Origin of the sequence: Mycolicibacterium moriokaense, assembly GCF_010726085.1 — a bacterium.
GTDB lineage: Bacteria > Actinomycetota > Actinomycetes > Mycobacteriales > Mycobacteriaceae > Mycobacterium > Mycobacterium moriokaense.
In genome coordinates this window covers 401,406-459,076 of sequence record NZ_AP022560.1, presented here as the reverse complement: position 1 = coordinate 459,076, position 57,671 = coordinate 401,406, and the positions used below count along the sequence as shown (strand labels likewise).

The following is a 57,671-nucleotide window of genomic DNA, read 5'->3' as shown; positions in this document are numbered from 1 at the left end:
AGCCTGATCTCAGCCGTCGTGGGTGACCTCGTGCGCCGTGGCGTGCGCGCCCTCGAGGCATTCGGCCATACCGCGGACGTGGCCGAGCTGTCCGACCCGAAGGTCGTCTCGCCGGTGTTGCGCCCGATCGTCGAGGTGCTCGGGGACTGCTCGGTCGATCAGTGCGTGCTGAGCGCCGACCTGTTGCAGGACTCCGGGTTCGTGGTGGTCTCGCCGCACCCGTATTTCCCGCGGCTACGGCTGGAATTGGAGCAGGGACTGGGCTGGAAGGCCGATGTCGAGGCGGCGCTGGAACGCCTGCTCGAAAGTGCACAGCTGCAGCAGCCGGTGGGTGCGGGCGCCAACCCCTGCTAGGAAACGGCCGGTTCAGCTGGGGCTGACGCGCCCGGCCTGCTCGACGGAAAGTTCGTGCGCCAGGAGTTCGGCGAAAGTGAATGTGCCCGTGGGCCGGTCGTTCTTGCCGAGCAGATACAGCCGCTTGACGGCGGCCAGAATGCCTTCGGCGATCGAGTCGCGGGTCTGGCTGGCCACCAACAGCGAGCGGTCACGGGGGTTCGTGATGTATCCGACGTCGACCTGCACCGTGGGCATGCGGGTGAGCCGCAGCAGATCCCACGTCCGCCCATGCGTGCGACAGTCGCGTAATCCAGTGCGCGCCACCACTTCTCGTTGAATGAAGTCGGCGAGGTTGCGTCCGATGGTTGACACCGAGCCGTGCGAGTTGCCGAAGTGGAATGAGGCGACGCCGTTGGCGGCGGGGCTGGGCTGCGTCGCGCAGCGCAGGCTGATCATCAGGTCGGCACCCACCGAGTTGGCGGTTGCGGCGCGCGCGGCGTCCGACGGTGAGCGGTTCGCCGGCCGCGACAGGAACGTCTCCATACCGATGGCCGTCATCCGGCCCTCGAGCCGACTTGCCAAGTCCCACAAGATGTCTGCTTCGCTGATCGGGCCGTCGGGGCTCTGCATGATCAGACCGTGGTCGTCACCGCCGCGGCCCGGATCGATGATGATCCGCTTACCCGACAGCCGCGGTCCGGAGCTGCGCACCAGCTCCTCCTCACGAATGGCGTGCGGCGACCCACCGGTGACGCGCGAACCCAGAAAGTACAAGGAGCGCAACGTTTCCGGGCCGCAGATGCCGTCCGGATACAGCCCGTACTCCCGCTGATAAGACATCAGCGCGTTGTGGGTGTGCAGGCCGAAGTGTCCGTCGACCATGTCGGTGTAGAAGCCGAGATCCTGCAGGCGGGCCTGCAGTGTGGCCACGTCGTCGCCGAACATCGGCGCGCCGAACTGATGATGGAGGGTGCGCGCGCCGAGACGGTAAGACGCCTCTTTCAGCGCGCGGTAGGTGGCTTCGCCGACGATTCCGTCGACCAGCAGCCCGCGATGCTGCTGAAATGCGCGCACCGCACGATCCAGCTCCTCGTCGAACACGTCGAGCGCGACGTGCTTGCCGGTCGTGATGTCGTCGTCCGGGTTGTCGACCATGCCCAAGGACGTCAGAGCAGCCCGGATCTCGGTGACCGCGCTCCCGCGGTCACCGCGACGCAGACTCGACATAGGCGGCCTTTCGGTCACGGATGCCGGCGGTCGCAGGGCGCCGACAAGGCGTAGCAGAGCTAGACACCATTGTCTCAGACGCGTCTGGGATTCGAGAAAACGCCAGGCGGGTTTCCGACCGGCCTAATTCCGGCGTTACACCACGTCAGCGAGTTCGCGCAGCAAAGCGGCCTTGCCTTTTGCACCGACGATGCGCTTCACCGGGGCACCGTCCTTGAACAGGATCATCGTGGGAATCGACACCACCTGGAAGTCGCGGGCGGTCGCCGGGTTCTCGTCGACGTCGATTTTGGCAATGGTCAGCAGACCCGCCTTCTCGCCGGCGATCTCCTCGAGAACGGGGGCGACCATCTTGCACGGGCCGCACCAGGTGGCCCAGAAGTCCACCAGCACGGGGGTGCTGCTCGACAGCACGTCGCTGGAGAACGAATCGTCGGTGACGGTGACCGTCGCTGAGGTTCCAGTCATGGCTCTAACTCCTATCGGACAGGGGTGGAAGTCTCTTCATCGCTTGGGGCAGAACCGATTTCGGCCAACCAGCGTTCGGCATCGATCGACGCGGAACAGCCGGTGCCCGCCGCGGTGATGGCTTGCCGGTAGATGTGGTCGACGAGGTCGCCCGCCGCGAAGACGCCCTCGACGGAGGTGGCGGTGCTGTGGTGGCCGACCTTCACATAGCCGTCCTCGTCGAGCTCGACCTGGCCGCGGACCAGCTCCGAGCGGGGATCGTGGCCGATGGCGACGAACACGCCGGTCACGTCGAGCTTGGACTCCTCGCCGGTGACGGTGTTGCGCAGCCGCACGCCGCTGACCTTGGGGTCGCCCTCGATGGCCGTGACCTGCGTATTGAGCAGGAAGGTGATCTTCTCGTTGGCCCGGGCGCGCTCCAGCATGATGCGCGACGCCCGGAACTCCTCGCGCCGGTGCACGACCGTCACGCTGCGGGCGAAGCGGGTCAGGAAGATGGCTTCCTCCATCGCGGAGTCGCCGCCGCCGACCACGACGATGTCCTCGTCGCGGAAGAAGAAGCCGTCGCAGGTGGCGCAGGTGCTGACACCCATGCCGATCAGGGCTTCTTCACCGGGCACACCGAGGTGCCGGGCGGCTGCGCCCATCGCGAGGATGACGGCGCGGGCCTGATACGTCTCGTCACCCACGGTGACCTTCTTGATCGGGCCGGTCAGGTCGACTGCGTCGACATCCTCCATCCGCAGGTCGGCGCCGAACCGCAGCGCCTGCTCGCGCATCTGGTCCATCAGTTCGGGACCCGTGATGCCGTCGCGGAAGCCCGGGTAGTTCTCCACCTCGGTGGTGGTCATCAGCGCGCCACCGAACTGAACGCCCTCGAACACCAGCGGCGTCAGCTGGGCGCGCGCCGCGTAGATCGCCGCGGTGTAACCCGCTGGTCCGGATCCGATGATGATCAGGTCATGAACCGTGGGGGAGGAGGTCATGAGCGCTCTGCGCCTTTCTGCCGATTTTGGTCGGCACGGGTGTAACACCAGCCTAAGCCGGGGTGTTCCCGCCAGGCCTGATGGACAGATTACGTGCGCGTGACGACCGCCTCGGCCAACAGGCCGGTGTGGGCGCCATTGCATTCCGCTTCCACGACTACGGCCACCACCGTCTCGGTCTCGGGGCCGTCGGGGGGAAGCAGCATCAGCACCGCGGACTTGCCGCGCATGTCGAGGGGCCGGGCGCCCAGCACCTGCGTGCCCGGCGCGTAGCCGAGGCCGCCGAGGCAGGACTCGCGGCGCGCGCGGTCGGTGAGCGGGCCGAAGTCGGGGGGTTGTGCCAGCAGCCCGACGATCTCCGGATCCGGCAGGGGGATGGTGGTGGCGGGCCGGCTGACCGTGATCTGCGAGGCCGTCGGACCTGCCGGATATCTGGGGGCGGGATCGCGGGTCAGCATCGAGGTGCCCACGATGACCGCTGCGAGAGCGGCGCCGACGCCGACGACCAGCCCGAGACGGTGTAGCCGCGGCAGTGGCGGCCGGCGCAGCGCGTGAGCCGCCGGGTCCGATTCGGCCCGCAGCGCGCCGACCACCCGCGCGGTGACGTCCGGTACCGCGGGCGCGGAGGCGCGGTCCGATGCCAGCTCGGCAAGGTCGCGCCGGACGCGCTCGACCACGGCAGGGTCGAGGTCGTCCCCGGTGCCGTTCTCCATCGCCGCTCCCGCCGGTTGCCCTGACGTCAGCCAGTCTCCATCACGGGGGATTAGACGGTGGCGACACCTGTGCGGTTCCCCCGTCTGCCAACGCGAAGTACTGCAGCGTCTCGGCGAGCTTGCGGCGGGCGCGGGAGCAGCGGCTCTTCACGGTTCCCTCGGCGACGCCGAGCATGCGCGCCGTCTCGAGCACCGAGTAGCCCTGCATGTCGACGGCGACCACGGCGGCGCGCTGCTCGACGGGCAGGCGCATCAGGGCACGTTCGACCACGATCGCGGTGTCCACATGCGGCATCGGGTCCCCGCTGTGGCAGCTGTCGTCCAGCAGCTCGGTGGTGGGCCGGGATTTGTTGCGACGCAGCCGGTCCAGGCAGGCGTTGACGACGATGCGATAGAGCCAGCTGCTGACGGCGGCGTCGTTGCGGAACGCGGGAGCGGTGCGGTGCGCCGACAGCATCGCGTCCTGCAGCGCGTCGGCTGCGTCGTCGGGGTTGCGGCTGGTGAGCAGGGCGAGCCGGTACAGCTGCCGGTCGTGCCGCCGGAACAGTTCTTCGAAGGCGTACCGCTCACCGGCGACGTGCGCGGCGAGCAACTCCGCATCGGTTCGATCGCCTGCGCCGTCTGCCGAGATCTCCCCGAACGTCCCCACAGCCGAACACTAAACGGCGCGGCAGGACCCCTCCGACACATCTTTGCCGGGCTGGGGATAGCTTCGGCTACCCGGCGGCCCTGACGGTGATTTCGGCGATGTCCGAGCGGTTCTTGCCGTCGACGGTGCCGAGGGTGGACACCCACACCAGCAGGTAGGAGGTGGGCTCGTCGCTGTCGACCTTGATGGTGTTCTTGCCCGGCTGCAAGGGGGTGGCCGACTTCAACAGGGTGGTGTCCGACAGCGAGGCGGGTGACTGCGACTTCGCCGACCGGATCTCCACCGCGGTGCCGGTGCTGTTGAGGTCCACGGTGACCTCGCCGATCTTGGTCGGCTTCGGCAGCGCCAGGATCAGGCCGACACCGTTCTTGAAGTTCGGGAACGGCACCGGATCGCTGTAGGTGTCGATCGGCCACACGGTCGTCGGGTTGGCGTCGATGGCCAACTTCGCCTCGTTGGGCGCATCGGCCTCGCCCTCGGGCGAAAAGACCGTTGCCGAAGTGGGTTTCACGATCTGGCCGGCATTGTCACTGGACCCCTCCGCCGACGTGGTTGGGGCGTTGAGGCCGAGTTCGTCGCCGCCAAGACCGTCGCCGACGTCGCCGAAGATCCGACTGAGGATGGTGCCCAGCAGCACCAGCGCCAGGATGATGACCGCGGCCCCGATGCCGAGCCCGATGAACAGCGCCTTGCGACGTCGGGCCAGGGCTTCCGGATCGTCGTCGGCGGGACGGTCACGGAACCGAGATGGAGCCGGCGCCTCGGGTTCGTCGACGGGGGAGATGAGCTCGGTGCGGTCGGCGATCGCGGTGGCCTGCTGCAACAGGTTCAGAAGTGTCGGCGCGCTGCGGATGCCGCCGCCCTCCTGCACCGCGCGGGCGGCCGCCGCGGAGATCTGGAACGGGATCTGACGGTCGACGGAACGCGGCTCGACGGGCTGGCCTGCCGGATCGAGTTCGGCGGGCGCCAACCCGCTGCGCACGCCGGATTCCGGCAGCGGCCACCTGTTGATGAGGAGTGCGTACAGCGCGGCGCCGATGCCGCGGATGTCGTCCTCCGGGGTGGCCTCCGGCAGCGTCGCCGGGAACGCCAACGCGACGTCGCCCTCGATGCTCACCCGCACCCGGCTGGGGTGATCGATCGAGAGCGCGACACCATTGCGGTGTGCGGCCTCCGCGGCGGCGGCCAGCGACTGGATGGCCCGCGCGCCGCCGACCGGTGACGGCGAGGTGTCGGCGACCTCGGCGAGGGAACCACCGCGGATCCACTCGGACACCACCAGCCCACCCGATCCGGTGTTGACGACGTCGAGGACGCGGGCGACACCGGGCATGTCGAGCCGGCTCAGCTTGAGCGTGCGCGACAGGATCGCCTGCACCTTCTCGTCGGGCAGCGTCGCTTCGGGATCGACGAACGTCAACGCCACCTGGCGGTCGAGCGCGGTGTCGAGCGCCTGCCAGAACTGCAGGTTCGACGGGCCACCGTGGAACACCAGCAGCCGGTACCGGCCGCCGGCGATGACGGCGCCCGGAATGAGGTGGACGTCCTCGTCGGACGTCGCGGCCTCGATTGGTGGTTCGCGGGGCACGTCGAACGGCAGCGATTCGCGGGTCGGGTCCCCGCCGTAGTCGGACGGCGGCCGCCCGGACGTCGGCGTCGGGGTGCCGTTGGGCCCTTCGGTCGAGATCCGCGACGTCTCGGTGAGGTCGGCCGGCTCCTGCACGTCGGGCTGGAAGCTGTCCGCCGAGGCCGACGGTGCGTCCGTCCGCTGCGACAGCGGGATCTTGGCGGTGGTGGTGTGGTCCGGACCCGGCGTCGCGCTGGCGGATTCGTCGCTCACCGCTGGTCCTTTCCGTATCCGGTCCCCGGCGACCGGCGCCGGGGGTCCGCGCCGCACGACCGGCGGGCCCGGCCGACGCCCTGGCACGGACGAATTCCTTTGATGAGCGTACGTGAGGGGCCTGCCCGTTGGGGGCTGGTCCGACGGCGTTGTCGGTGGTGAGGGCACCCTTTGTCCCTTGCCCAGGCGACGGCGGACGGCGGCGAGCGCGGCCTGCGCCTCGGGCACCTTCGCGCCGAGCAGGACCCCGACGATGATCGGCACCATGATCAGTCCGAGCACCAACAGGCGAAGCAACGACCCGCCGCCGCCGAAGTTGGTCGTCAGCGACTCCACGCCGAGCAACCTGTCCACGACGTGGGCGACGAGTCCGGCGATCAACGATGCGCAGATGGTGACGAGGATGGTGCGCACCACCTCCAGGTTGAGCAGTCGTCCGGCCGGCGGGTTGAGGTTCGCGCGCAACAGGTAGTAGCCGACGATCGCCCCGGCGAGGAAACCCAGGCCGTTGGCCGTGCCGAGATAGCCGGCGACCAGGTCGGGATCGTCGGTGAGGTGTGGCGCCGCGATGGAGGCCGCGATCTTGACGGTGGTGATCACCACGATCAGCGCGATCGGCGTCCAAGGCTGTTCGCGGGCGTAAAACACCCGAAGTTGAAGCAGCACAAGGGCATACGGAATCAACGTGAACGCCGACAGCGTGATCGCCATACCGAGATACCCGGCGTCCACGTCGCCGAAGTTCCCGTAGGCGAACAGCGCGCTGCCGATGGCGGGACCACCGACGGTCATCATCGCCACGATAGGGATGAGGGTCACCATGGTCAGCCGGGTGGCCAGTGACAGGTCGGCGAGCACCGCGGGGTTGTCGTTGGCGGCGGCGTTGCGGCTGAGCCGCGGCATCACCACGGTCAACACCGTCACGCCGATCATGCCGAAGGGCAGCATCAGCACGAGCCAGGTGTAGTTGTAGATCGCCGGACCGGAAGCCGCTGCACCGCTGGCGATTCGGTTACCGATGATCAGGCCGACCTGACTGATCAGCACGTAGAGCACCATCGCCGAGGCCATCGTGCCGAACTGCTTCAGGCGGTCGTCGATACCCCACAGGGGGCGCAGGCTGACCCGTTCGCGCCGCAAGGCAATGAGCAGGACGACGACCTGCGTCACGGTGCCCATCGTCATACCGATGCCGAGGACGAGCAGCTTCGCGTTGCCCATCCGCACGGGGTCCACCGAAAGTTCGCCGGGAACAACGAGATAGAGGAGCAGCGTCAGAATGGCGACGACGTTGTTGCACACCGGCGCCCACGCGGGTGGCCCGAACACGTTGCGGGTGTTCAGGATTGCCATGAACACCGACGACAGCCCGTAGAACAACACCTGCGGTAACAGCAGATAGGCGAATGCCGTGGTGAGATCGCGGTTCACCTGCGGGTCGCCGCCGAGCATCAGCCCGACCAGCAGCGGCGCCGACGCCACCGCCAGCGCGGTGGTGATCAGAAGCAGCGTGGTCGCGAGAGTGACCAGGCGGCGCACGAATGCCGTTCCGCCGTCGGGGTCGTCGCGTTCGGCGCGGGCGAGCACCGGCACGAAGATCGCGGTGAACGTCGCCTCCAGGACGAGCGCGGCGATCAGGTTGGGGAGTTGATAGGCCACCGAGAACGCACTGGACAGCGCGGCGCCCAGGATGGTCGCGATCAGCACGATTCGGGCGAACCCGGTCAGCCGGCTGATCAGCGTCGCGAACGCCATCCCCCAGGAGCGGGACACCACGGCCGCGTCCGACAGTTCGGGGCGTCCGGCGCGACGGCGCGGCGCAGGCCCGCGAGGCAGCCGCGGCGGCGGCGCGGATTGTCGGGGTGGCGGCAGCGGGCCGCCGAGATCGACGCGCACGGGGGGTGTTCCGGGGCGGGCGCGGCGCCCAGCGGTGCTCATTTCTCGCCCGGACCGGTATCGGGGGTCCGGGTGAGCGGAGCGCCGCTGGTGTCCTCGTCGAAGCGCAACGCTACCTCGAGCGGATCCGGCCGGTCGAGGTCCGCGCGGTCGGGCTGGCCCCGGAACCGATGCCAGAGCCGACGGCCGACCAGCAGCGCCAGGATCGCACCGCCGGTCAGGGTGATGAAGAAAAGCACCTTGCCGTAGGCGTTGGAGTGCACCGACAACCGCACGGGCTCGCCGAGCGGCAACCCGTTCTCGGTGCGTAGTGCGACGTCGACGGCGACGCGCTGGGTGAAGTGCACCTCGATCGGCACCCGCAGCGGCAGGAAGCCGGGCGGCAGTTCGATGACACCCATGTCCGTGACCGACATGCCGGGGGGAGCGTCGACGTCCAGCCGCACCCGGATCGGCACCGGCAGGTCGTTGCGCAGTGCGAGTGGCAGCGGGCTGCGTTCGGTCGCCAGCGTGTAGGAGCCGCCGGGGTTGACGATGGTGACGGCGTTGAAGAGATCGTCGACCGTGCGGCCGACCGTCGTAAGCCGTTGCTGTGCAAGGCCGTTGCGGGCATCCGGTGGTACGGACTGGCTCAAGGCGCGCAGCGCATCCTCTCGCAGCGGCGCGGTGTAGCCGTATCCGGTGAGGCCGGTGCGCGCGTCGGTGGTCAACGCGACGGTCAGGCCCCACAGCCGGCCCGTCACCGCGGCGATACCGGAGACGACGGCGTCGTCGAAGCGCCCGCGTGGATCACCCAGGTTGTTCTCGGGCAGCGGCGCAACACGTTGTGGCGGAACCGCATTGCCGTCGGCGATCACCTCGGTGAGCGGCCGCGGCCGTGCCATTCCGGCGTTGATCATGGTGGCCGTCGCGGTGAGCACCGCCTGCGCATCGGCCGGCTGCGCACTCCACGTCAACGGCGGCATGAGGATCTCGGTGCGGGGCTCGATGGCGGGTCGCAGCGCCCGCCACATCAGCGCGCCGATGGCGTCCTGCCTGCGCGCCACCTCCGACGCGTGCTGCAGCGGCACGTTCAGGGACGGGTCCAGGTACGACGGCGACACCGGGTCGGTGCCCACTCCGGCCAGCGCCGCCCCCACCGCAGGGTCGAACGGCGCCGCGACGACGTCGGGCGTGTAGCGCACCGGCCGCAGGTCCGCGGGTCCCTGCGTCGCGCCGGACCCGTCGGACTCGGAGTCCGCCGTCACCTCGGCGGCGCCGATCGCGACCGTCTGCCCTTGTTGGGACAGCAGCTGCACCGCCGACCCGGTCAGGGGGCCGTCGCCGATCAGGTTGACGCCGCGCACCGATGCGACGCCGAGGATTTGGTCGACGATGTCGCCGGCGCCCTTGACGGCGATGCCGGACAGACCGGGGTCACCGACGCGGTGCAACGCATCGAGGTCGGCCTGGGCGTAGGTGGTCGACACCACGCACATCTGCTTGGCGAGCGCCCTCAGGCGATTGAGCCACGCCACCGCGGCGTCCTGTCCGGCGCCGGGGTGCGTCGGCGTGCCCGGCCCGGCGTCGGGTCCGTCGTTGACGACGTAGCCGCCCGTCATCGCGTTGACGGTGACGAGCAGGTCGGGGTCGACGGCTAGACACGTCGCCTCTCGGACGTGCCCGTCGGGATCGACCTGCGGGCCCGTCGCGAACTCGACGGCCGACAACAGGCTGTCCAGCCGTCCGCCCGCGGCCAGGGAGGTCGCGAGGTCGTCGTCGATGAGCCGGACGGGTGTGGTGCCGCCCGGTGCCCCTGCGGCCAGCCGCGGCTTGTCGGCGATCGGCCACACGACGGTCAGGCCGACCGGTTTGGACGTGTCCGGCGGGACGACCGCCGTCACGGCGTCGCTCTCGTCGGAGTCCGGATCGGGCGGGACGCCGAGCACCGGCAGCAGGAAGCGGGCGTCGTCGAGACGGGCCGGTTCGCCGTAGTCGGGAGTGCCATTGACGTTGACCATCAACGGGTAGACGCCGGGTTCCTCGATGCCCAGCGACGGGTCCCGCTCGGAGCGCATCGGGTAGGACAGCACGAACGGCACAGCGTCGCCGCGCTCCAATTCCGGTGCGAGAGTGATGAATTGGGCGACGGGTTCGAACTGGTCGACGTTGCCCGTGAGGTTGGTCCGCAGCCCTGCCGACGACGTCACAGCACCGGTGTCCTCGAGGCGCACCATGACGTCGCGGACGGGCCGGTCACCGACGTTCTGCACGGTGCCGGCGACGGTGACGATCGGGTCGCTGGTCGTGGTGACGACATCGGGGGTGATCCGATCGATGTGCACCGTCAGAAACGGGGTGACGCCCGGCTGCCCGGCGGCTGTGCGCGGGTTCGCCAATGGAAGCGTGAACAGCGCCGACATCCCGATCACGAGAATCAGGCGCGCGACTGCCGCAGCAGACAGGCGCGACCCCGCGGTGATCACGGCCCTTGGCCGCAGCCGTTCGTCCGCCGAGTTGTCTTTTCATCGGGACGACGGTTGCGGGTGTGCGAGTGCGTCTGGGCCCGCCGCCGTGGCGAGGTCCGGGGGAGCGGCGGTAATGCAGCGGGCCCGTCCGCGTGCAGTTTGTCGATCAGCTCACCGGCGACCTCGGCGAGCCGCCGTTCGTCGGCATAGGCCAACCGCGAGGGCAGCTCCTTCAGCGGCACCCAGGCGACCTCGCTGACCTCGAGGTCCTCGTCGGAGAGCTCACCGTCGAGGAAGCGCATCAGGTAATGGTGCACGGTCTTGTGCACGCGCCGCCCCTCGGTGACGAACCAGTAGTCGATGCTGCCTAGTGCGGCGAGCACGGCGCCCTGGATGCCGGTTTCCTCGGCGACCTCGCGGATCGCGGTCTGTTCTGCAGTTTCACCGAGCTCGATATGGCCCTTGGGCAGCGACCAGAGCATGCGGCCGCGGCGGTCGGTGCGGCCGATCAGCGCCGCCACCTGGTTGTCTTTGGGCCCGTCGATCCCGTCGATGACCAGGCCTCCGGCCGACGTCTCGTGCACGGTGCGAAGGCGGTCCGGTGGGCGACGCGGGCGGGTCTTCTGGGGTTTGGGGCGCGGAGTGGGCTGGTCCGACGCGTTGGGGACGGCGGCGTTGTTGTGGGCGTTCGGGGTGGCGCCGGACTGTGGGGCACCGCCGTCCGGGGGACCTGCCGCGCGTCGGCCGCGACGACGCCCGCGGCGCCGTCGGGGCTTGGCCTGTTCGCCGTCCGACACCCAAGCGATAGTAGCTGCCACGAAGTTTCGTTCCCGCCGCACTCACCGGTCGTGATGGAGCCGTTGCACATTAGGCTGTCCGAACGTGGCCGGATCCGCTGCTGACGCAGAACTGCTTGCCGCGGCGCAGGTGGCGCTGAATCGGCACGGCGACGTTCTGCGCGATGTGGGACGGGTGTTCGCTGATGCGGGCCACGAACTGTTCCTCGTCGGCGGCAGCGTGCGCGACGCCCTGCTGGGCCGGCTGGGCGCCGACCTCGACTTCACCACCGACGCACGCCCCGAGCAGATGCAGAAGTTTCTGAGCGGATGGGCCGAGGCGCTGTGGGACATGGGCATCGAGTTCGGGACGGTCGGTGTCGGCAAGTCCGGTCACCGGTTGGAGATCACGACGTTCCGCGCCGACACATACGACCAGGTGTCGCGCAATCCGGAGGTGCGGTTCGGCGATCGCCTTGACGACGATCTGGTGCGCCGAGATTTCACCTCGAACGCGATGGCGGTGCGCATCACCGCCGATGGACCGGGTGAGTTCCACGATCCGCTCGGCGGGTTGGCGGCGGTGCGCGCCAAGACACTGGACACTCCCGCCGCGCCGGAGACGTCGTTCGGCGACGATCCGCTGCGGATGTTGCGGGCGGCGCGGTTCGTCTCGCAGCTGGGCTTCACCGTGGCGCCGCGAGTGGTGGCGGCTCTGGTCGAGATGGCGCCGCAGCTGGAGCGGATATCCAAGGAACGGGTGGCCGCAGAGTTGGACAAGCTGCTGCTCGGAGCGGATCCGGTCGCGGGCATCGACCTGATGGTGCAGACCGGCCTCGGCGATGTCGTGCTGCCGGAGGTGGGCGCCATGCGGATGGCCATCGACGAGCACCATCAGCACAAGGACGTCTACTGGCATTCGTTGACGGTGCTGCGCCAGGCGATCGACCTCGAGGATGAGGGCCCGGATCTGGTGCTGCGGTGGGCGGCGCTGCTGCACGACATCGGCAAGCCCGCGACCCGTAAGCACGAGCCCGACGGCGGCGTCAGCTTCCACCACCACGAGGTCGTCGGCGCGAAGATGGTGCGCAAGCGGATGCGCGCGCTGAAGTACTCCAAGCAGATGATCGACGACGTCTCGCAGCTGGTGTACCTGCACCTGCGGTTCCACGGTTACGGCGACGGCCGGTGGACGGATTCGGCCGTGCGCCGCTACGTCACCGACGCCGGCCCGCTGCTGCCGAAGCTGCACAAGCTGGTGCGCGCCGACTGCACGACCCGCAACAAGCGCCGCGCCGCCCGCCTGCAGGCCGCCTACGACGACCTCGAGCACCGCATCGCCGAACTGGCCGCCAAGGAGGATCTGGCGCGTGTGCGGCCAGATCTGGACGGCAACGAGATCATGAAGATCCTCGGCATTCCGGCCGGACCTCAGGTCGGTGAGGCGTGGCGGTATTTGAAGGAACTGCGCCTCGACCGCGGTCCGCTGTCGCACGACGAGGCCGTCGACGAGTTGAAGAAGTGGTGGAACGCGCGGGGTGAGCGCAGCGTCTGAACGGGCATGGAGTACTGCCTCGGGGACGGCGACGGTTCGGCTTCGATGTGGACGGCGGCGCCCGATCTCGACTTGAACGGCGACGGCGCGTTCGAGGCGGCCGGTCTGGATTTCGACCATGACGGCCTGCTCGACGACGCGATGGCCGACCTGGACGCCGACGGCGTCGCCGACCACCTCGTCCGCGACTTCGCCCTCGGTACCGGCGCGGCGTACTTCACCGATGACGGCACCGGCACGTGGGCGGTGTGCCTGGACCGGGCGGGTCTGCTGCGATGGTTCGGCCTCGACGGCGTCGAACACAGCGGTGGGGTGGTGGTGGACGTCGACGCGGACGGCCAGGCCGACGACCGGCTTCTCGATGTCGACGCCGACGGGCTGGCCGATCGCGCGGTGAGCGGGGAGGAGGCCTACGTCGACACTGACGCCGACGGTCGGTGGGACATCAAGTTGAGCGACCGCGACGCCGACGGCAAGGCGGACGGCGCCGACGAGTTGTGACGCTCAAGCTGACCGGCCCGCGCCCGGCGGACCGGCGAACGCCTGCGCGATGCCGAGCCACCGCTCGGCGTCCTCGCCGATGGCCGTCACGTCCAGCTTCGAGAGCGGCCTGCGTTGGGTGACCAGCATGCAGAAGTCCAGCGCCGACCCGGTGACCCGTTGCGCCGCATCCTCCGGGCCCCAGGACCACGTCGACCCGTCGGGTGCGCGTAACTGGACGAGGAACGGATCCGCCGGTGGCGCAAGGCCGTTGACGTTGAAGGCGAAGTCTCGCGTGCGCACCCCGATGTGTGCGATCGACCGCAGCCGCGATGTGGCGGGCCGCTCGACGCCGAGCGCGTCCGCCACGTCGAGGCCGTGCGCCCACGTCTCCATCAGGCGAGCGGTGGCCATGGACGCGGCGCTCATCGGCGGACCGAACCACGGCAGCTTGCGGCCGTCGGCCACCGTCAGAAGCTCGTCATGCAGCCGGTTGCGGGTACTGCGCCAGTCGGCGAGCAGTTCGGCGGGCGGGAGCGCGGCGAGTTCTTCGGCACCCGCGTCGACGAAGCCGTTGGGATCCTTGGCAGCCTCTTCGAGCAGCGCCGCGAACGCGGATTCGTCGGTGACCGCCGTCAGCGCCACGCGGTCGGTCCACAACAGGTGCGCGATCTGATGGGCGATCGTCCATCCCGGTGACGGCGTCTGCTCGGCCCAGCGTTCGGCGGGAAGATCGGCCACCAGCGCGTCGAGTTCATCGCTTTCAGCCCGCAGATCGGCGACCATCGGCTCTGCACCAGCCATGCCGGTCACCTTAGCCCGCGGGCCGGGCCCGACGGCCGAGCGCGGCGTGTGCGGCCAGGCCGAGCAGGTAGACCGCCGATCCGGCGACGACGAGTCCGGGCTGATGACCGCCGGGCGGGATCACCGCGGCCGCGGCCGTCACCGCAGCGATGAACGAAATCCAGAACAACGCGTCCTGCACCGTGAAGACGTGACCGCGCAGCGCGTCGTCGACGTCCAACTGCATGGCGCTGTCGGCGCACAGTTTGACCACCTGGCCGACCAGCCCGAGCAGAAATCCGCAGACCAGCATCACCGGGAGTTGCAGGCCGACCCCGGCGAGCTGAATAGCCGCCGCGAGCGCAAGCGACCCGTTGACCGTGGCGTAGCGGCCCCACCGGGCGACGGCCACCGGCATGAGGGCGGCGGCCAGGAACTGCCCGGTGCCCACGGCCGCGAAGAACACCGCAGTGGTCCCGAGCCCGGCGACGTCTGGCGCATCGGTGTGCCGGACGAGCACGAGCACCAGCAGGCTGTTGATGCCGAGCGCCATGCGGTGGGTCGCGAGGCCGGTCAGCGTCGCGGCGACCGTCGGCACCGCCATGACCGTGCGGGCGCCGTGCATCCAACCAGTGGCCACGGCATACACGACGGAGCCGTGCACGGCGCGCACGCTGTCGTCCGGACCGAGAAGGTGCGGTGAGAAGCGCCACGACAGCCACAGCGCGAGGGCGACCGGGACCGCGACGAGGAAGATGATCGACGCGGCCCCGATGTCGTCGGCCCCGAACAGCCACCGCGGCACGAGCATGAAGATGGCGCCGAGAAACGCGGCGGCGCCGCCCGTCGCGGTCGCGATCGAGTTCATGGTGACGACCTGCTCGCGGGGCACCACGTGTGGCAGTGCCGCCGACAGACCCGAGGAGACGAAGCGGGTGAACCCGTTGACGATCAACGCGGCGACCAGGATGGCCAGATCGTGGGCGCTGACCGCGAGCAGCGACGCGACGACGAGCACCATCAGCAGCCGGCCGGTGTTCGCGCCGATGAGCACCAGGCGCCGGTCCCACCGGTCCAGCAGCGCGCCTGCGAACGGGCCGAGCAGTGAGTACGGCAGGTAGAGGACGGCGAACGAACCCGCGATCGCCCACGGCGTTGCCGCGCGCTCGGTGCTGAACAGCAGCCCACCCGCGAGGCCCGCGGCGAACAGTCCGTCACCGAACTGACTGACCAGTCGCAGCTCGAGCAGCCGTTGAAATTCGGGCAGTGCGCGTACCGACCGCCACAGCTCACGGACTGACTGCCACCAGGCGATCGGCGCACGCGCGTCAGCCACAGCAATCCGTCCTGTTGGTTCTCTGTCGGGCTGATTGAAAAGCCCGACCCACAGTACAAATATCCCGGCGAGCCGCGCTTGTTCGCCACGTTGGCTGGTTGCTGATGCCATGATGGTGACGTGGCGCACTCAGAGGATCCCGAGGACTTCATCGCGCCCGCGAAACACCGGGTGCGAGCGGGCACGCTGCTGCTCGCCAACACCGATCTTCTGGAGCCGACGTTCCGGCGCAGCGTCATCTACATCGTCGAGCACAACGACGGCGGAACGCTCGGTGTGGTGCTGAACCGGCCCAGCGAAACCGCGGTATACAACGTGCTTCCGCAATGGGCGAAGCTAGCCACCAAACCGAAGACCATGTTCATCGGCGGTCCCGTCAAACGCGACGCCGCACTGTGTCTGGCGACTCTGCGGGTCGGGGTCGATCCCGCCGGCCTGCCCGGCCTGCGACATGTGCAGGGCCGCATAGCGATGGTGGATCTGGACGCCGATCCCGACGCCATCGCGCCGGTGGTCGAAGGAGTGCGGATCTTCGCCGGCTACTCGGGGTGGACCATCGGTCAGTTGGACGGCGAGATCGAACGCGACGACTGGATTGTGTTGTCCGCGTTGCCTTCTGACGTGCTGGCCGACTCCCGCAGCGACCTATGGGCCAAGGTGCTGCGCCGTCAGCCGCTGCCGACGTCGCTGCTCGCCACACACCCGATCGACATCAGCCGCAACTGACTTCAGCTACAGGACAGCGTGCACGTCGCACAGGTGCCGCCACACGCTTCGGCTTCTGAGGGGCTCTCTGTTCCTTGCGTTCCGGCGAGCACCTTCGCCGCCTGCCAACACCCGGCAGCGACGGTGCTCACGGCGCCGATGACGCAGACGACCACCACAACCAGCGCGGTGTCGGGGCGACTGGACAGCGCTACCGTGCCCGCGGCCGCGAGCATGGCTGCGGCGGCCAGCTGAGTGGGAGCGACTCCGCGCAGCACCGACTGAGCCGGATCCTCCGGCCGACGCCGGAGTAACAGCCGCACGCCCAGGCCCGTGAGCGCGGCCGCGGCACACCAGCACAGCACCGCGACGATGAACATGGGCCAAAGGATACGAGGCCGCCGTGGCTGGATTATTGGGCGTCCCCCCGGGCGCCAGGCTTCGCCCGGGGGGACAGGCCCTTATCCGGATAGCCCGTTGGTCGACTGGACCGCGGTGTTCAGCGCGCTAGGAGCCACAGTCGCGGGCTGTCCGGTTGGTGTGTGTTGGCCATGGGTCGCTTGCGGGACCTGGGGCGTGGCCTGCGGGGCGGCAGGCGCGGTGGCCGGGGGAGTGGCCCCGGGGACGTTGACCTTGAAGCCGCGCACGATCGCATCGGTGGCCTCGGCCGCGGCGACGACCTGGTCGACGCTGGTGGTCACGGCGAGCGACACCAGGTACTTGTCCGGGCCCGCGGTCGCGATGATGTGGCGCCGCGATGTGTTCAGCGTCATGTTGTTCTCGCGGTAGGTGCCCTCGATGGTCGACATCGGCATGCCGCCGACCTCGCCCATGGATCCGCCGGTGGTCCGCCATGCGGGCAGTTGCTGGGCGTCGACGAAGCCGTGGCTGATGGCCTCGCGCGGATCGAACTCGCCGATCAGCTTGTAGACCACCACCTGTGCGTTCGACGAGTACAGGCCGTTGCCGCCCACCCGGTCGGCGATCACGACGAACGCGTCGGCGACGTTCGGGTCCGGAATGTGGGCCCATCCGCGCGGCATCGGCAGCACGATGTTGAGCGCCTTGAAGTCGGCACTGTTCTGCGGCTCGAGGGTCACGCCCTTCTCGTGGAAGAAGTCGGTCAGCGTGCCCGACGTTGCCGGGGTGATCGGCACGACTGCCGGTGCGGCGACCTGCGGTGTGGAGATGCCGCCCTGTGCGGCTGCCGCCGGCGCCGTCGCTGCGGTGGCGGCTTGGGGTGCCGTGAGGGTGGTGTCGGCGGTCGTCGGGGCGGCCAGTGCGGCGTTGGGCACCGCCGGGGTGAGGGCGGTTCCGGCGGTCGCCGCGCTCTGCGACACCACCGACGGACTCGGTTGTGGAGGGAGGGGCTGCGAGGGCTGGGCCGCGGCGGGAGTGGCGGAGAGGCCGAGGACACCGACGACGGCGGCGGCCACACCGGTGGCCAGGGTCCTCGAGCGCCGGGCGGTGACGGTCATCGACGTCGGTCCTTTCCACTGGAAGTCGGCAGCCATTTGGTCAGGCGCCGACTGTATCCAGGGCGAACTCATGGTCACTAGGCCTGGAATCGACCTGGAACCAAGCCCTGACCGGCTGGTGACAGCACCGTGACCAACCTGTGGCCGGTGGGCCCCGATCGGCGGGCTTATACCCTGTTCACGTGACTGACTCGCCTGACGCCGGTACCGACGTCCCGCAGCACCGCTATACCGCGGCGCTTGCGGGGCAGATCGAGCGCGCCTGGCAGCAGCGCTGGGCCGACTCGGGGACGTTTTACGTGCCGAACCCGGTGGGCTCGTTGGCGGCGCCCGACGGAGGCCCGGTGCCCGTCGACAAGATGTTCGTGCTGGACATGTTCCCGTACCCGTCGGGGGAGGGCTTGCACGTCGGCCATCCGCTCGGCTACATCGCCACCGACGTCTACGCGCGCTACTACCGGATGACCGGACGCAATGTGTTGCACGCGTTGGGCTTCGACGCCTTCGGTCTGCCCGCCGAGCAGTACGCGATCCAGACCGGCACGCATCCGCGGATCCGGACCGAGGCGAATATCGTCAACTTCCGCAGGCAGCTGGGCCGGCTCGGATTCGGCCATGATGCGCGGCGCAGCTTCGCCACCACCGACGTCGACTTCTACAAGTGGACGCAGTGGATCTTCCTGCAGATCTACAACGCGTGGTTCGACCCGGCGGCCAACAAGGCCAGGCCGATCTCCGAGCTGATCGCCGAATTCGACTCCGGCAGCAGGACACTCGACGACGGCAGGCGATGGGCCGACCTGTCGGCAGACGAGCGCGCTGACGTCATCGACTCTTACCGCCTCGTGTACCGGGCTGACTCGATGGTCAACTGGTGTCCAGGCCTGGGCACCGTGCTGGCCAACGAGGAGGTCACCTCCGAAGGCCGCAGCGAACGTGGCAACTTCCCGGTGTTCCGGAAGCGGTTGCGGCAGTGGATGATGCGCATCACCGCGTATGCCGACCGGCTGCTGGACGATCTCGAGGTGCTGGATTGGCCGGAGAAGGTCAAGACCATGCAGCGCAACTGGATCGGCCGCTCGACGGGCGCGTCGGTCCTTTTCGGCACCGACGCCGGCGATATCGAAGTCTTCACCACCAGGCCCGATACGTTATTCGGCGCAACGTACATGGTGCTGGCGCCCGAGCATGAACTGGTCGACGCGCTGGTCGCCGACCAATGGCCGGCCGACGTCGACGCGCGCTGGACTTTCGGTGCGGCGACCCCCGCGGAGGCCGTCGCCGCCTACCGCGCCTCCGTCGCGGCCAAGTCCGATCTGGAGCGTCAGGAGAACAAGTCCAAGACCGGCGTCTTCCTCGGCGCGTATGCGACGAATCCCGCCAACGGTCAACGGATTCCGGTGTTCATCGCGGACTACGTGCTGCTGGGCTACGGCACCGGGGCCATCATGGCGGTGCCTGCGCACGATCAGCGCGACTGGGAGTTCGCCCACGAGTTCGGGCTGCCGATCGTCGAAGTGATTGCGGGCGGCGATGTTTCGGCCGAGGCGTATCCCGGCGACGGTGAGCTGGTCAACTCGGACTACCTCAACGGCCTGTCCGTCGCATCGGCGAAGGAGGCGATCACCAATCGGTTGATCGCCGACGGCCGTGGGCAGGCCCGCGTCGAGTACAAGCTGCGGGACTGGTTGTTCGCGCGGCAACGGTACTGGGGCGAGCCGTTCCCAATCGTCTACGACGCCAGCGGCCGCGCGCACCCGTTGCCCGAGTCGGCGCTTCCCGTTGAGCTGCCTGATATTCCGGACTATGAGCCGGCGAAACTCGATCCCGACGACGCCGACAGCGAGCCGTCGCCGCCGCTGGGCAAGGCCACCGACTGGGTCCATGTCGAACTGGATCTCGGTGACGGCCTCAAGCCCTACACCCGCGATACCAACGTGATGCCGCAGTGGGCGGGCAGCTCCTGGTACGAGTTGCGCTACGCCGACCCATACAACAAAGAAGAGCTGTGCGCCAAGGAGAACGAGGCGTACTGGATGGGTCCGCGGCCGGCCGAGCACGGGCCGAACGACCCCGGTGGCGTCGACCTGTACGTCGGCGGTGTCGAGCACGCCGTGCTGCACCTGCTGTACGCGCGGTTCTGGCACAAGGTGCTATACGACCTCGGCCACGTCAGCTCGAAGGAGCCGTTCCGCCGACTGGTGAACCAGGGCTACATCCAGGCGTTCGCGTACACCGATTCCCGCGGCGCGTACGTGCCCGCCGCGGAAGTCGTTGAGCGCGACGCCAAATTCTTCTGGACCGGACCCGACGGTGAGATCGAGGTGTCGCAGGAGTTCGGCAAGATCGGCAAGAGCCTGAAGAACTCGGTGTCCCCCGACGAGATCTGCGACAACTACGGCGCGGACACGCTGCGGGTGTACGAGATGTCGATGGGTCCGCTGGATGCGTCGCGGCCGTGGGCGACCAAGGACGTCGTCGGCGCGTATCGCTTCCTGCAGCGGGTGTGGCGACTCGTGGTCGACGAGCAGACCGGCGCCGAACGCGTCGCCGAACACGAGGCCTTGGACGAGGACACCCTGCGGCTGCTGCACCGCACGATCGCGGGTGTCACCGACGACTACGCGAACCTGCGCAACAACACCGCGGCGGCCAAGCTGATCGAGTACACCAACCACCTGACGAAGAACGGGGTCACGGCGCGGGCGGCGTTGGAGCCGCTGGTGTTGATGGTCGCGCCGCTGGCGCCGCATCTGGCCGAGGAGCTGTGGCGGCGACTTGGCCACGAGTCGTCGCTGGCGCACGGGCCGTTCCCGGTGGCCGACCCGCAGTATCTCGTCGAGGACACTGTCGAGTTGCCGGTGCAGGTCAACGGCAAGGTGCGCGGGCGCATCACCGTGGCCGCCGACGCCGATGCCGACGCGTTGGAGGCCGCGGCGCTGGCCGACGCCAAGGTGCAGGAGTTTCTGAACGGCGCCACGCCGAAGAAGGTGATCGTGGTGGCGGGCCGATTGGTCAACATCGTCGCCTGATTCCCGCGATTTGTGTGCGTTCGAGAGCGCTCACCGCTCCTAAACGCACACAAATCACCGGGGGCGGACGATGATTTCGTGGATATGGGCGTCGCGGGGGGCGTTGACCGCGTCGGCGATGACCTTGGCGACGGTCTCCGGGCTGAGGAATTTCTCGGGCGTGTACTCGCGGCCCTCATAGGCGATCAGGCTCTCCTGCATCTCGGTGGCGATCCTGCCCGGATGCACCGACGTCACGCGTAGCGACGGCTCATCGTTGCGAAGGGAGTCCGCGAACCCGCGCAGCGCGAACTTGCTCGCGGTGTACGACGCCAGGCCGGGCGAGGCGTTGATCCCCGCGCCGGAGTTCACGAAGACGACGTGGCCGCCGACGGCGCGCAACGCTGGTAGCAGCGGCAGCGTAAGCGCTACGGGGCCAATGACATTCACGGCCAGGGTGGCGCGCCACTCGTCGACCGTCGATTCGGGGACGGTCGCGGGATACGCCACACCCGCGTTGTGGATCAGCACGTCGAGTTCGTCGATCGGCTCGACGACCGCCTCGATGGCGTCGGGATCGCCGAAATCCATCGGCCAGGTGGTGGCGCCGAACTGCTCGGCGACCGCATCGAGCTCGGCCGACGGCCGCCCCGCAAGGAACAGAGTGTGGGTCGGTGCCAGCGCCGCCGCGATGGCTGCTCCGAGGCCGCGAGAGGCCCCGGTGATCATCGCCGTCGGCATGTCGTCACCCTACCGACCTGCAACCCGAGCCGACCCGTCGCATCATTGAGGCGATGGCCCACGATTCCAGCTTCGCCCCGACGCAGCTCTCCGCCCGCGCTGCGTACCTCCTGCGCGGCAACGACCTGGGCACCATGACCACCGCGGCACCGCTGCTGTACCCGCATATGTGGAGCTGGGACGCCGCGTTCGTCGCGATCGGCCTGGCGCCGCTGAGCGTCGAACGCGCCGTCGTCGAGCTCGACACCCTGCTGTCGGCGCAATGGGCCAACGGCATGATTCCGCACATCGTCTTCGCCAACGGCGTCGACGGCTACTTCCCCGGTCCGGCCCGGTGGGCGACGTCGGCGCTGGCCGCCAACGCCCCGCGCAACCGGCACACGTCCGGGATCACCCAGCCGCCGGTGCACGCTATTGCGGTGCAGCGCATCCTCGACCACGCGCGCCGCCGCGGACGGTCGACGCGTGCTGTCGCCGAGGCGTTCCTCGACCGTCGGTGGGGCGATCTGGTCCGCTGGCACCGCTGGCTCGCCGAGGCCCGCGACCCGCGCGAGCGCGGCCGGGTCACGCTGTACCACGGCTGGGAGTCCGGTATGGACAACTCGCCGCGCTGGGACAGCGCATACGCCAACGTCGTGCCGGGCCGGCTTCCGGAATACCAGCGCGAGGACAACGCCATCGTCACCGACGCCAGCCAGCGCCCGTCGGACCTCGAATACGACCGCTACCTGTGGCTGCTCGAGGAGATGAAATCGGCCCGCTACGACGACGAACTGCTGCCCAAGGTGATGAGCTTCGCCGTCGAGGATGTCTTCGTCTCCGCGATCCTCTCCGTCGCCTGTGACGTCCTCGCCGAGATCGGCGAGGACTACAAGCGGCCACGGGCCGACGTGCGGGACCTGTACAGCTGGGCTGAACGCTTCCGCGCGGGCGTCGTCGAGACCACCGACGAACGCAACGGTGCCGCAAGGGATTACGACGTACGTGCGGAGAAGTGGGTGGCCACCGAGACCGTGGCGCAGTTCGCACCGTTGCTCTGCGGCGGGCTGCCCCACGACAAGGAACGCGCCCTGCTGCGCCTGCTGGAGGGGCCGCGGTTCTGCGGACATCCGGACCTGAGGTTCGCACTCATCCCCACCACGTCGCCGGTGTCGCGCGACTTCCGCCCGCGTGAGTACTGGCGCGGTCCGGTGTGGCCCGTGACCACCTGGCTGTTCTCGTGGTGTTTTGCCCGTCGCGGCTGGGCCGAACGCTCGTCGATTCTGCGACTCGAAGGTCTGCGGCAGGTCAGCGACGGAACCTTCGCCGAATACTACGAACCCTTCACCGGCGAACCGTTGGGCAGCATGCAGCAGTCATGGACCGCGGCGGCGGTGCTGGACTGGTTGGGCTGAGGACACCTGCTATTCGGCGAGGCGCTCGAGCGGGCCAAGCGCCTTGCTCAGCGTTTCGAGATCGTCGGGTTCGAGCTTCTTGAGCAGCGTGGCCAGAAACGCGCGCCGATTCGCGAGCGCTTCCTGGTGCTGAGCCAGGCCCTCAGGGGTGATGTCGACGAGCACGGCGCGCAGGTCGGAGGGATCGCGGGAGCGTTTGACCAGCCCCAGTTTCTCCAGCCGGCGGATGGCCACCGTCGTCGTAGGCGTACGCACACGTTCGTGGGCGGCCAGTTCGGTCATCCGGATCGGACCCTGCTCCAGCAGGGTCAGCAGAATCGACAGCTGAGCGAGCGTGAGATCGCCGGCGGCGGCGTCCCGGCTCGGGTCGCTGCGGCGGAGCACAGAGAACACCCGGGAGAGCACACGCTGCAGCTCTCCGGCCAGCTCAGCGACCTGCGGTTCGGTCTCCACCATAATTTCGGCAGTCTAACCTGTCTGAGCATGCCAAGTTGTGTGACGAGCTCGTAAACCTTCAGAGTACTTGCGAAAGGAAACGCTTCAAGCGGTCGGTCTCGGCCGCCTCGAAGATCTGCTCGGGTGCTCCGGTTTCGACGACCTTGCCGTGATCCATGAAGACGACCGCGTCGGCGGTCTCCCGGGCGAAGCCCATTTCGTGGGTGACGACGACCATCGTCATCCCGTCGGCACCGAGGTCGGCGATCAGCGCGAGGATGCCTTTCACGAGTTCGGGGTCCAGCGCGGAGGTGGCCTCGTCGAAGAACATCACCTGCGGCGCCATCGCCAGGGCCCGCGCGATCGCCACCCGCTGCTGCTGACCACCCGATAACGTCGTCGGGCGCACGTCGGCCTTATGCCGGAGCCCGACCCGGTCCAGTTGTGCCAACCCGAGCTCGCGCGCCTCGTCGGCACCCAACCGCCGGAGCCGTCGTGGCGCCAGCGTCACGTTGTCCAGCACGCTGCGGTGCGGGAAGAGGTTGAAGTGTTGGAACACCATCCCGATGCGCTGCCGCAACTTGTCCGGATTGTCGGCAAGCACCGAGCGCCCGTCGAGCAGAATGTCGCCGCTGTCGGGCTCGTACAACCGGTTCAGCGTCCGCAACAACGTCGACTTCCCCGACCCCGACGGCCCGATCACCGCCGCTGTGGTGCCCGCGGGCACGTCCAGATCCACCCCGTTCAACACCGAGTTGGGTCCGAACGACAGGTGAATACCCGTGGCGCTCAACGAGACCGGTTCGACTGCGGTGGTCATCAGATCATCTCCTGAGAAGTCGACAGCTCGAGCGGATCCTCCTGGCCCGGTGGGCGTCCGCGGCGCAGCCGGTTGTCGATGTAGTTGACCAGATGCGTCAGCGGCACGGTCAGTACGAGGTAGAGCAAGCCCGCCGCGACGAGCGGCGACAGGTTGCCGGTCTGTGCGTTGAGGTCACGGCCGACCTGGAACAGCTCACGTTGGTTGGCCACCAACCCGAGGAAGTACACCAGCGACGAGGCCTTCAACAGCGAGATGAACTGGTTCATCAACGCGGGCAACACACGCCGCACACCCTGCGGTACCACCACCAGCTGCATCGATGTCGTGTACGAAAAGCCGAGTGCGCGTGAGGCTTCCAGCTGTCCTGGATCGACGCTCTGGATGCCCGACCGGAAGATCTCGCCCACGTAGGCGGCCGCCATCAGCCCGAGTGCCGCGATGCCGAGCGGGTAGGGGTTGTTGCCTGTCAGCCCGCCGACGACTGGACCGATGCCGAGCCCGATCAGCAGGATGATCACGACTTCGGGAAGGCCGCGGAAGATGTCGGTGTAGACGCGCGCAGGCCAGCGCAGCCACCGGTGCCGCGAGATGCCCGCGACCGCCAGCGCCATCCCGAGAACCAACCCGATCACCGCCGCGCTGGCGGTGAGCAGCAGCGTGTTTGGCAGGCCGGTCTTGAGTAGATCGGGGATCGCCTGCTTGTAGAGATCCCAGTTGAGGAACGCGTCCTTGAGATACGACAGCGTCGACTTGGGCGCGGCCGCGGCAGGCGTCTCGCCCTGGTGCTCGGCGGCGATCGCGTCGAAGTCGGGCAGCTGCGGCAGCGGCGCGGCCTTCGACCCCGGTTTCCATCCCGGCGGCAACGCGCGGGGCACCCACTCGGTGTACAGCCGCGCCCAGGTGCCGTCGGCGATGATCGCGTCGAGGCCGGAGTTCAGCGCGTCGATCAGCGGCTGGTTCTCCTTCGCGACCGCCCACGCCACGAAATTGTCCAAGCTGAAGGTGTTTTCGATGATCTGCGCGGGATCGCCGGGCTGTACGGTGCCCGACGCCTGCTGCGACGGCGCCACCCATGCGTCGATCTGGCGGGTCTTGAGGCTGGCGTAGACGGTGTTGTAGTCGGGGAACTTCACCGGTTGCAAATGCAGCGTGTCGATCACATACGACTCCTGCACGGTGCCCTGGACGACGCCGATGCGCTGGCCGGGCGCGAGGTCGCCGAAACCTTTGATGGGGGATCCCGTCGGGACCACGAGCGAGAAGTAGCCGAAGTCGTAGCCGTTGGTGAACCCGACCGTTTTGCGACGGGCGTCGGTGGTGGTGATCGACGACGACCCGACGTCGAAGCGCCGCGACGCCACCTGCGCCAGCAGACCCGAGAACTCGGTGCCGACGAAGTTGATCCGCAGCCCGAGCCGCTCGGCAATCGCGCGCAGCAGTTCGTTGTCGAAACCGGTGAACTGTCCCGCGGTGTTGATGCAGATGCTCGGCGGAGCGTCGGACAGCGTGCCGACGGTCAGCGTCCCCGGTGTGATGAGCCCGAGCGCATTGATGTCGATGCTGTCGAGCGGTTTGACCGTCGCCGTCGTGTACTTGTCGGCGCCGGGCCCGGTCGCCGCCTTGGCCAGGTTGGTCGGCAGGGCGCTGGCGCTCCCGATGCCGGGTGGCGCGCACTGGTCGACCTGGGCGGCCGCGGGCGACGCCAGTCCCATTCCGCCGATCACGGCGACGATCAGCGCGACGACGAACGCTCTACAGAGGCGGGGGAGCGAGATCATTCAAGCAAGGTAACCACCGACGGCGTTCTCCCACCGATTTAGCCTCAATCAGAATGCAGCGGCGGTGAGTCCTGGGGCGGAAGCACGCCGCGCCGCACCAGTTCGCCCAGCAGGATGCGGGACATAAATGCGGCGCGCATGGCGCAGGCGTTCCTGGCGCCGTCGGGGTCGCGGCGACGAATGGCGTCGAGCTCGAGTTCGTAGTGGGACAGCATCTCCTCGTAGCTGTGGAGGTAGGTGACCCAGAAGTCACGCGGGTTGAAGGCGTGTGAGGACGCGATCACCGCTTTCAGCCGCGGTCCGCAATACGTGTCGTTGATGAGGGCGCGGAAATCCCATGCGGCGTCCTGGAAAGCGCGTGCCTCGCGATTGCTTTGCATGAAGGCGAGTATCGACTCGAGCTCGCTGAGGACCCGCGCCTCCGGGTCGGTCGCGGCGCGCGCGGACGCGATGCCCATGAGCATTCCGTATATCTCGAGGTGTTCACGCACGACGGCCTCGTCGAACGTCTCGACGTACGCGCCGCGGTGGTACCGCGTCGACAGGATCCCGTCATGTTCCAACTGGACGACGGCCTCCTGGATCGGGACCCGAGAGACACCGAGTTCCTGGGCGATCTCATTGCGGTCCACCCGATCTCCGGAGCGGAGCTTGCCGGTCAGCACGAGATTGACCACGTGCGAAACCACGAGGTCTTTTTCTTTGATTCCGTACTTTTTGGGCATGCGAGGCTCAGCTTCTCACGCCACCGGCCTGCGCCGGACCTGTTATGCGAGCTTTCAGTACTTGCCGGTATGGCGGTCACGCCACCGGACCAACGCCTGGGCCTGGGTGAGATCGTAATCCGGCCCGTTGACGCCCACGGTGAGCAGGGTGACGCCCAGCCCGGCGAGCGCGTCGGCCTCCTTGAGAAGCGCTTCCTCGTCGGCCCCCGCGACACCGGCAGAGCGCTCGATCTCGGCGGGATCGCGCCCGACCTCGGCGCAGTGGCTGTCGAGGATCTCGGCCTTGCGCGGGTATGCGGCGCTGTCGGTGAAGCTGTGCCAGATGTCGCCGTATTGGGCGACCAAGCGCAGCGTCTTCTTCTCGCCTCCGCCGCCGATCAGAATCGGGATGTCGCGTGTCGGCGCGGGATTGAGCTTGGCCAGCCGCGAGTTGATGCGGGGCAGCGCCTCCGCGAGGTCGTCGAGCCGGCTGCCGACCGTGCCGAACTCGTAGCCGTATTCGTCGTAGTCCTTCTGCTTCCAGCCGGACCCGATGCCGAGGATCAGCCGGCCGTCGCTGATGTGGTCGACGGTGCGGGCCATATCCGCGAGCAGTTCGGGGTTGCGGTACGAGTTGCACGTGACCAACGCGCCGATCTCCAGTCGGGTCGTCTGCTCGGCCCAGGCGCCGAGCATCGTCCAGCATTCGTAGTGCGCGCCGTCGGGGTCGCCGTAGAGCGGGAAGAAGTGATCCCAGTTGAAGGCGACGTCGACGCCGATGTCTTCAGCGCGACGCACCGCGTCGCGGATGTGGCTGTATTGCGGGGAGTGCTGGGGCTGCAGTTGTACGCCGATGCGAATTGGGACGCTCACGGTCTATATGTAACCCGGATCACGTCCCGATATTCCCTTGGGCCCTCAATCGGTTGTAACGGTGTGGCGCGGAATCGGGAGAATTCCCGCCACCCGGTTACATGCGGTGGGATTACCCGGCCAGCACCCCGCGCAGGATCTCGATGAGTTTGACCGGCTGATCGCTCTGCACGGAGTGCCCGGAGTCCTCGACGATGTGCACGGTCTGGAATCCTGGTGCGTTGCGGGCGAATTCGGCGGCGTCGTCGTCGTTGACGAAGAACGACTTCGCGCCGCGCACCAACGTCGTCGGCGTGGTGAGGTTGGGGACGTCGTCCCACAGACCCTCGAAGCCGTCGCCCTTCCGGAACGAGTCGTACCGCCATGTCCAGGTGCCGTCCTCGAGACGCTTGGCGTTGTGAAAGACACCGCGCCGCAACGACTCTCGATCACGATGCGGCGCGGCCGCGACGGTGACCTCGAGCATCGCGTCGAAGCTCGGGAACGTCCGTTCACCCTGCACCAGCGCCACCGTGCCCATCTGCGCCTTGGTCATCTCGGTGTGACGTTCGGGCGCCGACGGGGTCACGTCGACGAGCACCAACTTGCGGACCAGCTCCGGCGCCGTCACCGCCAACCTCAGCGCCGTGAGCCCACCCAGCGACATCCCGACAACCAGTTCGGCGTCCGGGGCGAATGTGCGCACGACGGGTTCGATCGCGACGGCGTTGAGCTTGGGCCCGTAGTCCCCGTCCTCGCGCCACGCCGACCGGCCGTGCCCGGGCAGGTCAATCGCCAGCGCCGGTTCACCGAGGCCGACGATCACGGTGTCCCAGGTGTGCGCGTTCTGTCCGCCACCGTGCAGGAACACCACCCGCGGTGTCGCGTCGCCGAACTTCAGCGCGCTGATCGCCGCGGTGTCGATCCGCTCGACGGCCGGTAGCGGACCCGTCGCACCCGCCTGAAGCGCGTTCTCCTTGAGGAAGGTGAATTCGGAAAGCGAGGCCAGTTCGTCATCAGCGCTGATGTCGGTCATGAGGCGACCCTAACTGACGGCGGTTTGTGTGCGTTTAGGTACGCTCACCGCTCCCGAACGCACACAAACCGCAGGTAAGAATCAGCCCTCGATGAAATCCTCGAGCCGGGCGCGCGCGATATCGTCCGGCAGCTGCTTCGGGGGGCTCTTCATCAGGTAGGCCGACGCCGCCTCGACGGGGCCGCCGATGCCGCGGTCCTTGGCGATCTTCGCCGCGCGCACCGCGTCGATGATCACGCCAGCCGAGTTCGGCGAGTCCCACACCTCGAGCTTGTACTCCAGATTCAACGGCACGTCACCGAACGCCCGGCCCTCCAGCCGCACGTAGGCCCACTTGCGGTCGTCGAGCCAGCCGACGTGATCGGACGGGCCGATGTGCACGTCCTTGGTCTTGAATTCGCGCTGCAGATTCGACGTGACCGCCTGCGTCTTGGAGATCTTCTTCGACTCGAGGCGCTCGCGCTCGAGCATGTTGAGGAAGTCCATGTTGCCGCCGACGTTCAGCTGCATCGTGCGGTCGAGCTGCACGCCGCGGTCCTCGAACAGCTTGGCCATCACGCGGTGCGTGATCGTCGCGCCGACCTGGCTCTTGATGTCGTCGCCCACGATCGGCACGCCGGCGTCCTCGAACTTCTTCGCCCACACCGGGTCGGAGGCGATGAAGACGGGCAGCGCGTTGACGAATGCCACGTTCGCGTCGATCGCGCACTGCGCGTAGAACTTGTCGGCCTCTTCCGAGCCGACGGGCAGGTAGGACACCAGCACGTCGACCTCGTTGTCCTTGAGCACCTTGACCACGTCGACCGGATCGGAGTCCGATACCTCGATGGTGTCGGCGTAGTACTTGCCGATGCCGTCGAGCGTCGGGCCGCGCTGCACGACGACGTTGGTCGGCGGCACGTCGGCAATTTTGATGGTGTTGTTCTCCGACGCGAAGATCGCCTCGGAGAGGTCGAAGCCGACCTTCTTGGCGTCGACGTCGAAGGCGGCGACGAACTTGACGTCGCGCACGTGGTACGGGCCGAGCCGCACATGCATCAGGCCGGGGACTGTCGCATTCTCGTCGGCGTCCTTGTAGTACTGCACACCCTGCACGAGTGAGGACGCGCAGTTCCCCACGCCGACGATTGCGACGCGCACGTCATTGTTTGCACTCATTTGACGTCTATCTCCCTCTCCTGACTAACCCGGTAGTGCTTACGGCTGTTCAGCCCGTTGTTGCGCGGACCGTTCCGCCGCTATCAATTCGTTGAGCCATTTCACTTCGCGCTCGCTGGACTCCAACCCGAGCTGATGAAGCTGCCGGGTATAGCGATCGATCGAGCTGCTGGCCCGTGCGATCGCTTCGCGTAGGCCCTCGCGGCGCTCCTCCACCTGACGACGGCGCCCCTCCAAGATCCGCATCCGCGCCTCGGCCGGTGTGCGATTGAAGAAGGCGAGGTGAACGCCGAATCCGTCGTCGGAGAAGTTCTGCGGCCCGGTGTCGGCGACCAGTTCGGTGAAGCGCTGGATGCCCGCGTCGGTGAGCCGGTAGACGCGTCGCGCACGGCGCATCTTCGGCACCCCCTCCGGTGCGGCGTCCTCGACGATCAGGCCGTCGGCCTGCATGCGCCGCAGTGCCGGGTACAGCGAGCCGTAGGAGAACGCTCGAAAGGCGCCCAGCAGGCCGGTCAGACGTTTGCGCAGCTCGTAGCCATGCATGGGCGATTCGAGTAGAAGGCCCAGGATGGCGAGCTCCAACATCGAGCCACCTCCTTTGCTTGGCTGGTGCTGCGGTCCAACACCTCTGGCAATAGTATCGCGCCGATATATTCGCCGCTACCAAAGGGCCGCGCAACCCCACGCCGGGGAGGACGTCAGTCGACGTAGTTGATCTGCTTGGTGGTGCCGTCGCCGTTGAGCTCGATGTAGCCGCTGCCGAAGTCGGTGGAGACATAGATGGTGACGTCGAGCGCGCCGGGTGGCGCGGTCTCATCGCTGCTCGGCTCGAAGATGAGGTAGGTGCTCGTGACGTCGGCCGGCTTGGCGCCAAGCGTCTCGGGAGCGCCGCGGAACACGGCGACGATCTCTTTGGCATCGAACTTGCTCAGGTCGACCATGCGGTCGCCGTCACTCTTGGCCGACGACGACGGGTCACCCCAGCCGCCGCGGTAGGTGTAGCTGAGCTTGCGCCGCTCGTCGTTGGGGTCGGGCCGATCCAGCGACGCGTACTCCGGATACACCACCAGCCGGTAGCCCTCGGTGTCGCCGAACTTCTGCTTCATCTGCTCGATGAGACCGTTCAACCCACCGAGCGACTGCAGCTGTTTGGGTGCGGTGAGCACCCTCGCCGGAATCCCGTCGCTCTTGGCGCCCGGATCGGAGGTGAAGTCCACCGGGGAGGTCGTGTTGCCGTACAGGCCCCAGCCGATCGCGATGCCGAGCACCACCAGCACGCCGGCCACGGCGAGGCGGATGCCCCATCCACCGCCGGCTCCGGACAGCGTGGGCCGTCGCTTGAGGTCGGGCAGTTGTACCGGCGCATTGGAGGTCTGCAGGTCCGAGATCAGCGATTGCAGATCGCCCAGGGTTTCGGCTTGGGTGGCCAGGGCTACTCGGGTGCGGTGCTCCTCCATCGACAGCTGCCCGTCGGCCAGCGCACTGTCGAGAATCTGGCACGTGTCGTTGCGGTCGGTGTCTCTCGCCCGCGTTCCTGCCGTCTGCCGGTTCGCCACGACGATGATCGTAAATGTCTGCCGCGCTGGTCACCGTGTCTAGGGAGACGACGTCGGTGGCGTCGCGCCTCCACTGTCCGGAGGCCGACGTACTCTGGTCTCCGTGCGGTTGCAGCGACAGGTGGTGGACTACGCGCTTCGGCGACGGTCCCTGCTGGCGGAGGTCTACTCGGGACGCACGGGCGTCTCGGAGGTCTGCGATGCCAACCCCTACCTGCTGCGCGCCGCGAAGTTCCACGGGAAGCCCAGTTCGGTGACGTGCCCGATCTGCCGCAAGGAGCAGCTCACCCTGGTGTCGTGGGTGTTCGGCGACCACCTGGGCGCCGTATCCGGATCGGCGCGCACCGCCGAGGAGTTGGTCCTGCTGGCAACCCGCTACGACGAGTTTTCGGTACACGTGGTGGAGGTATGCCGAACCTGCAGCTGGAATCACCTGGTCAAGTCGTACGTGCTTGGGGCCGTGCCGCCACCGAAGGGGTCGCGGACGCCGAGGCGTACTCAGACCGCGCGCAGTCGTGCGCGCACGGCCAGTGAATAGCGAAGGGCGCCACGACCGGTCAGCCAATGATGCCCGCGTCGGGCAGATGGCTGATGGTGTGAGCGATCCCGAACCCAGACACTCCCAGGACGCCGGACGCGCCCGCCAGCAGATGGGCGTGCCCGCGGCGCCGCGTACCCGCAGCCTGCCGCCCGACGACAGGCACACGACCATCCTGCCGCCGGTGCGTGGTGCCGCGCCGCCGCAGTATCGCGATCCCATCGACGCGGTGAAGGCGGCACTCGACGGCACTCCGGCGCCGAAGCAGGCGCCTCCCCCTCCCCCGCCGCCGCGTCGCCCGCCGGGCGGTGGCGGACCACCGGAACGCCCGGGCAGGCCGCCGGGGCAGGGCCCGCAGATCAATTGGAAGTGGGTCCGGCGCGGGCTCGTCGCGGCGGTGGTCGCGATGATCGTGCTGCCGATCATCACCTTCGCGATGGCGTACATGATCGTCGACGTGCCGAAGCCGGGCGACATCCGCACCAACCAGGTGTCGACGATCCTGGCCAGCGACGGCAGCGAGCTGGCGAAAATCGTTCCGCCGGAAGGCAACCGGGTCGACGTCAACATCGACCAGATACCGGTGCAGGTGCGCAACGCGGTGATGGCGGCCGAGGACCGGGACTTCTACAGCAATCCGGGTTTCTCGTTCACTGGCTTCATCCGGGCCATCAAGAACAACCTGTTCGGCGGTGATCTGCAGGGCGGGTCGACGATCACTCAGCAGTACGTGAAGAACGCGTTGGTGGGCTCCGAGCGCTCGGGCGTCGGCGGACTGATCCGAAAGGCCAAGGAGCTGGTCATCTCGACGAAGATGGCCGGCCAGTGGTCCAAAGACCAAGTGCTGCAGTCGTATCTGAACATCATCTACTTCGGGCGCGGCTCCTATGGCATCGCTGCTGCGTCGAAGGCGTATTTCGACAAGCCCGTCGAACAGCTCAACGTCGCCGAGGGCGCGCTGCTGGCCGCGCTCATCCAGCAGCCGTCGGGGCTGGACCCGGCCGTCAACCCCGAGGGTGCGGAGCGGCGCTGGAACTGGGTGCTCGACGGCATGGTGGAGATCGGCGCGCTGTCGCCGAGCGAACGTGCGGAGCAGGTTTTCCCGCAGACGGTGCCGCCCGAACTGGCCAGCTCACAAAACCAGACGACGGGCCCCAACGGCCTGATCGAGCGGCAGGTGCAGAAGGAACTGCTCGAGCTCTTCGACATCGACGAGCAGACGCTGAACACCGAGGGGCTGCAGATCACCACGACGATCAACCCCAAGGCGCAGAAGGCCGCCGAAGAAGCCGCGGCCGAGTACCTCGAGGGCCAAGATCCCGACATGCGCACCGCGATTGTGTCGATCAACCCAAAGACCGGCGGGGTCGAGGCGTATTACGGCGGCACGGACGCCAACGGATTCGACTTCGCTCAGGCCGGGCTGCCGACCGGATCGTCGTTCAAGGTGTTCGCGTTGATCGCGGCGCTGGAGCAGGGCATGGGCCTGGGCACGCAGGTGGACAGTTCACCGGTGCAGCTGAACGGCATCACCATCAATAACGTCGAGGGCGCCGGCTGCGGTACCTGCAACATTGCCGAGGCGCTGAAGCGCTCGCTCAACACCAGCTATTACCGGCTGATGCTCAAGCTGAAGAACGGACCCGAGGACGTGGCCAAGGCCGCGCATGGGGCGGGCATCGCCGAGAGCTTCCCCGGCGTGGAACACACACTGTCCGAGGATGGTGAGGGCGGGCCGCCTAACAACGGAATCGTGTTGGGCCAGTATCAGACCCGCGTCATCGACATGGCGTCGGCGTACGCGACCATCGCGGCGTCGGGCGTCTACCACAAGCCGCACTTCGTGCAGAAGGTCGTCAACTCGCAGGGCGAGGTGCTGTTCGACGCGTCGCAGCAGGACGACCAGGGCGAGCAGCGCATCGACAAGAAGGTCGCCGACAACGTCATCGCCGCCATGCAGCCCATCGCCGCGTACTCCAACGGGCACGCGCTGGCCGGCGGGCGGCCGTCCGGGGCGAAGACGGGGACCAATCAGCTCGGCGACACCGGCGCCAACCGTGACGCGTGGATGGTCGGCTTCACGCCGTCGTTGTCGACCGCGGTCTGGGTCGGCACCACCGACGGCACGAAACCACTTGAGAACAAGTGGGGTTCGCCGGTCTACGGCTCGGGCCTGCCGTCGGACATCTGGAAAGCGACGATGGACGGCGCGCTCGAGGACACCGAGATCGAGTCGTTCCCCAAGCCCGAGGAGGTCGGCGGGTATGCGGGTGTGCCCCAAGCCCCGCCGCCACCCCCGTCGACCACGACGGACGTGCCGCCACCGCCGTCGACCACCGTGATCCAGCCGACCATCGAGCTGGCGCCCGGAGTCACGATCCCGTGGGGCCCGCCGACGACGGTGCCCGTCGCCCCGCCGCCGGTGCCTGGTGCACCCGCGCCGGGTCCGCCGCCCGAGCCCGTCGCGCCCGGTGCTCCACCGCCGCCTCCGTGAGCGACGCCGAGGAGCGCGAAGCAGGCGAGCCTGACACGGTCTCGCCGACGACGCTTGCGCGCGACACCCGGAGCCTCGACAACCGCGACTTCCCCAGCCGCACCGACACCATCGGCGCCGCGCTGTCGGGTGTCATCGGCGGGCCGGTCGGGAAGCACGCGCTGATCGGTAGACAGCGGTTCTTCACCCCGCTGCGGGCGATGCTGCTGATCGCGCTGGTGTTCCTCGCGCTCGGGTACTCGACCAAGGCGGCGTGTCTGCAGACCGTCGGCACGGGGCCGCCGGATCAGCGGGTCGCCAACTGGGAGAACCAGCGGGCCTACTACGAGTTCTGCTACTCCGACACGGTTCCGCTGTTCACCGCCGAACTGCTGAATCTCGGGAAGTTCCCGTACAAGTCGAGCTGGATCGAGAAGGACTCCGAGGGCAAGCCGCGCATTCAGTTCGACGGCAACATCGCGGTGCGGTACATGGAGTATCCGGTGCTGACGGGGCTCTACCAGTACTCGTCGATGGCCCTGGCCAAGTCGTACACCGCATTACAGAAGCTGGTGTCGTTGCCGATCATCGCCGAGGTGGTGATGTTCTTCAACATCGCCGCGTTCGGTCTGGCGCTGGCATGGTTGGCGACGGTGTGGGCCACCTCCTTGCTGGCCGGCCAGCGCCGGGTCTGGGATGCCGCCCTGGTGGCGGCGTCGCCGATCGTGATCTTCCAGATCTTCACCAACTTCGACGCGCTCGCAACGGCTTTCGCGACCGGCGCGCTGTTGGCATGGGCCCGACGGAAACCGGTGCTGGCGGGTGTGCTCATCGGTATCGGGGTGGCGGCCAAGCTGTATCCGCTGCTGCTGCTGGCCCCGCTGCTGGTGTTGGCGGTGCGCACCGGCAAGGTGCGCGAAGTGGGCAAGACGGCGCTCGCCGCGGTCGTGGCGTGGCTGCTGGTGAACCTGCCGATCATGGTGTTGTTCCCGCGTGGGTGGTCGGAGTTCTTCCGGCTCAACACCCGTCGCGGTGACGACATGGACTCGATCTACAACGTGATCAAGTCGTTCACCGGCTGGCGGGGCTTCGATCCCGATCTGGGATTCTGGGAGCCGCCGACGGTACTCAACAGCGTGACCGCGGTGCTGTTCGTATCATGTTGTATCGCAATCGCTTACATCGCGTTGACGGCCAAGCAGCGGCCGCGGGTGGCGCAGATCGCGTTCCTTGTCGTCGCGGCGTTCCTGCTGACGAACAAGGTGTGGAGTCCGCAGTTCTCGCTGTGGCTGGTGCCGCTGGCGGTGCTTGCGCTTCCGCACCGGCGGATCCTGCTGGCGTGGATGACCATCGACGCGCTGGTGTGGATCCCGCGCATGCTGTACCTCTACGGCGAGCAGAACAAGGGACTGCCCGAGCAGCCCTTCACCGTCATGGTGCTGCTGCGCGACATCGCGGTGGTCGGCTTGTGTGCGTTGGTGATTCACCAGATCTACCGCCCCGAGAAGGATCTGGTCCGGTGCCGGGGTGAGGTCGACGACCCGGCGGGCGGAGTCTTCGACGGTGCGCCCGACGCCCCGCCGCGGTGGCTGCCCGACTGGCTGCGCCCGGACAAGGACCGGACCCGTATCAGCGCCCCGCCGGAAGAGCGCGAGTTGGTGAGCCAGTCCCAGTGATTTGTGTGCGTTTAGGAGCGCTGAGCGCTCGCGATTGCACACAAATCGCCGGGATGGCAAACACCGCGATGCGCATAGACACCGGTGACAAGGCATATCGACAACGTCACGTGACGGTGGCCGAGGCTCGCGGATGTTGCCCATGGGGCGGGTGTGAAGCCGCACCGGCCGTACCCGCGCCAATTCGAATGCGCGCTTAGCTGAGCAGCTGGACAAGCTGCTGGACAAGCAGCTATCGACGCATGCGTCAATAGCTGGGACAGGCGAATGACCTGGTCCGGCCAGCGGAAAAATTGGTGACGCCGGTGGTGTCGAGACGCTGATAGGGTCGACCGAGCCGAGGGGAAGGCAGAGGGGGGACCACCAGCATGCGCATGCGTTCTGGCAAAGAACGGCAGGTCGGTGAGCAACGACAATCGTCGGCGAGTTCGTCGACGTGAGCTTGCGAGAGTCCGGTGACTTGCGCGTCACGACGACGCATCTGAACGAGCTGAGCTCTCGGCAGGCAAGTGCCGCCGACGAACTCAGGTCCGCGACTCTTGCGGTCGAAGGCGTCGACACCGCGGTGCGTAACACCCACGGGGGCATCGCGTCGGCGACCGCCGATGCCCTCAGCGACGCGATGGCCGCGCGACGAAGCGCCGCAACCGCGATGGCCGTGGCCTCAGACGAACTGGGCCGCGGATTGGCGCACGCGGCCGACCTCTACGACGACACGGATGACGCAATGGGCCACACGCTGGATGGACAGGTGCGGCTGGCATGACCATCAGCACGACGCATACAGTGCGACCCGACGAAACGCATATCGATGACGTCGTCGGCGTCGAGGTCACGATCGACGGGATGCTCGTCATCGCAGATCGCCTGGGCCAGTCGGAGTTTCCGACCACACTCGGCATTCGCCTCAACATTCCCCAGCCGGAGTTGCGCGACCTCGTCTGGGAGCAGGTGGCGCGGGATCTGACAGCGCAGGGCGTTTTGGATGTGTTCGGTCAGCCCCATCCTGAGGTTGCCGCGATGGTCGACACCCTCAGCCGCCCCGACCGGACTCTTGAGGGCCGCTGGTGGCGTCGCGATGTGGGCGGCAAGATGATCCGCTTCGTCGTATGCCGCAAGGCGAACCGGCATGTGGTCGCCGCGCGCGACGGCGACATGCTGGTGCTGCAACGAGTCGCCCCGCAGGTCGGGCTGGCAGGCATGGTGTACACCGTTCTGGGCACCAACACCCCTGCCGATGTCGAACCACTGACAGGAGTCGCCAACGAGTTAGGGGAATGTCGCGACGCAGAGCGGCTGCTGAAGTACGGCATCGCACCGACCTCCGCGCGTGCCTACGCTGACATCATCGCCGACCCAGCGAGCTGGGTCGAGATCACCGCTGTCGAACGGCATTCCGGTGGCACGTTCACGCAAGCCGATGTCGCGGCCGGGGTGCTCGACTCCCGGCACGGCCGCATCGTGTCGATACCACGCCGCGTGAACGGCGAGCTGTACGGCAGCTTTCTGCCTGGCAGTCCAGAGAACCTGAAGCGCGCGCTCGACGGCTTGATCGGCTTCCTCCCCTCGGGCTCGTGGTTCGACGAGAAAGTCGCGTCTCAGTGAGGAAATACGACACAGCGACTGATGACCTGACTGCTCTCGACTTCTCCCCTCCCGGTGCGAACACGGATGACGAAGCGCCTGTGCCTGTATTCACCGTGACCAATCCTCCTGGCACCGTGGCGGTTACGGTCCTCCTGGACGGCCGGGTCAAACGGATCGAGTTGGGGTCTGGAGTCACCGACTTGACGGAGCAGGAACTCGCCGACGAGATCGTCGTCATCGCAGGCCTTGCCACTCAAGAGGCGAAGTCGGCGCAATATACGTTCATGCTCGACGGCATGCGGGAGCAGGGTCACGACGACGCGGCCACCCGCGACTTCCTCACTCGTGACCTGGACCTGCCGACACCGGAACAGGTCCGAACAGCGCGCGCACACGTCTTCGCGACACGGTATTCGGGCGATCATGTCTGATCACCTCACCAGCCTTTTTGGAAGTGCGGTCGGGATGCTGCCCAGCTCCGCCGCGCGGTCGTACGAGATCTTCTCCGAGATCACGTCCATGGACGAAACCGCCTGTGACGCATGGGTGGGACGAATCCGCTGTGGTGACACCGACCGGGTCACGCTGTTTCGCGCGTGGTATTCGCGGTCGAATTTCGGGCAGCTCGCCAGCGCTGCAGAGATCTCGATGAACAGCATCAGCGCCAGGGTTCCGATCGGCGGCCAGTTCGGCGACATCACCTACCCCATCAACTCACCGCTGGCTATCACGATGGGCTTCGCCGTGCACGAGGCCGCGGTCGGCAACTTCACCGACGCCATGGAGGCACTCGACGATGTGTCTGCCACCGGCGCAGAGCATTTGGTGGCATGGGTTAAGGCGGTCATCTACGGGGCGGCAGAGCGCTGGACCGACGTCATGGATGAGGTCAAGGGTGCCGCCGGGTGGCCCGACAACTTCTTGGCCGCAGCGGCGGGCGTCGCGCATGGTGTGGCGGCCGCCAACCTGGGGCTGTTCACGGAGGCCGAACGCCGGTTGACCGAGTCGAACTCGTCGCCTGCCGGTGAGGCATGCGCGCCCGCCATCGCGTGGCACCTCGCGATGACACGTCGCGGACAGGGCAACGAGGAAGCGGCCGTGGCGCTCCTGGAATGGTTACAGGCCACCCACCCAGCGCCCAAAGTCGCCGCGGCACTTAAAGATCCCACCTATCGGATTGCGACCACCACCGCCGAGAAGATCGCCTCCCGCAGAGATCCATGGGATGTCACCAGTGTGGAGGCCGACAATTCGGGCCGCGAGCGGTTGCTTGCCGCGGCGCAGGCGGAACTGGACCGCCAGATCGGCCTGACCCGGGTCAAGGAGCAGATCGAGGCCTACCGAGCGGCCACGCAGATTGCGAAGGTCCGCGCGGCGCGTGGCATGAAGGTCGCGCAGACGTCCAAACACATGATCTTCGCCGGTCCGCCCGGTACCGGTAAGACGACGATCGCGCGCATAGTGGCCAACATCCTCACTGGGCTCGGTGTGATCAGCGAGCCCAGGTTGATCGAGTCGTCACGTAAGGATTTCGTCGCCGAGTACGAAGGTCAGTCGGCTGTGAAGACCAGTCGGACCATCGACCGTGCCGTCGGCGGCGTGCTGTTCATCGACGAGGCGTACACCCTGGTGCAGGAGCGTGACGGCCGTGCGGACCCGTTCGGCACCGAGGCGCTGGACACGCTGCTCGCCCGCATGGAGAACGATCGCGACCGCCTCGTCGTGATCATCGCCGGCTACAGCTCCGACATCGACCGGCTGCTCGAATCCAACGACGGCCTGCGCTCGCGCTTCGCTACCAGGATCGAATTCGATTCGTATCTGCCCGATGAGATCGTTGATATCGCGAAAGTGATTGCACAGAGCAATGATTCGGCCCTCGATGACGATGCCGTCAAGCGAGTGCTCGAGGCGGCGACCCTGTTGAGCGAGCGGGCGCTGAACGGCAAGCCCGCTTTGGACATCGCGGGCAATGGCCGGTACGCCCGCCAACTGGTGGAGGCCGGCGAGCAGAACCGGGACATGCGGCTGGCCAGGTCGGCGGATTTTGACAGCCTCGACGTCGAGCAGCTGAGCGAGATCAACGGCGATGACATGGCCAAGGCCATCACCGCCGTACACAACCGGCTGAGCATCGGCGAGTAGGCGATGTCGAACTTCCGGCTCACCACCAAGGTGCAGGTCAGTGGTTGGCGGTTTCTGCTGCGCAGGGTCGAGCACGCGATTGTCCGGCGCGATACCCGGATGTTCGACGATCCGCTGCAGTTCTACAGCCGCGCGGTGTCGGCCGGCGTCGTCATCGCCGTGCTGGCCTGCCTGGGTGCGGCGCTGCTGGCCTACTTCAAGCCGCTCGGAAAGCGTGGCAGTGACACACTTCTCGTCGACCGCACCACCAACCAGCTCTATGTCGTGATCCCCGGCGCCGATCAACTACGACCCGTATACAACCTGACGTCCGCCCGCCTGATCCTCGGTAACGCGGGTACTCCGGTCGCCGTGAAGTCCGACGAGCTGAACCGGCTGGCCAAGGGGCAGCCGATCGGCATTCCAGGTGCGCCCTATGCCACTCCCGTCGGCGGCGCCAACTCGATGTGGACGCTGTGTGACACCGTGACCAAGCCGGAGAGTGTCGCCCCGACAGTCAACACAGCAGTGCTCGCGCAGCCGATCCTGCCCGACGCCTCCGTGGGTCCGATGCAGCCGGACCAGGGCGTGCTGGTGAGCTTCGAGAACGACACCTGGCTGGTGACCGAGACAGGGCGACATGACGTCGACCTCGCCGACCGCGCGCTGACCTCAGCCGTGGGCATACCCGTGACCTCGAAGGCGACCCCGATCTCGGAGGGCCTGTTCAACGCCCTGCCAAACGCTGGCCCGTGGCGGCTTCCCGCGATCCCCCGATACGGCGATCCGAATACCGTTGGCCTGCCGCCGAATCTGGTCATCGGCGCGGTGTTCAAGGCCCTGACGGAGGGTGGTGACCAACACTTCGTCGTTCTGGCCGACGGCGTGGCGCGGATCAACGACACCACCGCGGCGGCGCTGCGTTCCACCAATTCTTTCGGGCTCGTCACCCCGCCCCCTGTCGAGGCCAGCACCGTCGCCAGGATCACCGAGCAGGTGTTCGTCTCACCGCTGCCGGATCAACCGTTGACGATCCTCGCGCGGGAGGATGCCCCGACCCTGTGCTGGACGTGGCAGCGCGAGCCAGGCGATCAGGCCCCGAAGACGACGATCATCACCGGCCGCCACCTGCCGATCGCAGCGTCGTCGATGAGCTCGGGAATCGATCAGATCGGCGGCGACGCAACGGTTTACCTCGACGGCGGCAAGTACATCCGGCTGCAAGCGCCTGACCCGCGGTACGGCGAAAGCCTGTACTACATCGATCCGCAGGGTGTTCGCTACGGCCTGCCCGACGAGCAGACGGGCGGCACCATCGGCCTGAGCGCCCCGATGACCGCGCCATGGCAGGTGGTCGGACTGCTGGTCGACGGCCCGGTGCTGTCCAAGCAGGCAGCGCTGATCGAGCACGACACACTGCCGCCAAACCCGAACCCGCGCAAGGTCGCCGACGGCTCCCACTCCGTGACGGTCAGTACCGGCGGTGGCGGATGACCACCAAGAAGTTCACCCCGATCATCAAGCGGGGCCCGCGCCTGACACCCGGCGAGATCAACGTGACGCCACCCGACGACCTCGGGGTCGAGATCCCACCGTCGGGTCTGCAGAAGGCGCTGCCGTGGGTCATGGGCGGCGGCATGCTCGGGATGATCGCGATCATGATCTTCACCGGCATCCGGCAGCTGTCGCCGTACATGCTGATGATGCCGCTGATGATGGTGATGGCGACCGTCGGGTTCATGGCGGGCGGTGGGCCCGGCGGCAAGCGGGTACCCGAGATCAACGCCGACCGCAAGGAGTACCTGCGCTACCTCGCGGGACTTCGGACCAGGGTGACGTCGTCGGCATCCGCGCAGGTGACGTTCTTCAACTACCACGCACCGCATCCCGACGATCTGCTGTCCATCATCGGGACCAACCGGCAGTGGTCGCGACCCACCAACGCCGACTTCTTCTCCGCCGTGCGGATCGGCCTCGGTAGCGAGCCCGCCGTCGACCGCCTGCTGAAGCCCGCGGTCGGCGGCGAGCTGGCCGGGCCGCAAGGGGCTCCGCAGCCGCATCTCGAGCCGGTCAGCCACATGTGGGTCACCAAGTTCCTGCGTACCCACGGATTGATCCACGACTGTCCGAAGTTGGTGCAGCTGCGCACATTTCCAACCATCGCGGTCGGCGGCGATCCCGACGGCGCCGCAAGCCTCCTTACCGCCATGATCTGCCACCTCGCGGTGTTCCACCCGCCGGACCTGTTGCAAATTCGGGTGCTCACGGACAATCCGGAGGATCCGAACTGGGCCTGGCTCAAATGGCTGCCCCACGTGGCACACCAGACGGATACCGACGTCGCCGGCCCGACGCGGATGGTGTTCACCCGACCCGACGGGTTGAGCGACCTGACCGCCCGTGGCCCGCACACCCCCGACGCCACCCCGAGCGGACCGTACGTCGTCGTCATCGATCTGTCCGGTGGCAGGGCGGGATTTCCGGTCGACGGCCGTGCGGGCGTTACCGTCATCACGCTCGGCAACCATCGCGGATCGGCGTACCGCATCCGTGTGGACGCGGACGGCACCGCCGACGACCGGTTGCCCAATCAGACGTTCCGCCTCGTCACTTCGGTTTCGGACCGCATGACACCGGACCAGGCAGCCCGTATCGCCCGCAAGCTGGCCGGCTGGTCCATCACCGGCACGATCATCGACAAGAGCGTGCGGGTGCAGAAGAAGGTGGCCACCGAATGGCACCAGTTGGTCGGAGCGCAGACCCTCGAAGAGGTGACGCCCAACCGGTGGCGGATGTTCACCGACACCGACCGGGACAGGCTGCGCATCCCGTTCGGACACGAACTCAAGACCGGCGACATCATGTATCTAGACATCAAAGAGGGGGCGGAGTTCGGCGCTGGCCCACACGGGATGCTGATTGGTACAACGGGTTCCGGAAAGTCTGAGTTCCTGCGCACGCTGATCTTGTCGCTGGCCGCCACCCACCACCCGGATCAGATCAACCTGCTTCTCACCGACTTCAAGGGTGGGTCGACGTTCCTGGGCATGGAGAAGTTGCCGCACACCGCCGCGGTTGTAACCAACATGGAGGAAGAGGCAGAACTCGTCAGCCGGATGGGCGAGGTGCTGACGGGAGAGTTGGACCGTCGCCAGTCCATCCTGCGTCAAGCCGGTATGCAGGTGGGCGCCGCAGGTGCGCTGTCCGGAGTCGCTGAGTACGAGAAGCACCGCGAACGCGGTGCAGATCTTCCGCCGTTGCCAACGCTTTTCGTCGTCGTTGACGAGTTCGCCGAACTTCTGCAGAACCACCCCGACTTCATCGCGCTGTTCGATCGCATCTGCCGGGTCGGCCGATCGTTGCGGGTGCACCTGCTGCTCGCGACGCAGTCGCTCAACACCGGAGGCGTCCGTATCGACAAGCTCGAGCCCAACCTCACCTACCGGATCGCACTGCGGACCACGAGTTCGGCTGAATCCAAGGCCGTGATCGGAACGCCTGAGGCGCAGTACATCACGAACAAGGAGAGCGGCGTCGGCTTTCTCCGCGTCGGCATGGAAGACCCCGTCAAGTTCCACAGCGTGTACACCGGCGTCAACTACGTGCCAACGGCACCGGTGCAGGACAACGGCGAAGCGAAGGCCCGGGTCCAGGGACCGGATCGGATCCGAATCCACCAGTTCACCGCCGCCCCCATTTTCGACTCGGCGGTGAGCCGATGACGGCCGAAGCCGAGCAGCGTGTGCTGCGCGAGGTCGTCCTCGACCAGTTGGCAACGGGGGAGACCCGGGCATATCGGATGTGGTTACCGCCGTTGGCCGACCCGACCCCGGTGAACGAACTCGTTGAGCGCGACAGCGCACGGCAGGCACTGCGCTTCGGACTCGGAATCATGGATGAGCCGCGGCGGCACCGCCAGGAGGTCTGGGGTATCGACGCCGCTTCGGCGGGCGGGAACATCGCCGTGGGCGGCGCGCCACAGACGGGCAAGTCCACGTTCCTACAGACTCTCGTGCTGTCCGCGGCGGCGACGCATACGCCACGTCAGGTCCAGTTCTACTGCGTCGACCTCGGCGGTGGCAGCCTGTTGTACCTGGAGGATCTCCCGCATGTCGGTGGCGTCGCGACGCGGTCGGAGCCGGACAAGGTCAATCGTGTCATCGCTGAGATGAAAGCCGTTCTGCGGCAACGAGAAGCCTTGTTCAAGCAGCTGCGCGTGGGCTCGATGGCCGCATACAGGCAGATGCGTGAGGACCCGAAGCATCCCGCCGCCGCTGATCCGTTCGGCGATGTGTTCATGATCATCGACGGCTGGCCCGCGTTCGTTGCGGAGTTCCCGGATCTCGAACCGATGGTCCAGGATCTCGCTGGGCAGGGTCTGCAGTTCGGCGTACACACCGTGATTTCCACACCCCGATGGACGGAGCTGAAGTCACGCATTCGCGATTATCTCGGAACCAAGGTCGAATTCCGCCTCGGCGACGTGAACGAGACCCAGATCGACCGCATCACCCGGGAGCTCCCGCAGAACCGGCCGGGCCGCGCGGTCTCGATGGAGAAGCACCACTTGATGATCGGTGTCCCGCGGCTCGACGGTGTCCACAGCGTCGACGACCTCGTGGCCGCGATGTCCGAGGCGGTGCGGATCATCAACGGACGAACGACGGAGCACGCGCCGAAGGTGCGGGTGCTGCCGGAACGGATACACCTCCACGAACTGGACCCGAACCCGCCCGGGCCGGACAGCGACTACCGCACGCGGTGGACGGTGCCGTTGGGTGTGCGTGAATCCGACTTGTCGGTTGCCTACAACCCCATGCACATGACTCCACACCTGCTGATCTTCGGAGCTCCGAAGTCGGGCAAGACACGCATCGCGCACGCGGTGGCGCAAGCCATCTGCGCGCGCAACAGCCCGACCCAGGTGCGGTTCATGTTGGCTGACTTCCGTTCCGGTCTGCTCGATGCGGTACCGGAGAGCCACCTGCTGGATGCCGGAGCGGTCAACCGCAACAGCGCGACGCTGGAAGAGGCCATCAAGGCGCTCGCGATCAATCTGCAACAGCGACTGCCACCGCCCGACCTCACCACCGCCCAATTACGGGCAAGGTCGTGGTGGCGAGGTCCCGACGTCGTGCTGTTGGTCGACGACTGGCACATGATCGTCGCGGCCAGTGGAGTGGTCCCCCCGATGGCGCCGCTCTTCCCGCTGCTGCCCGCTGCGGCAGATATCGGTCTGCACATCATCGTGACCTGCCAGATGAGCCAGGCGCATCGCGCGACGATGGACAAGTTCGTGGGCGGTGCGTACGGCGCTGGAACGCCCACACTGTTCCTCTCCGGCGAGAAGCAGGACTTCCCGTCGCGCGAGATCAAGGTGCAACGCCGGCCACCGGGCCAGGCATTTCTCGTATCACCGGACGCGAAGGAGGTCATCCAGGCGGCGTATGTGGATTCGCCGGAGGAAGAAGTGTTCTGAGCACTCCTCGAGCCCACTTAGGATTGACGAGACGCTAGCAAACAGGGGAGAGCGCTGGCGGTCGGGGTCGGGGGAAGTTTCCTGATGCGGTAGCGCCGGCCGCTGCGCAAATGGATATCCAAGCACATCACTGAATTTGGGGGACAACGCAATGCAACCCATGGAGCACAATCCGGGTGCCGTCGGAATCGGCGCACAGGTAGTCGCAAACGGCGTCAGGGGACTCGCCGCCGGTACCACCGCCTCCGCAGCGGTGTCCGCGCTCGTACCTGCGGGCGCCGACGAGGTTTCCGCTCAGGCGGCAGCGGTGTTCGCCAAGGAGGGCGTCGAGGCGTTGGCGCTGAACACGTTCGCGCAGGAGGAGTTGTCCCGCGCGGGTGCGGCGTACATGGAGATCGCCGGTATCTATGCCGCGGTCGACGGCGCCAACGCAGCCAACTTCTGACGTCTCGCTGATCGCTAACGCGAGGAACCCGTAATCGATGTTCTGGCATGGGATGCCGCCGGAGTTGAACACTGCGCGGCTGATGATGGGGGCGGGTCCGGCCCCCATGCTGCAGGCTGCCGCGGGGTGGGAAGCCCTGGCGATCTCCCTCGAGGTTCAGGCCGACGAACTGGCGGCGAGTCTTGCTGCCCTGGCATCGGTGTGGAGCGGATCGGCATGCGAACGGGCCGTCGCTTCCACCATACCCATGGTCATCTGGCTGCGAACCGTGTCCGCACAGGCGATGAAGCGGGCACTGCAGGCGACGGCGCAGGCCAACTCGTACAGCCTCGCGATGGCGACCACCCCGCCGCTGGCGGAGATCGAGCAGAACCACGTCACCCACGCGGTGCTCGAGGCGACGAACTTCTTCTGGGTCAACACAATTCCGATCGCTTTGAACGAAGCCGACTACTTCGTCCGGATGTGGAACCAGGCCGCTGGGGCGATGGATGTCTACCAGGCGGAGACGTTGTTGAACCTGATGTTCGAGATGATCGCGGCGCCGAAGCCGATCGTCGTCCCCGGTGTAAGCGAGGGCGTCGTCAGCGCCGCACTCGGACAGGCGATGGCCATGGCGCCCGCGGCAGCCGTACGCAATGCAGCGATCGCCACTGTCAGCACTCAGTCGAAGATGGAGTCGACCTTGCTGAATGCGGGCAACGCTCCCGCGCAGGGCAACATGGCCGCCCAGCGCGCCGAAGGTCAGGCGGGAAAGGCCGACGACGCGTCTCACCAGGGGCAGCCACTCCAGCCGGGCGCGCAAATGGGAATGCAGATGGCTTCCCAACTGGGATCGACGCTTGGTCAGATTCCGCAGCAGGCCGGCCAAATGGTCATGCAGCCGATGCAGCAGCTCACACAGCCGCTGCAGCAGGTGACCTCGATGTTCAGCCAGTTCGGCAGCTTGGGAACCGACAAGGCCCAGCTGGGGTTGATCGGGACCAGCCCGCTCTCGAACCACCCGCTGGCTGGAGGAACCGGCGCCGGTTCCGGCGCCGGGCTGGTGCGCGCAGCGTCGCTGCCGGGCGCAGGCGGCACCGCACCACGAACACCGTTGCTGGCCAACCTGATCGGGGGAACGAACGCGGTCGCGGCCACAGCCGGGGCAGCCGCAGGGGCAGGCGCGATGGGCCTGGCGCCCGTCGGGGCGGGGGGTGGCGGCATGGGGCCGATGGGAGGCATGGGCCAGCGCGCCAAAAGCGGAGACTCGAAGACAGGCTTAACGGCGCCGGGCGTGCTGCCGCAGGACCTGGCCGAAGAAGACGGCGACGACTGGTGACGGAAATAGCCGTCGCACAACGGACTTCCCGGCCGACCGGCCGGAAAGACTCGCCATCACATGGTGGGGACACAGGAAGAGGAAAGAGTATCCAGCATGGCAATGAATACAGACGTTGCTGTCCTCGCCAAGGAGGCAGCGAACTTCGGCCGAATCTCCGGTGAGCTGACAGGCGTCATCGCGCAGGTCGAGGGCACCGCCGGCGCACTCGCCAGCCAGATGGTCGGGCAGGCGGGCACCGCGGCGCAGCAGGCGCTGATCCGGTTCCACGAGGCGGCTGCGCAGCAGACGAAGCAGTTGGACGACATCGCCGCCAACATCAACACCGGCGGCGTCCAGTACCAGACCACCGACGACGACCAGGCCAGCGCGCTCTCGTCGGCGATGAACATCAACCACTAGCCCGTAATCGACTGAAGATCAGGAGAATTCAATGACTGAACAGGTATGGAACTTCGCGGGTATCGAAGGCGGTGCCGGTGAGATCGGCGCGGCTGTCCAGCGGACCGATGCGCTGCTCGACGAAGGCAAGGCCTCGCTGGCGGCCCTGGCCGCGGTGTGGGGAGGCACGGGTTCGGACGCTTACCAGGCCGTCCAGATGCGTTGGGATGCAACATCTGCTGAGCTGAACGCGGCCCTGCTCAACCTGGCGCACACCATCGGCAACGCCGGCCAGTCCATGGCGCAGACTGAGGCCGGCGTCACCGGAATGTTCTGACCGTTCGACGGTGCGCGTGGGTGGGCGGCAGGCTCAGGCGAACCCTGCCCACCACGTGCGTCTCGACTTCCAACTATGAGAGGTACTCATGTCGGCTGACTATGACCGGCTTTTCCATTCTTCAGGATCGTCGGTGGACGCTCTGACCACAGCCGACGACGATGTCGATCGCGACATCGCAATCCAGGCCGCGATCGCCAACAGCGAACCGGGTCGCAGTGAATTGACATCGCCCGTGATTCCGGTTGCGGCGAACCAGACTCAAACCACGTCCGCACCGCCACCGCGCCAAAGCGAGGTGACGACGCAGATGCCCACTGCACGGCCGGTGCCGCGGCAACAGCCCAACGGGATGATGCGGACACCGATGTCCGCCGGAGGAGTCGGGGCTCGTTATGAACAGCCTCGCTCGGCGCCGACCCCGCCGCCGAGGCCGGCACCCGCGCCCGCACCCTCACAGCATTTCGCGGACGCGCAAACCGAGATCGACCCCGCGGGGCGGATGATTCAGCCCGCACCGACGTCGGCGGCGACGATCGGCAACCATCGCGCCATCGATGCGCTGTCGCATGTCGGTGTGAAGTCGGCGGTCAGGATGCCGTCGGCGCGCGGCTGGCGTCATCTGCTGTACGTGCTGACGCGTATCAATCTGGGACTGTCGCCCGACGAGCTCTACGAATTGGATCTGCATACCCGGATCCGACGAAATGCCAGGGATTCGTACCAGATCGGTGTGTTCGGGCTGAAGGGTGGCGTCGGAAAAACCGCCATCACCGTCGCCCTGGGGTCAGCGTTGAGCAAGGTGCGCGGCGACCGGATCCTGGCCATCGACGCGGACCCGGACGGCGGAAATCTGGCCGATCGCGCAGGCAGGCAGTCGGCGGCGACGATCGGCGACCTGCTCGCGGACAACGAACTGTCGCGGTACAACGACATTCGTGCGTATACGAGCATGAACGGCTCGAACCTCGAGGTGCTGTCCGCCGAGGACTACAGCGGTGCACGCCGCGAGTTCAACGACGACGATTGGAACGGCGCCACCGGTATCGTGTCGCGCTACTACAACCTCGTGCTCGCCGATTGCGGGGCCGGGTTGTTCCAGCCGGCGGCGCGCGGTGTGTTGTCGACGGTCTCGGGTCTGGTGATCGTCGCCAGCGCGTCCATCGACGGTGCGCGGCAGGCGGCGATCACGATGGACTGGTTGCGGCAGAACGGATATCAGGATCTGCTGGGCCGCTCATGTGTGGTGATCAATCATGTGGTGCCGGGTAAGCCGAACATCGACATCGATGATCTGGTGCAGCAGTTCGAGCGTCACGTCCCACCCGGCCGTGTCATCGTGCTGCCGTATGACAAGCACATCGCCGCCGGCACCGAGATCCAGCTCGACCTGTTGGGCAAGGCCTTCCGGCGTCGCATCGTCGAGTTGGCGGCGGCGCTGTCCGACGACTTCGACAGGCTCGAGCGCCGTTGACCGCAATCGCTGCTCCCGCACCGGTAGCACCGGGCGTGACACCCGGCCGGCCGTCGACCACGCGGGTGACGATCCTGACCGGCCGGCGGATGACCGATCTGGTGCTGCCGGCGGCGGCTCCGATCGAGACGTACATCGACGAGACGGTGTCGGTGCTGGCCGAGTTACACGAGGACACACCCAAAGACGTTCTCGCGGGGTTCGACTTCGCAGCGCAGGGGGTGTGGGCGTTCGCGCGCCCGGGCGCGCCGCCGATGAAGTTCAACGAATCGTTGGACGACGCCGGCGTTGTGGACGGATCGCTCCTGACACTGGTCTCGGTCAGCCGAACCGAGCGCTATCGGCCCCTGGTCGAGGATGTGATCGACGCGATCGCGGTACTCGACGAGTCGCCGGAGTTCGACCGCAGGGCCCTCAACCGCTTTGTCACCTTGGCGATTCCGTTCGCGGTGGTGACCGTGACCGTCATGTCGATGATCGCGTGGATGCAGAGCGGCCACGATTGGTGGTGGGGGGCGGCGCTTGGCGTGCTCGGCGTTGCACTGGCTAGTGGCAGTGCGTTGGCTGCCAGCCGGTACCAGAACGTCGACATGGGGGAGAGCCTGCTGGTTGCGACGCTGCCCACCCTCGCAGGTGCGGCGGCGTTGACGATTCCGCTGCCACAGGGTTACGACTCGCTGGGTGCACCACAGACGGCGGGTGCGGCGGCGGTGGTCCTGCTGTCGACACTGGCCACGCGGGGCGGACCGCGTAAGAGAGCCGAGCTGGCAGCCTTCTTGGCCGTCGCATCGATCGCCGCGACCGCAGCGGCAGTCGCTTTCGGGTACGGCTGGCAGTTCTGGGTGCCCGCCGGTGCGATCGCATTCGGCCTGATCGTCGTCACGAACGCCGCCAAGCTGACGGTCGCGGTCGCGCGGATCGCCCTGCCGCCGATTCCCGCGCCAGGCGAAACGGTGGGCAGCGAGGAACTTCTGGACCCCGTCGTCACACCCGACGGTCATGAATCGCCGACGTGGCAGGCGATCGTCGAGTCGGTGCCGGATTCCGCTGCGCGGCTGCACGCCCGCAGCCAGTTGGCGAGGCGGTTGCTCATCGGTTTCGTGACGGCGGGTGCGCTGATCCTGTCGATCGGAGCGATAAGCGTTGTGGTCGAAGGACATTTCTTCCTGCACAGCATGGTCGTCGCCGGACTGGTGATGTCGATCTGCGCTTTCCGGTCCCGCCTGTATACCGAGCGGTGGTGCGCATGGGCGCTGCTGGCGGCGGTCGTGGTCATCCCGACGGGATTGATGGTCAAGCTGGCCCTGTGGTCACCCGAACGTGCGTGGCTGGTGCTCAGCGTCTACGTGGCGCTGGGGGTCGTGGCGCTGATCGTCGTCGGAGCGACGCGCAGCGTACGGCGGGTCTCGCCGGTGACCAAGCGGATCCTCGAACTGCTCGACGGTGCGGCGATAGCGGCGGTGATTCCGATGCTGCTGTGGATCGCGAGCGTCTACGACCTACTGAGAAACCTGCGGTTCTGATCGCGAGAGGAGCGACACGTGAACGCCGAGACATTGAGGGTGAATACCCAGGTGCTACAAAGTGCGACAACGGCTTTCGGCGACGTCGTGGACGCGTTGCACCACCTTCAGGCCGATACCCCCATCGGTGAGGCAGCCGCAGCGGCGGGGCAGTTCCTAACCGCGGAGTCATGCCGAAAGGCACAGCAGGGCGTAGCGGCCGCGGTCACCGCCGCCATCGAGACTGTCCGCACGTACGGCGACAACCTGGGCGCCGCGGCGCGCGCGTATCTCGGTGAGGATGCGTCGGGTGCCGACGCCATCGGCGACGTCGACATCCCGACCTGACGTTACCGAGCGGCTTCGTTGGACGTGGCCTTGAAAGCGTCCTGGAACGCAGTCAGGCCCTCACCGAACCCCTTGGTCGAGATGTAGTCCTGCAAGTCGAGGAAGTACGTCCGCATAGCGGCGTTGGAGAAGGCGCGCTCGACCTGATCCGGGGTCATGAGTACGCCGTTCTGCACGTATGTGCTGACCTTCGCGGGATTCGGATCCGACCGCACCAGAATCGAAGCGATGCGGACCGCCATGTCGTTGAGCGCCTCACCGCTCGTCCGGGTCGGAATGTCACTCTCGGCCTGCTTGACCGCGCCGAACGCCGCGCCTAATAGCGACCCCGCCGCGGTGAGATCGGCGACTGACTCGTCACTTTCCGGCGGCGCCGCAGCGGCGGCGTCCTCGTACCGTTGGGCGGCAACGCGCACCGCTTCGACGGCCGTTCTCCCCGCTTCAGGGTCTGCGACCAGAACCGACAACAGGTTCCGCAACGCCGACGGGTCCGCCAGCACCTGGGTGCGGACGGTGTCGAAGGCCTGCTGTTGCCCGCCGACCAGGTCGCCGAAGAACGGCGCCAGCGCGGCCGCATAGCTTCTGATCAGCATGGGATTGAGTTGTGCGGCCGGAACTTTCGAAAGTCCGAGGAAGCCAGAACCCACGGCCATCAGGGCGGCGTGGTCGGCGATGAGGAACTCGGCGAGCGCGGCGGCCGCCTCTGTAGCCTGTGCGTCGGGGTCACCGCCCGCATCCTGGCCGATCCAGGCGAACTGAGCGCCGGCTGCCGCGCCGTCGTCGTCCCATTCGTACGTCGTCAGCTTTTTGAGGTCGGCGTTGCCCGCGTCGCCGGTGAGCACCTCGACCATCGCCGACGGAGAGTCCGGGGGAAGTTCGGGGGGTGAACTATCGCACGCGGACACCGCAATGAGCACCGTCGCAAGGATGCTGATTGTTCTCGTCATCCGCGTAGGACGAATCCTTTCGGCACGTTGATTCCGCCGGCCTCCTGATACTGCTTGTAGAAGGTGTCCATCGCGTTGGCGAATCCGCGATTTTCCACATACTCCTGCATATCGAGGAAGTAGTCACGCCGTTGGCTCGCCGGGATGTCCTCGGGCCGCTTCAGCGACCCGTCCTCGGGGTTGACGTACTGAGACATCTCGCCGAGGTTGGGGTCGTCGCGCACCAGGCCTTCGGCGATGTAGAAGTTCGTTTGGTTCATCGCGTCGGCAACGTTGGTGGTGGGTGCATTCGACGTCACCGATTCGAGGGTGGGTTCCGAGCCGAGCATCCCCTTGATCGTCAGCTCCGCGATTGTGCCGCCGACGGCGGGTATCTGACTCGCCGGCCAGCCGAGGGCAGCGCCGAGGGCGGCCTTCTTCATGTCGTAGACGGCCTTCTGGTTGTCCAGATTGTTGGCGCCGCGGGACTCCATCTCCTGCACTGCGGCAGAGTCGACGACCCCGAGCATGGCGCCCGCGTTCGCCAGGTTGTTGTAGTCCGGATTGCGTTGGTAGTCGAGGATGTGCTCGTACGCCGCCTCGTTCCACGCCTTCGCCGCAGTCGGGTCCGAGTCCATCACGGCGAAGATGTTTCGCATCTGTGTGAAGTCCGAATCCGCCGTCCCTGGAACGGGTTCGAAACCGGGCATCTGCCCGTCGCCGAGCATCGCCTTCTGGTAGGGGTCGAGTGCATCACCCCAGCTTTGCACGAGATCGGGATTCATTTGGCCGACGGTGGTGTCCTCGTCGAGGCCCCAACCGCCGGGGTGTTGCAGGTTCAGCAGGTCGTCGCCGCTGTCGCCGAGGTATGTCGAGAGGGCGTTCGCGGTTTCTCCGGCGCGCAGAGCGACGTCGGGATCGGTGGACGTCGCCCCGTCGTGCACCCAATCGGTGAGAGTCCTAATGGCGGCGCCGTTGTCGGTCCACTCGTGTCGCGCGATGTCGTCGAGGAACGTCGAATTCGGCTCGGTGATCATGTCGTGGCTGACGATCTGGTCGCGGCCGGCGGAGTTGAAGATGTCCTGAACGATTGAATCGCCTTGCGGGTTCGAGCTCTTGAAGTAATCGCGGTTCTCCTTCTCGGCGCCATGCAGGACGTCGACCGCGCGGTCCATCATCGTGCGGTCGAGTTCGGAACCCTGTTGGAACTGCGCATCGCCGGCCCGGATCAGTTCGGAGACCTTCTGCAGATCGTCGCCGGACGGATAGGTGGTGACGGGAATTGTCTGGTCGGGACCAGCGATGGCGCGGCTGACGGCGGGTGCGTCGAGCGCATCCTTCACGCTCTGCGGCAGCATGCCCTTGCCGCCGGTCATCGCGTCGGTGTCGATTCCGGGCGGAATCTGATTCTTGAACGGCTCGTCCACCACCAGGGGGAATTTCACATCGGGATCGCTCATGACTTGCATGGAGTCGCCGATGATATCGCCATGCTCACCGAGGTCGTTCTTCAGCGCGACCAGCTCGTCGAGCGACTTGCCGCTCATCTGCGACTGCATCTGACTGACCACTTCGGCTTGGTCGGGGGTCAACGGCACCGGCGGCATGGTCACGCCGGGATTGTTCGGATCGGAATGCGGCTGGAGTTGATTCGGCTCGATGCCGTCGAGAATGTCGTCGACCTGCCGAGCGGCGTCCTTGTCGCCGGCCAGCGAGCGGCGAACGAGGTCCTCGATCTCCTCCTTGCGAGGGTCGTCCCCGACGGCGAATGACACGTCGGGTTTGGCGGCGCCGTCCTCGTCGAACGTCGGGAACTTACGCGCGGTTTCACCGTCGATACCGTCGTAGGTCTTGAGCAGGCGCTGGAGCATCCGCGTGTACGCCTGCGGATAGCTGCGGAACACCTCGGGCAGGTTGGGCGGAGGCGTCGCGACTCCGTTGTCGGAAATTCGCCAGCCCTGGCCTTTCAGCTGAGAAACCATGTCCAGCAGGGCAGTGCGCGTCGCGCCGAGTTGCCCGCCTCCGGTGGCGAGTACGCCTTGCAGTGTCCGCAGCTTGTCGCGCAGTGCTTCCTGGGTGGCGAGATTGCGCTCCCCGCGGGCCAATGCCGCGTTCGCCGCTGTCCCCGACCACCCCTCTCGCAGCTTGTCGACGGATGCGCGCTGCGCTGTGATCAGGCTGTCGAGCTGGGCCGTCCGCGCGCCGACTTCGGCCGCCGCCGAAACCAGCCGTTCCGGCTGCGACGCCTCGACGGCTGACAGGGAGGTGGCCACTTGTCCATTATCGAGGCTGCCCGGTGACACCCTCTGCAGTACTTTCTCTCGCCGACTGCACGCTTGTTGTACGTATCGGCCGACAGGCTCGGCAAAGAAGCGTGCAGTCGGCGCGGCGAGTCAGGCCTTGACCTTGATCTTGAAGATCAGGTTGGTGAGTGCACCGAAGGCGCCATGGCCGCCGATGTAGAGGCGTTTGGTGTCGTAACCCGCGACGTCCTTCATGGTTTCGGCGCCGAAGCGGGCGGGGGTGTCGCCGTCGATCAGGGTGACGTCGGCTCCCAGCAGGGCATGACGCACCTCGATGCGTTCGTCACCGGTGGCGGTGGCCACGAGCTCGCCGATGGTCCGCTCGCCGCCGGTCGCCGGGACAGCGACACAGACGACGCCCTGCTCGTCGAGATGACTCCGAATCTCGTCGAGCGTCGCCTCCGCACCGACCACCAGGCTGAGGTTGCCGAGGTTGACCGCGATGTCGGTGTTCCCGCCGGAAGTCAGCGGTGCGCCGGTATCGGTTGTCAGCTTCCCGGTCAGCGCGTCGCGCACGGCGGCGCCGAACCGGTGCACGTCGGGTTCGGCCGGTGAGACCTCGGGCAGCATGACGCCGGGGTTGAGCAGACCGGCGGGATCGAACACCGCCTTGATGGCGCGCTGCGCGGCGATCTCGACCGGGGTGAACCGCTGGGTCATGAACGCGACCTTTTCCGTACCCACCCCGTGCTCGCCGGTGATGGTGCCGCCCAATTTCAAAGCCGCGGCGATGATCTCGTCGTTGGCGGCTTTCAACGCCGCCGCGGCCTTGGGGTTGTCCTTGTCGTAGAACGTGGTGGGATGCAGATCCCCATCGCCGGCGTGTCCGCACACCGCGATGAACAGCAGCCCGTCCTTGTGCCGTTCGGCGGTGGCCTGGATGGCTTGCTGCATCTCGGGGATGCGGTCCCGCGGCACGGTGACATCGCCGATGAAGAAGCCCTTGCCGCTGGCCACCACCGAGTCGGGAGCATGCAACCGGCCGTACCACAGCGCGGCGCGGTCCTTGTCGGCCTCGGCGACGCGGACCTCGGTGGCGTGCTCGCGCAGCACGCGTTCGACGATCGCCTGATCGCGAGCGACCTCGGCGGCGGTGCCGTCGACATCGATGAGCACGATGGAATCGGCATCCAGCGGGTAGCCGGTGTCGTAGAACTGTTGCAGCCCGGCGATGCCGTCGCGGTCCAGCCATTCCACCGCCGAGGGCACCACGCCGGTGGCGATGATCGCGGAGATGGTGTCGGCGGCCTCGCGCGCGGAGGCGAACGCACCCATCAGGCTGTGGGTCACCGGCGCGATCGGACGCAGCGCCACCGTCACTTCGGTGACGATGCCGAGTGTGCCCTCCGAGCCGATGATGACCCCCAGCAGATCCGGGCCGTCGTCGTCGACGCTGAAGGTGACGGTGGATCCGTCGGGCAGCACGACCTCCGCGGCCAGGATGTGGTTGTAGGTGACGCCGTACTTCAATGCGTGTGGGCCACCGGCGTTTTCGATGAGGTTGCCGCCCACGGTGGCCAGATGCGCCGACACCGGATCGGGGGAGAAGCACAACCCGTGCGGGGCCAGCACGTCCTGCAGGTCGGAGTTGATGACCCCGGCCTCCACCCGTGCGCGCCGGCCCGCCACGTCGACGTCGATGATCTGATTCAAACCCGAGAGGTCCAGCAGCACCCGTCCGCGCTCGGGCATCATTCCGCCGGAGCAGTTCGACGCCCCGCCCCGCGGAACGATGGCGACGCCGTACTCGGAGGCGATCCGCATGATCGCGGCGATCTCGTCGCGGTTGTGCGGGCGCAATAGAAGATCCGCCGTGCCGCCCACACCCCAGAAGTCGTGACCGCGATCGGTCAGCACCGTCTCGTCGGTGACGATCTCGGCGTGGCCGGCGACCGCTGCGGTGAACCGCTCGGTCGCGGCGCTGTCGAGGTTGGTGGCTTGCCTAGTGGGAGTGGACATTTGGTGGGCCTCCTTCGGCGCAATCCCTGGTAGCGGGTGAATCGCACCTACGTTCTCCCAGGACTGAGCCGACTGTCTCCCACGCTGGCCACCAACGGCAGTGCGCGCTGACCGGAGAACGCTATGGAGGCTAGCTGCAAGGCCAACGCGGCGTCAGCACCGCCGCATCAGCGCAGGTTATGTGCCAGCTGTGCTGTGAGCCAACGCTATTCGCACACCCGCAGGGCCTGCGCCGGGCACATCGCGACGGCGCGCAGGACCGCGTCGTACTCCGATTCCCAGGAAGACGGAACGGTCACCTGAACCTGCTCGGATCCGTCGGGCAGATCGAACACATCGGGTGCGGCCATCAGACACTGGCCATGGCCTTCACACAGCGTGTAGTCGACGGTGATGTGCATGGCTCCTCCACTCATTGCCGTACCCCGATGGTGACGGCCGCCTCCATGGAGGTCGCGGGCCGAGCGCGCCAACGTTTGGCCTGCAGGTGCCAAATCCGCAGGGTCAGTGTTCGGGCAGGTCGTCGAGCAGTCCGCTGCGGCCGGCGAGCGCGGCGGCCGCGACCCGGTTGCCCACACCCAGCTTGTTCAGCAGCGATGCCACCATGCGTTTGGCGGTGCGCTCCGAGACCACGATCCGTTCGGCGATCTCGGCTGTCTCCATCCCCGACGACAGCAGCGTCCAGAGTTTGATGTCCGCCGGCGTCAACGACTCCAGCAGGCTGGCATCGGGTTTACGTGTGCTGGTCAGCAGCTTCTCGAGCAGGCCGGGGTCCAACACGCGCAGCCCCGCGGCGATGGCCTGCAGGGGACCGACGAGCGCCTCCGGGCGCACCGACTTCGACAGAAAGCCGTCGGCCCCCGCGCGCAGCGCGTCCTCGGCCAGTTCCAGATCGCCGGTGCCGGACAGCGCCAGGATGCGGGTGTTCGGGTGCCGGGTCTTGATGTGGCGAATTGCGGCGACCCCGCCCAGCGGCGGCATGGTCAGATCGACGATCGCCAGATCCGCATCGCAGGAGCCGACCAGATCCGCGGCCTCTTCGACGAACGTCGTGCGCCCGCCGATGACGAACTGCTCACGCCAATCGCGGGTGAGCAACAGCTCCAATCCCTCGGCGAAGAGCTCATGGTCATCGACGATGACGATGACGAACGGCCGCTTCTGCACGCGCCGAACGTAGCGAAAACGATTGGGCAGCCGCCGCAGATTGCTCCGACTGGGGCGATCGCACGTGTCTAGGGTGACTCTCGTGGAGAGCGGAGGCCGGCTACGGGCGCTCGTGGTGCCGTCCGCAGACCGATTCGGATTGGCCCGCGTCATCATCGCCATCCGCATTTCGGTCGTGGTCTCCATCATCGTGTTCGCGGCGATCGGCCCGGAGTGGATGCGCCGACACCCCGTGATCCTCGGGATCGTGCTCGCCGGCGCGTTGACCTATTCGGCTGTGCTCATGCGGTATCCGGCTCTGGAGCTGCGCCGCACGCGGTACGCCTGGCTGGTCGCGGCGATCGATCTGTCCTTCACGCTGGGGTTGGTATCGCTGACCGGCGGCGCGGAGAGTCCTGTGGTGGTGGTGCTGCCCCTGGTCGTGATCGCCTCTGCGGCGCGGCTGACATTGGCCGAATGCGTCGTCCT

51 protein-coding genes (2 of these 51 cut by a window edge) are annotated in these 57,671 nt (G+C 67.2%); 24 read left to right on the top strand and 27 right to left on the bottom strand.

Going from position 1 to position 57,671, the window contains the following annotated elements:
* Positions 1-354, top strand: partial view of an acetyltransferase gene (locus tag G6N43_RS02120; RefSeq protein ID WP_083152002.1) — the final stretch only. Its footprint begins 399 nt before the window's first position; 354 of the gene's 753 nt are visible here — the last part of the coding sequence; its start codon lies off the left edge, out of view; it ends in the stop codon at positions 352-354.
* Between the two features lie 12 nt (positions 355-366).
* Here G6N43_RS02120 and G6N43_RS02115 read toward each other — a convergent pair whose 3' ends face one another.
* The 8 genes from G6N43_RS02115 to G6N43_RS02080 all read right to left on the bottom strand — a co-directional run bounded on the left by G6N43_RS02115 (position 367) and on the right by G6N43_RS02080 (position 11,359).
* The gene (locus tag G6N43_RS02115; RefSeq protein WP_083151632.1) at positions 367-1,563 is read right to left on the bottom strand and encodes an N-acetylmuramoyl-L-alanine amidase; all 1,197 of its coding nucleotides are present in this window, start codon (positions 1,561-1,563) and stop codon (positions 367-369) included.
* A gap of 135 nt (positions 1,564-1,698) precedes the next feature.
* Complete coding sequence (gene trxA / locus G6N43_RS02110; protein ID WP_083151634.1) at positions 1,699-2,031, bottom strand: thioredoxin; 333 nt, start codon at positions 2,029-2,031, stop codon at positions 1,699-1,701.
* 11 nt (positions 2,032-2,042) lie between these two features.
* The gene (gene trxB, locus G6N43_RS02105) at positions 2,043-3,017 is read right to left on the bottom strand and encodes a thioredoxin-disulfide reductase (protein ID WP_083151636.1); all 975 of its coding nucleotides are present in this window, start codon (positions 3,015-3,017) and stop codon (positions 2,043-2,045) included.
* A gap of 89 nt (positions 3,018-3,106) precedes the next feature.
* The gene (locus tag G6N43_RS02100) at positions 3,107-3,730 is read right to left on the bottom strand and encodes an RsmA family anti-sigma factor (RefSeq protein ID WP_083151638.1); all 624 of its coding nucleotides are present in this window, start codon (positions 3,728-3,730) and stop codon (positions 3,107-3,109) included.
* Positions 3,731-3,770: 40 nt separating this feature from the next.
* Positions 3,771-4,379 carry an RNA polymerase sigma factor SigM gene (sigM, locus tag G6N43_RS02095; RefSeq protein WP_083151640.1) on the bottom strand — a complete coding sequence of 203 codons (609 nt, stop codon included), beginning with the start codon at positions 4,377-4,379 and terminating at the stop codon, positions 3,771-3,773.
* Between the two features lie 67 nt (positions 4,380-4,446).
* Positions 4,447-8,157, bottom strand: coding sequence for a murein biosynthesis integral membrane protein MurJ (murJ, locus tag G6N43_RS02090; protein WP_083151643.1), 3,711 nt, complete (start codon positions 8,155-8,157; stop codon positions 4,447-4,449).
* Positions 8,154-10,517: a DUF6049 family protein gene (locus tag G6N43_RS02085; RefSeq protein WP_110810387.1), complete on the bottom strand. Its 2,364-nt coding sequence runs from the start codon at positions 10,515-10,517 to the stop codon at positions 8,154-8,156. Before G6N43_RS02085 ends, murJ begins: the two co-directional genes overlap by 4 nt.
* A 59-nt stretch (positions 10,518-10,576) precedes the next feature.
* Positions 10,577-11,359: an NUDIX hydrolase gene (locus G6N43_RS02080; RefSeq protein ID WP_083151645.1), complete on the bottom strand. Its 783-nt coding sequence runs from the start codon at positions 11,357-11,359 to the stop codon at positions 10,577-10,579.
* An 85-nt stretch (positions 11,360-11,444) separates the two neighbouring features.
* Between G6N43_RS02080 and G6N43_RS02075 the strand changes: the two genes are divergently transcribed.
* Positions 11,445-12,893, top strand: coding sequence for a CCA tRNA nucleotidyltransferase (locus tag G6N43_RS02075; RefSeq protein ID WP_083151648.1), 1,449 nt, complete (start codon positions 11,445-11,447; stop codon positions 12,891-12,893).
* 6 nt (positions 12,894-12,899) lie between these two features.
* Complete coding sequence (locus G6N43_RS02070) at positions 12,900-13,394, top strand: pullulanase (RefSeq protein WP_083151651.1); 495 nt, start codon at positions 12,900-12,902, stop codon at positions 13,392-13,394.
* A gap of 3 nt (positions 13,395-13,397) precedes the next feature.
* Here the strand turns inward: G6N43_RS02070 and G6N43_RS02065 are convergent, their stop codons facing one another.
* Together G6N43_RS02065 and G6N43_RS02060 are read right to left on the bottom strand one after the other, a co-directional pair.
* The gene (locus G6N43_RS02065; protein ID WP_083152006.1) at positions 13,398-14,177 is read right to left on the bottom strand and encodes a TIGR03084 family metal-binding protein; all 780 of its coding nucleotides are present in this window, start codon (positions 14,175-14,177) and stop codon (positions 13,398-13,400) included.
* Between the two features lie 10 nt (positions 14,178-14,187).
* Positions 14,188-15,492 (bottom strand): MFS transporter, encoded by a 1,305-nt coding sequence (locus tag G6N43_RS02060; RefSeq protein ID WP_083151653.1) that lies wholly within the window; start codon positions 15,490-15,492, stop codon positions 14,188-14,190.
* 120 nt (positions 15,493-15,612) lie between these two features.
* On the opposite strand from G6N43_RS02060, the gene G6N43_RS02055 reads away from it, so the two are divergent.
* A complete protein-coding gene (locus G6N43_RS02055) occupies positions 15,613-16,218 on the top strand; it encodes a YqgE/AlgH family protein (RefSeq protein WP_083151655.1) in 606 nt (201 codons plus the stop codon).
* A 2-nt stretch (positions 16,219-16,220) separates the two neighbouring features.
* Here the strand turns inward: G6N43_RS02055 and G6N43_RS02050 are convergent, their stop codons facing one another.
* Positions 16,221-16,577, bottom strand: coding sequence for a hypothetical protein (locus tag G6N43_RS02050; protein WP_083151657.1), 357 nt, complete (start codon positions 16,575-16,577; stop codon positions 16,221-16,223).
* Positions 16,578-16,658: 81 nt separating this feature from the next.
* Positions 16,659-17,675, bottom strand: a complete 1,017-nt coding sequence (locus G6N43_RS02045; RefSeq protein WP_083152009.1) for an LpqN/LpqT family lipoprotein — start codon at positions 17,673-17,675, stop codon at positions 16,659-16,661.
* A gap of 182 nt (positions 17,676-17,857) precedes the next feature.
* On the opposite strand from G6N43_RS02045, the gene leuS reads away from it, so the two are divergent.
* Positions 17,858-20,707, top strand: a complete 2,850-nt coding sequence (leuS, locus tag G6N43_RS02040; RefSeq protein WP_083151659.1) for a leucine--tRNA ligase — start codon at positions 17,858-17,860, stop codon at positions 20,705-20,707.
* A 54-nt stretch (positions 20,708-20,761) separates the two neighbouring features.
* Here the strand turns inward: leuS and G6N43_RS02035 are convergent, their stop codons facing one another.
* On the bottom strand, positions 20,762-21,427 hold the full coding sequence (locus G6N43_RS02035; protein WP_083151661.1) for an SDR family oxidoreductase: 666 nt from the start codon (positions 21,425-21,427) through the stop codon (positions 20,762-20,764).
* Between the two features lie 53 nt (positions 21,428-21,480).
* On the opposite strand from G6N43_RS02035, the gene ggh reads away from it, so the two are divergent.
* Positions 21,481-22,821: a glucosylglycerate hydrolase gene (gene ggh / locus G6N43_RS02030; protein WP_083151663.1), complete on the top strand. Its 1,341-nt coding sequence runs from the start codon at positions 21,481-21,483 to the stop codon at positions 22,819-22,821.
* Between the two features lie 9 nt (positions 22,822-22,830).
* Here the strand turns inward: ggh and G6N43_RS02025 are convergent, their stop codons facing one another.
* The 9 genes from G6N43_RS02025 to G6N43_RS01985 all read right to left on the bottom strand — a co-directional run bounded on the left by G6N43_RS02025 (position 22,831) and on the right by G6N43_RS01985 (position 31,163).
* A complete protein-coding gene (locus G6N43_RS02025; RefSeq protein ID WP_083151666.1) occupies positions 22,831-23,277 on the bottom strand; it encodes a MarR family winged helix-turn-helix transcriptional regulator in 447 nt (148 codons plus the stop codon).
* Positions 23,278-23,335: 58 nt separating this feature from the next.
* The gene (locus G6N43_RS02020; RefSeq protein WP_083151668.1) at positions 23,336-24,076 is read right to left on the bottom strand and encodes an amino acid ABC transporter ATP-binding protein; all 741 of its coding nucleotides are present in this window, start codon (positions 24,074-24,076) and stop codon (positions 23,336-23,338) included.
* A complete protein-coding gene (locus tag G6N43_RS02015) occupies positions 24,076-25,857 on the bottom strand; it encodes an ABC transporter substrate-binding protein/permease (protein ID WP_083151671.1) in 1,782 nt (593 codons plus the stop codon). Before G6N43_RS02015 ends, G6N43_RS02020 begins: the two co-directional genes overlap by 1 nt.
* 44 nt (positions 25,858-25,901) lie before the next feature.
* On the bottom strand, positions 25,902-26,582 hold the full coding sequence (locus G6N43_RS02010; RefSeq protein WP_083151673.1) for a GntR family transcriptional regulator: 681 nt from the start codon (positions 26,580-26,582) through the stop codon (positions 25,902-25,904).
* Positions 26,583-26,636: 54 nt separating this feature from the next.
* Entirely contained in the window at positions 26,637-27,434 is a 798-nt protein-coding gene (locus tag G6N43_RS02005) for an LLM class F420-dependent oxidoreductase (protein ID WP_083151676.1), read from the bottom strand.
* A 112-nt stretch (positions 27,435-27,546) separates the two neighbouring features.
* A complete protein-coding gene (locus tag G6N43_RS02000; RefSeq protein ID WP_083151679.1) occupies positions 27,547-28,449 on the bottom strand; it encodes an Rv0045c family esterase in 903 nt (300 codons plus the stop codon).
* A gap of 81 nt (positions 28,450-28,530) precedes the next feature.
* Positions 28,531-29,607: an inositol-3-phosphate synthase gene (locus tag G6N43_RS01995; RefSeq protein ID WP_083151682.1), complete on the bottom strand. Its 1,077-nt coding sequence runs from the start codon at positions 29,605-29,607 to the stop codon at positions 28,531-28,533.
* A 39-nt stretch (positions 29,608-29,646) separates the two neighbouring features.
* Entirely contained in the window at positions 29,647-30,192 is a 546-nt protein-coding gene (locus tag G6N43_RS01990; RefSeq protein ID WP_083151685.1) for a PadR family transcriptional regulator, read from the bottom strand.
* 113 nt (positions 30,193-30,305) lie between these two features.
* On the bottom strand, positions 30,306-31,163 hold the full coding sequence (locus G6N43_RS01985; RefSeq protein WP_083151688.1) for a DUF1707 SHOCT-like domain-containing protein: 858 nt from the start codon (positions 31,161-31,163) through the stop codon (positions 30,306-30,308).
* 103 nt (positions 31,164-31,266) lie between these two features.
* On the opposite strand from G6N43_RS01985, the gene G6N43_RS01980 reads away from it, so the two are divergent.
* From G6N43_RS01980 to G6N43_RS01900, 17 genes are all read left to right on the top strand, one after another.
* Complete coding sequence (locus G6N43_RS01980; protein WP_083151691.1) at positions 31,267-31,701, top strand: DUF5318 domain-containing protein; 435 nt, start codon at positions 31,267-31,269, stop codon at positions 31,699-31,701.
* Positions 31,694-34,195, top strand: coding sequence for a transglycosylase domain-containing protein (locus G6N43_RS01975; RefSeq protein WP_163657930.1), 2,502 nt, complete (start codon positions 31,694-31,696; stop codon positions 34,193-34,195). Before G6N43_RS01980 ends, G6N43_RS01975 begins: the two co-directional genes overlap by 8 nt.
* Entirely contained in the window at positions 34,192-35,850 is a 1,659-nt protein-coding gene (locus tag G6N43_RS01970) for a glycosyltransferase family 87 protein (RefSeq protein WP_083152012.1), read from the top strand. The genes G6N43_RS01975 and G6N43_RS01970 overlap by 4 nt, the downstream gene beginning before the upstream one ends.
* Positions 35,851-36,286: 436 nt before the next feature.
* Positions 36,287-36,616 carry a type VII secretion target gene (locus G6N43_RS01965; protein ID WP_110810381.1) on the top strand — a complete coding sequence of 110 codons (330 nt, stop codon included), beginning with the start codon at positions 36,287-36,289 and terminating at the stop codon, positions 36,614-36,616.
* Positions 36,613-37,455: an ESX secretion-associated protein EspG gene (locus tag G6N43_RS01960; RefSeq protein WP_083151694.1), complete on the top strand. Its 843-nt coding sequence runs from the start codon at positions 36,613-36,615 to the stop codon at positions 37,453-37,455. The genes G6N43_RS01965 and G6N43_RS01960 overlap by 4 nt, the downstream gene beginning before the upstream one ends.
* A gap of 26 nt (positions 37,456-37,481) precedes the next feature.
* The gene (locus tag G6N43_RS01955; RefSeq protein WP_234810101.1) at positions 37,482-37,868 is read left to right on the top strand and encodes a YbaB/EbfC family DNA-binding protein; all 387 of its coding nucleotides are present in this window, start codon (positions 37,482-37,484) and stop codon (positions 37,866-37,868) included.
* On the top strand, positions 37,861-39,582 hold the full coding sequence (gene eccA / locus G6N43_RS01950; RefSeq protein ID WP_083151699.1) for a type VII secretion AAA-ATPase EccA: 1,722 nt from the start codon (positions 37,861-37,863) through the stop codon (positions 39,580-39,582). The genes G6N43_RS01955 and eccA overlap by 8 nt, the downstream gene beginning before the upstream one ends.
* Before the next feature lie 3 nt (positions 39,583-39,585).
* The gene (eccB, locus tag G6N43_RS01945) at positions 39,586-41,055 is read left to right on the top strand and encodes a type VII secretion protein EccB (protein WP_083151702.1); all 1,470 of its coding nucleotides are present in this window, start codon (positions 39,586-39,588) and stop codon (positions 41,053-41,055) included.
* Positions 41,052-43,283 (top strand): type VII secretion protein EccCa, encoded by a 2,232-nt coding sequence (gene eccCa / locus G6N43_RS01940; RefSeq protein WP_083151705.1) that lies wholly within the window; start codon positions 41,052-41,054, stop codon positions 43,281-43,283. The genes eccB and eccCa overlap by 4 nt, the downstream gene beginning before the upstream one ends.
* Complete coding sequence (eccCb, locus tag G6N43_RS01935) at positions 43,280-45,040, top strand: type VII secretion protein EccCb (protein ID WP_083151708.1); 1,761 nt, start codon at positions 43,280-43,282, stop codon at positions 45,038-45,040. Before eccCa ends, eccCb begins: the two co-directional genes overlap by 4 nt.
* Positions 45,041-45,191: 151 nt before the next feature.
* Positions 45,192-45,485: a PE family protein gene (locus G6N43_RS01930; protein WP_083151711.1), complete on the top strand. Its 294-nt coding sequence runs from the start codon at positions 45,192-45,194 to the stop codon at positions 45,483-45,485.
* 37 nt (positions 45,486-45,522) lie between these two features.
* The gene (locus tag G6N43_RS01925; protein ID WP_083151714.1) at positions 45,523-46,806 is read left to right on the top strand and encodes a PPE family protein; all 1,284 of its coding nucleotides are present in this window, start codon (positions 45,523-45,525) and stop codon (positions 46,804-46,806) included.
* 96 nt (positions 46,807-46,902) lie between these two features.
* On the top strand, positions 46,903-47,208 hold the full coding sequence (locus G6N43_RS01920; RefSeq protein ID WP_083151717.1) for a WXG100 family type VII secretion target: 306 nt from the start codon (positions 46,903-46,905) through the stop codon (positions 47,206-47,208).
* A gap of 31 nt (positions 47,209-47,239) precedes the next feature.
* Positions 47,240-47,524 (top strand): WXG100 family type VII secretion target, encoded by a 285-nt coding sequence (locus tag G6N43_RS01915; protein WP_083151720.1) that lies wholly within the window; start codon positions 47,240-47,242, stop codon positions 47,522-47,524.
* Between the two features lie 88 nt (positions 47,525-47,612).
* Positions 47,613-48,998, top strand: a complete 1,386-nt coding sequence (locus tag G6N43_RS01910; RefSeq protein WP_083151723.1) for a MinD/ParA family ATP-binding protein — start codon at positions 47,613-47,615, stop codon at positions 48,996-48,998.
* Positions 48,995-50,521 (top strand): type VII secretion integral membrane protein EccD, encoded by a 1,527-nt coding sequence (eccD, locus tag G6N43_RS01905; protein WP_083151726.1) that lies wholly within the window; start codon positions 48,995-48,997, stop codon positions 50,519-50,521. Before G6N43_RS01910 ends, eccD begins: the two co-directional genes overlap by 4 nt.
* Before the next feature lie 18 nt (positions 50,522-50,539).
* Entirely contained in the window at positions 50,540-50,848 is a 309-nt protein-coding gene (locus G6N43_RS01900) for a type VII secretion target (RefSeq protein WP_083151729.1), read from the top strand.
* 2 nt (positions 50,849-50,850) lie between these two features.
* On the opposite strand, the gene G6N43_RS01895 is transcribed toward G6N43_RS01900, so the two are convergent.
* From G6N43_RS01895 to G6N43_RS01875, 5 genes are all read right to left on the bottom strand, one after another.
* Positions 50,851-51,795, bottom strand: a complete 945-nt coding sequence (locus G6N43_RS01895; RefSeq protein WP_133056553.1) for a hypothetical protein — start codon at positions 51,793-51,795, stop codon at positions 50,851-50,853.
* Positions 51,792-54,047, bottom strand: a complete 2,256-nt coding sequence (locus tag G6N43_RS01890; RefSeq protein ID WP_083151734.1) for a WXG100 family type VII secretion target — start codon at positions 54,045-54,047, stop codon at positions 51,792-51,794. The genes G6N43_RS01895 and G6N43_RS01890 overlap by 4 nt, the downstream gene beginning before the upstream one ends.
* Positions 54,048-54,167: 120 nt before the next feature.
* Entirely contained in the window at positions 54,168-56,036 is a 1,869-nt protein-coding gene (locus G6N43_RS01885; RefSeq protein WP_083151736.1) for an FAD-linked oxidase C-terminal domain-containing protein, read from the bottom strand.
* 206 nt (positions 56,037-56,242) lie between these two features.
* Positions 56,243-56,452 (bottom strand): ferredoxin, encoded by a 210-nt coding sequence (locus tag G6N43_RS01880; RefSeq protein WP_234810090.1) that lies wholly within the window; start codon positions 56,450-56,452, stop codon positions 56,243-56,245.
* A gap of 88 nt (positions 56,453-56,540) precedes the next feature.
* The gene (locus G6N43_RS01875) at positions 56,541-57,203 is read right to left on the bottom strand and encodes a response regulator (RefSeq protein WP_234810091.1); all 663 of its coding nucleotides are present in this window, start codon (positions 57,201-57,203) and stop codon (positions 56,541-56,543) included.
* An 82-nt stretch (positions 57,204-57,285) separates the two neighbouring features.
* Between G6N43_RS01875 and G6N43_RS01870 the strand changes: the two genes are divergently transcribed.
* A protein-coding gene (locus tag G6N43_RS01870; RefSeq protein ID WP_083151744.1) for a sensor histidine kinase crosses the window boundary here: on the top strand, positions 57,286-57,671 show its start. 907 nt of this gene lie beyond the right edge of the window; the window shows 386 of its 1,293 coding nt (coding positions 1-386); its start codon is at positions 57,286-57,288; its stop codon lies beyond the right edge, outside the window.

What these genes read in the sequence shown, in the direction of transcription:
- G6N43_RS01990 (WP_083151685.1), bottom strand. Translation starts at nt 30,192, where the DNA reads ATGTTGGAGCTCGCCATCCTGGGCCTTCTACTCGAATCGCCCATGCAT.
- G6N43_RS01920 (WP_083151717.1), top strand. Translation starts at nt 46,903, where the DNA reads ATGGCAATGAATACAGACGTTGCTGTCCTCGCCAAGGAGGCAGCGAAC.
- ggh (WP_083151663.1), top strand. Translation starts at nt 21,481, where the DNA reads ATGGCCCACGATTCCAGCTTCGCCCCGACGCAGCTCTCCGCCCGCGCT.
- G6N43_RS01895 (WP_133056553.1), bottom strand. Translation starts at nt 51,795, where the DNA reads ATGACGAGAACAATCAGCATCCTTGCGACGGTGCTCATTGCGGTGTCC.
- eccCb (WP_083151708.1), top strand. Translation starts at nt 43,280, where the DNA reads ATGACGGCCGAAGCCGAGCAGCGTGTGCTGCGCGAGGTCGTCCTCGAC.
- G6N43_RS01995 (WP_083151682.1), bottom strand. Translation starts at nt 29,607, where the DNA reads ATGAGTGCAAACAATGACGTGCGCGTCGCAATCGTCGGCGTGGGGAAC.
- G6N43_RS02010 (WP_083151673.1), bottom strand. Translation starts at nt 26,582, where the DNA reads ATGCCCAAAAAGTACGGAATCAAAGAAAAAGACCTCGTGGTTTCGCAC.
- eccB (WP_083151702.1), top strand. Translation starts at nt 39,586, where the DNA reads ATGTCGAACTTCCGGCTCACCACCAAGGTGCAGGTCAGTGGTTGGCGG.
- G6N43_RS02070 (WP_083151651.1), top strand. Translation starts at nt 12,900, where the DNA reads ATGGAGTACTGCCTCGGGGACGGCGACGGTTCGGCTTCGATGTGGACG.
- trxB (WP_083151636.1), bottom strand. Translation starts at nt 3,017, where the DNA reads ATGACCTCCTCCCCCACGGTTCATGACCTGATCATCATCGGATCCGGA.
- eccCa (WP_083151705.1), top strand. Translation starts at nt 41,052, where the DNA reads ATGACCACCAAGAAGTTCACCCCGATCATCAAGCGGGGCCCGCGCCTG.
- G6N43_RS01915 (WP_083151720.1), top strand. Translation starts at nt 47,240, where the DNA reads ATGACTGAACAGGTATGGAACTTCGCGGGTATCGAAGGCGGTGCCGGT.
- G6N43_RS02045 (WP_083152009.1), bottom strand. Translation starts at nt 17,675, where the DNA reads ATGACCGTCACCGCCCGGCGCTCGAGGACCCTGGCCACCGGTGTGGCC.
- G6N43_RS01960 (WP_083151694.1), top strand. Translation starts at nt 36,613, where the DNA reads ATGACCATCAGCACGACGCATACAGTGCGACCCGACGAAACGCATATC.
- G6N43_RS02035 (WP_083151661.1), bottom strand. Translation starts at nt 21,427, where the DNA reads ATGCCGACGGCGATGATCACCGGGGCCTCTCGCGGCCTCGGAGCAGCC.
- G6N43_RS01930 (WP_083151711.1), top strand. Translation starts at nt 45,192, where the DNA reads ATGCAACCCATGGAGCACAATCCGGGTGCCGTCGGAATCGGCGCACAG.
- G6N43_RS02115 (WP_083151632.1), bottom strand. Translation starts at nt 1,563, where the DNA reads ATGTCGAGTCTGCGTCGCGGTGACCGCGGGAGCGCGGTCACCGAGATC.
- G6N43_RS02015 (WP_083151671.1), bottom strand. Translation starts at nt 25,857, where the DNA reads ATGATCTCGCTCCCCCGCCTCTGTAGAGCGTTCGTCGTCGCGCTGATC.
- G6N43_RS01880 (WP_234810090.1), bottom strand. Translation starts at nt 56,452, where the DNA reads ATGAGTGGAGGAGCCATGCACATCACCGTCGACTACACGCTGTGTGAA.
- G6N43_RS02100 (WP_083151638.1), bottom strand. Translation starts at nt 3,730, where the DNA reads ATGGAGAACGGCACCGGGGACGACCTCGACCCTGCCGTGGTCGAGCGC.
- G6N43_RS02050 (WP_083151657.1), bottom strand. Translation starts at nt 16,577, where the DNA reads ATGTTCATCGTCGCGGTGCTGTGCTGGTGTGCCGCGGCCGCGCTCACG.
- G6N43_RS01910 (WP_083151723.1), top strand. Translation starts at nt 47,613, where the DNA reads ATGTCGGCTGACTATGACCGGCTTTTCCATTCTTCAGGATCGTCGGTG.
- G6N43_RS02020 (WP_083151668.1), bottom strand. Translation starts at nt 24,076, where the DNA reads ATGACCACCGCAGTCGAACCGGTCTCGTTGAGCGCCACGGGTATTCAC.
- trxA (WP_083151634.1), bottom strand. Translation starts at nt 2,031, where the DNA reads ATGACTGGAACCTCAGCGACGGTCACCGTCACCGACGATTCGTTCTCC.
- murJ (WP_083151643.1), bottom strand. Translation starts at nt 8,157, where the DNA reads ATGAGCACCGCTGGGCGCCGCGCCCGCCCCGGAACACCCCCCGTGCGC.
- G6N43_RS01925 (WP_083151714.1), top strand. Translation starts at nt 45,523, where the DNA reads ATGTTCTGGCATGGGATGCCGCCGGAGTTGAACACTGCGCGGCTGATG.
- G6N43_RS02025 (WP_083151666.1), bottom strand. Translation starts at nt 23,277, where the DNA reads ATGGTGGAGACCGAACCGCAGGTCGCTGAGCTGGCCGGAGAGCTGCAG.
- eccA (WP_083151699.1), top strand. Translation starts at nt 37,861, where the DNA reads ATGTCTGATCACCTCACCAGCCTTTTTGGAAGTGCGGTCGGGATGCTG.
- G6N43_RS02065 (WP_083152006.1), bottom strand. Translation starts at nt 14,177, where the DNA reads ATGGCTGGTGCAGAGCCGATGGTCGCCGATCTGCGGGCTGAAAGCGAT.
- G6N43_RS02000 (WP_083151679.1), bottom strand. Translation starts at nt 28,449, where the DNA reads ATGACCGACATCAGCGCTGATGACGAACTGGCCTCGCTTTCCGAATTC.
- G6N43_RS02085 (WP_110810387.1), bottom strand. Translation starts at nt 10,517, where the DNA reads ATGTCGGCGCTGTTCACGCTTCCATTGGCGAACCCGCGCACAGCCGCC.
- G6N43_RS01885 (WP_083151736.1), bottom strand. Translation starts at nt 56,036, where the DNA reads ATGTCCACTCCCACTAGGCAAGCCACCAACCTCGACAGCGCCGCGACC.